The organism is Sphaerotilus uruguayifluvii, from assembly GCF_013294065.1.
Classification (GTDB): Bacteria; Pseudomonadota; Gammaproteobacteria; order Burkholderiales; family Burkholderiaceae_C; genus Sphaerotilus; species Sphaerotilus uruguayifluvii.
Map to the genome: position 1 here is coordinate 115,344 of NZ_JABSNM010000007.1, position 57,671 is coordinate 173,014.

At 70.0% G+C, this 57,671-nt stretch carries 40 protein-coding genes and 1 CRISPR repeat array (1 of these 41 only partly in view); of the genes, 14 read left to right on the forward strand and 26 right to left on the reverse strand.

The genetic code is table 11. The features are described from left to right. The 4 genes from HNQ01_RS09675 to HNQ01_RS09690 form a co-directional block, all read left to right on the forward strand. On the forward strand, window positions 1-3 hold the final stretch of the coding sequence (locus HNQ01_RS09675; protein ID WP_173805176.1) for an ABC transporter permease. 957 nt of this gene lie to the left of the window's left edge; 3 of the gene's 960 nt are visible here — the last part of the coding sequence; its start codon lies off the left edge, out of view; its stop codon occupies window positions 1-3. Between the two features lies 1 nt (window position 4). Further along, window positions 5-808, forward strand: coding sequence for an ATP-binding cassette domain-containing protein (locus HNQ01_RS09680; protein WP_173805177.1), 804 nt, complete (start codon window positions 5-7; stop codon window positions 806-808). A 40-nt stretch (window positions 809-848) separates the two neighbouring features. Further along, on the forward strand, window positions 849-1,313 hold the full coding sequence (locus HNQ01_RS09685; protein ID WP_173805178.1) for an RbsD/FucU family protein: 465 nt from the start codon (window positions 849-851) through the stop codon (window positions 1,311-1,313). A 64-nt stretch (window positions 1,314-1,377) separates the two neighbouring features. After that, the gene (locus HNQ01_RS09690) at window positions 1,378-2,652 is read left to right on the forward strand and encodes an ROK family transcriptional regulator (protein WP_353621678.1); all 1,275 of its coding nucleotides are present in this window, start codon (window positions 1,378-1,380) and stop codon (window positions 2,650-2,652) included. A 40-nt stretch (window positions 2,653-2,692) separates the two neighbouring features. Here the strand turns inward: HNQ01_RS09690 and HNQ01_RS09695 are convergent, their stop codons facing one another. The 13 genes from HNQ01_RS09695 to HNQ01_RS09755 all read right to left on the reverse strand — a co-directional run bounded on the left by HNQ01_RS09695 (window position 2,693) and on the right by HNQ01_RS09755 (window position 27,712). Further along, window positions 2,693-2,944 (reverse strand): GlsB/YeaQ/YmgE family stress response membrane protein, encoded by a 252-nt coding sequence (locus HNQ01_RS09695; RefSeq protein ID WP_173805179.1) that lies wholly within the window; start codon window positions 2,942-2,944, stop codon window positions 2,693-2,695. A 137-nt stretch (window positions 2,945-3,081) separates the two neighbouring features. Beyond that, on the reverse strand, window positions 3,082-7,059 hold the full coding sequence (hrpA, locus tag HNQ01_RS09700) for an ATP-dependent RNA helicase HrpA (protein ID WP_173805180.1): 3,978 nt from the start codon (window positions 7,057-7,059) through the stop codon (window positions 3,082-3,084). A 19-nt stretch (window positions 7,060-7,078) separates the two neighbouring features. After that, window positions 7,079-9,430, reverse strand: a complete 2,352-nt coding sequence (locus tag HNQ01_RS09705; RefSeq protein WP_173805181.1) for a CHASE2 domain-containing protein — start codon at window positions 9,428-9,430, stop codon at window positions 7,079-7,081. Next, a complete protein-coding gene (locus HNQ01_RS09710) occupies window positions 9,427-11,097 on the reverse strand; it encodes a FecR family protein (protein ID WP_173805182.1) in 1,671 nt (556 codons plus the stop codon). The genes HNQ01_RS09705 and HNQ01_RS09710 overlap by 4 nt, the downstream gene beginning before the upstream one ends. Window positions 11,098-11,257: 160 nt before the next feature. Continuing rightward, window positions 11,258-11,380 carry a VOC family protein gene (locus tag HNQ01_RS09715; RefSeq protein ID WP_286180646.1) on the reverse strand — a complete coding sequence of 41 codons (123 nt, stop codon included), beginning with the start codon at window positions 11,378-11,380 and terminating at the stop codon, window positions 11,258-11,260. Window positions 11,381-12,416: 1,036 nt separating this feature from the next. Then, window positions 12,417-18,790: direct repeats of the CRISPR family, unit length 37 nt; unit sequence GTTTCAACCCACGCCCACCCATTTCAGAGCGGGCGAC. A gap of 210 nt (window positions 18,791-19,000) precedes the next feature. After that, entirely contained in the window at window positions 19,001-19,291 is a 291-nt protein-coding gene (gene cas2, locus HNQ01_RS09720; protein ID WP_173805183.1) for a CRISPR-associated endonuclease Cas2, read from the reverse strand. A 23-nt stretch (window positions 19,292-19,314) separates the two neighbouring features. Continuing rightward, window positions 19,315-20,343, reverse strand: coding sequence for a type I-C CRISPR-associated endonuclease Cas1c (cas1c, locus tag HNQ01_RS09725; protein WP_173805184.1), 1,029 nt, complete (start codon window positions 20,341-20,343; stop codon window positions 19,315-19,317). A gap of 26 nt (window positions 20,344-20,369) precedes the next feature. Continuing rightward, a complete protein-coding gene (gene cas4 / locus HNQ01_RS09730) occupies window positions 20,370-21,056 on the reverse strand; it encodes a CRISPR-associated protein Cas4 (protein WP_173805185.1) in 687 nt (228 codons plus the stop codon). 1 nt (window position 21,057) lies between these two features. Continuing rightward, window positions 21,058-21,966, reverse strand: coding sequence for a type I-C CRISPR-associated protein Cas7/Csd2 (gene cas7c, locus HNQ01_RS09735; protein ID WP_173805186.1), 909 nt, complete (start codon window positions 21,964-21,966; stop codon window positions 21,058-21,060). A gap of 2 nt (window positions 21,967-21,968) precedes the next feature. Continuing rightward, window positions 21,969-23,765 (reverse strand): type I-C CRISPR-associated protein Cas8c/Csd1, encoded by a 1,797-nt coding sequence (gene cas8c, locus HNQ01_RS09740; RefSeq protein ID WP_173805187.1) that lies wholly within the window; start codon window positions 23,763-23,765, stop codon window positions 21,969-21,971. Further along, a complete protein-coding gene (gene cas5c / locus HNQ01_RS09745) occupies window positions 23,762-24,421 on the reverse strand; it encodes a type I-C CRISPR-associated protein Cas5c (protein WP_173805188.1) in 660 nt (219 codons plus the stop codon). The genes cas8c and cas5c overlap by 4 nt, the downstream gene beginning before the upstream one ends. A 407-nt stretch (window positions 24,422-24,828) precedes the next feature. Further along, window positions 24,829-27,216: a CRISPR-associated endonuclease Cas3'' gene (locus HNQ01_RS09750; RefSeq protein WP_173805189.1), complete on the reverse strand. Its 2,388-nt coding sequence runs from the start codon at window positions 27,214-27,216 to the stop codon at window positions 24,829-24,831. A gap of 154 nt (window positions 27,217-27,370) precedes the next feature. Then, entirely contained in the window at window positions 27,371-27,712 is a 342-nt protein-coding gene (locus tag HNQ01_RS09755) for a VOC family protein (RefSeq protein WP_286180647.1), read from the reverse strand. 185 nt (window positions 27,713-27,897) lie between these two features. Here HNQ01_RS09755 and argA point away from each other — a divergent pair, with 185 nt between their 5' ends. From argA to moaA, 6 genes are all read left to right on the forward strand, one after another. Continuing rightward, window positions 27,898-29,235, forward strand: a complete 1,338-nt coding sequence (argA, locus tag HNQ01_RS09760; RefSeq protein ID WP_173805191.1) for an amino-acid N-acetyltransferase — start codon at window positions 27,898-27,900, stop codon at window positions 29,233-29,235. 60 nt (window positions 29,236-29,295) lie between these two features. Next, window positions 29,296-29,568, forward strand: coding sequence for an oxidative damage protection protein (locus HNQ01_RS09765; RefSeq protein WP_173805192.1), 273 nt, complete (start codon window positions 29,296-29,298; stop codon window positions 29,566-29,568). A gap of 162 nt (window positions 29,569-29,730) precedes the next feature. Next, window positions 29,731-30,783 carry an extracellular solute-binding protein gene (locus HNQ01_RS09770; protein ID WP_173805193.1) on the forward strand — a complete coding sequence of 351 codons (1,053 nt, stop codon included), beginning with the start codon at window positions 29,731-29,733 and terminating at the stop codon, window positions 30,781-30,783. A gap of 124 nt (window positions 30,784-30,907) precedes the next feature. Further along, entirely contained in the window at window positions 30,908-31,306 is a 399-nt protein-coding gene (locus HNQ01_RS09775; protein ID WP_286180648.1) for an H-NS histone family protein, read from the forward strand. A gap of 331 nt (window positions 31,307-31,637) precedes the next feature. Next, complete coding sequence (locus HNQ01_RS09780; RefSeq protein WP_286180649.1) at window positions 31,638-32,270, forward strand: C40 family peptidase; 633 nt, start codon at window positions 31,638-31,640, stop codon at window positions 32,268-32,270. Window positions 32,271-32,317: 47 nt separating this feature from the next. Continuing rightward, complete coding sequence (gene moaA / locus HNQ01_RS09785) at window positions 32,318-33,499, forward strand: GTP 3',8-cyclase MoaA (protein WP_173805194.1); 1,182 nt, start codon at window positions 32,318-32,320, stop codon at window positions 33,497-33,499. A gap of 20 nt (window positions 33,500-33,519) precedes the next feature. Here moaA and ispF read toward each other — a convergent pair whose 3' ends face one another. From ispF to ispD, 3 genes are all read right to left on the reverse strand, one after another. Beyond that, on the reverse strand, window positions 33,520-34,032 hold the full coding sequence (gene ispF, locus HNQ01_RS09790; RefSeq protein ID WP_286180650.1) for a 2-C-methyl-D-erythritol 2,4-cyclodiphosphate synthase: 513 nt from the start codon (window positions 34,030-34,032) through the stop codon (window positions 33,520-33,522). Window positions 34,033-34,035: 3 nt separating this feature from the next. Further along, window positions 34,036-34,608 (reverse strand): NYN domain-containing protein, encoded by a 573-nt coding sequence (locus HNQ01_RS09795; protein ID WP_173805195.1) that lies wholly within the window; start codon window positions 34,606-34,608, stop codon window positions 34,036-34,038. 87 nt (window positions 34,609-34,695) lie between these two features. After that, entirely contained in the window at window positions 34,696-35,400 is a 705-nt protein-coding gene (gene ispD / locus HNQ01_RS09800; protein WP_286180652.1) for a 2-C-methyl-D-erythritol 4-phosphate cytidylyltransferase, read from the reverse strand. Between the two features lie 106 nt (window positions 35,401-35,506). Here ispD and HNQ01_RS09805 point away from each other — a divergent pair, with 106 nt between their 5' ends. Together HNQ01_RS09805 and mfd are read left to right on the forward strand one after the other, a co-directional pair. Then, a complete protein-coding gene (locus tag HNQ01_RS09805) occupies window positions 35,507-36,148 on the forward strand; it encodes an FABP family protein (RefSeq protein WP_173805197.1) in 642 nt (213 codons plus the stop codon). Between the two features lie 46 nt (window positions 36,149-36,194). Then, window positions 36,195-39,659, forward strand: a complete 3,465-nt coding sequence (mfd, locus tag HNQ01_RS09810; protein ID WP_173805198.1) for a transcription-repair coupling factor — start codon at window positions 36,195-36,197, stop codon at window positions 39,657-39,659. A gap of 111 nt (window positions 39,660-39,770) precedes the next feature. On the opposite strand, the gene HNQ01_RS09815 is transcribed toward mfd, so the two are convergent. From HNQ01_RS09815 to HNQ01_RS09835, 5 genes are all read right to left on the reverse strand, one after another. Beyond that, window positions 39,771-40,016 carry a hypothetical protein gene (locus HNQ01_RS09815; RefSeq protein ID WP_173805199.1) on the reverse strand — a complete coding sequence of 82 codons (246 nt, stop codon included), beginning with the start codon at window positions 40,014-40,016 and terminating at the stop codon, window positions 39,771-39,773. A gap of 168 nt (window positions 40,017-40,184) precedes the next feature. Beyond that, window positions 40,185-40,967 (reverse strand): signal peptidase I, encoded by a 783-nt coding sequence (gene lepB, locus HNQ01_RS09820; RefSeq protein WP_173805200.1) that lies wholly within the window; start codon window positions 40,965-40,967, stop codon window positions 40,185-40,187. A 90-nt stretch (window positions 40,968-41,057) separates the two neighbouring features. Then, complete coding sequence (locus HNQ01_RS09825) at window positions 41,058-41,345, reverse strand: hypothetical protein (protein ID WP_173805201.1); 288 nt, start codon at window positions 41,343-41,345, stop codon at window positions 41,058-41,060. Further along, a complete protein-coding gene (locus HNQ01_RS09830) occupies window positions 41,335-41,934 on the reverse strand; it encodes an RNA polymerase sigma factor (RefSeq protein WP_173805202.1) in 600 nt (199 codons plus the stop codon). The genes HNQ01_RS09825 and HNQ01_RS09830 overlap by 11 nt, the downstream gene beginning before the upstream one ends. 54 nt (window positions 41,935-41,988) lie before the next feature. Continuing rightward, window positions 41,989-43,254 carry a patatin-like phospholipase family protein gene (locus HNQ01_RS09835; protein ID WP_173805203.1) on the reverse strand — a complete coding sequence of 422 codons (1,266 nt, stop codon included), beginning with the start codon at window positions 43,252-43,254 and terminating at the stop codon, window positions 41,989-41,991. 228 nt (window positions 43,255-43,482) lie between these two features. On the opposite strand from HNQ01_RS09835, the gene HNQ01_RS09840 reads away from it, so the two are divergent. Beyond that, entirely contained in the window at window positions 43,483-44,490 is a 1,008-nt protein-coding gene (locus HNQ01_RS09840) for an McrB family protein (protein ID WP_173805204.1), read from the forward strand. A 22-nt stretch (window positions 44,491-44,512) separates the two neighbouring features. Here the strand turns inward: HNQ01_RS09840 and HNQ01_RS09845 are convergent, their stop codons facing one another. From HNQ01_RS09845 to HNQ01_RS09865, 5 genes are all read right to left on the reverse strand, one after another. Further along, on the reverse strand, window positions 44,513-45,796 hold the full coding sequence (locus HNQ01_RS09845) for a hypothetical protein (RefSeq protein WP_173805205.1): 1,284 nt from the start codon (window positions 45,794-45,796) through the stop codon (window positions 44,513-44,515). 108 nt (window positions 45,797-45,904) lie between these two features. Continuing rightward, on the reverse strand, window positions 45,905-47,401 hold the full coding sequence (locus HNQ01_RS09850) for a TolC family protein (protein WP_173805206.1): 1,497 nt from the start codon (window positions 47,399-47,401) through the stop codon (window positions 45,905-45,907). After that, window positions 47,391-48,740 (reverse strand): HlyD family type I secretion periplasmic adaptor subunit, encoded by a 1,350-nt coding sequence (locus tag HNQ01_RS09855; RefSeq protein WP_173805207.1) that lies wholly within the window; start codon window positions 48,738-48,740, stop codon window positions 47,391-47,393. The genes HNQ01_RS09850 and HNQ01_RS09855 overlap by 11 nt, the downstream gene beginning before the upstream one ends. Beyond that, window positions 48,737-50,953 carry a type I secretion system permease/ATPase gene (locus HNQ01_RS09860; protein ID WP_173805208.1) on the reverse strand — a complete coding sequence of 739 codons (2,217 nt, stop codon included), beginning with the start codon at window positions 50,951-50,953 and terminating at the stop codon, window positions 48,737-48,739. Before HNQ01_RS09860 ends, HNQ01_RS09855 begins: the two co-directional genes overlap by 4 nt. Window positions 50,954-51,106: 153 nt before the next feature. Then, entirely contained in the window at window positions 51,107-56,083 is a 4,977-nt protein-coding gene (locus HNQ01_RS09865; protein ID WP_173805209.1) for a C2 family cysteine protease, read from the reverse strand. A 178-nt stretch (window positions 56,084-56,261) separates the two neighbouring features. Between HNQ01_RS09865 and HNQ01_RS09870 the strand changes: the two genes are divergently transcribed. Then, window positions 56,262-57,602, forward strand: coding sequence for a D-serine ammonia-lyase (locus HNQ01_RS09870; RefSeq protein WP_173805210.1), 1,341 nt, complete (start codon window positions 56,262-56,264; stop codon window positions 57,600-57,602). The last annotated feature ends 69 nt before the right edge of the window (window positions 57,603-57,671 follow it).

Sequence of the window (57,671 nt, forward strand, 5' to 3'; positions counted from 1 at the left end):
TGAAATGAGCGCCACCCCGCAACCCTACAAGATCGTCATGCAGGCCCGCGGCCTGGTGAAGCGCTACGGTCAGGTCACCGCGCTCGACGGCGCCGACTTCGACCTGCGTGCCGGCGAGATCCTGGCCGTCATCGGCGACAACGGCGCCGGCAAGTCCAGCCTGATCAAGGCGCTGTCGGGCGCCACCGTCCCGGACGAGGGCACGATCCACCTCGACGGCCAGGCGGTGCGCTTCCGCACGCCGATCGAGGCGCGCCGCGCCGGCATCGAGTGCTGCTACCAGGACCTGGCGGTGGCACCGGCGATGACCATCGCCGAGAACCTCTTCCTGGGCCGCGAGCTGCGCCGCGAGGGCTTCGCCGGCAACGTGCTGCGCATGCTCGACAAGAAGAAGATGCTCGATGTCGCGATCCAGCGCATGGCCGACCTGAAGGTGGGCATCCGCTCGATGACGCAGGCGGTGGAGACGCTCTCGGGCGGCCAGCGCCAGTGCGTGGCGGTGGCGCGCGCCGCCGCCTTCGCCAAGCAGGTGGTCATCCTCGACGAGCCGACCGCGGCGCTCGGCGTCAAGGAAGGCAACATGGTGCTGGAGCTGATCCGCCGGGTGCGCGACAAGGGCCTGCCGGTGATCCTGATCTCGCACAACATGCCGCACGTCTTCGAGATCGCCGACCGCATCCATGTCGCCCGTCTGGGCAGGCGTGCCGCCGTGCTCGACCCGAAGAAGATCAGCATGAGCGACACGGTCGCGGTGATGACCGGCGCGATGCCGCCGGAGCAGATCCCGGCCGAGTGCCTGGCGCACTGAAGACCACCGACACGCGCACACGCCTGGGGAAACGCACGCCATGCTCAAGGGAATCGATCCGCTGCTGACGCCGGACCTGCTGAAGGTGCTGGCCGAGATGGGCCACGGCGACGCGATCGTCATCGCCGACGCCAACTTCACCGCCGCGCGGCTGGCCACCGAGGGCCGCAGCAAGCCGGTCATCCACCTGCCCGGGGCCGACGTGCTGCGCGCCTCGCAGGCGGTGCTGTCGCTGATGAACCTGGATGCAGCCGTCGAGCAGCCGGTGGCCTACATGAAGGTCTGCACCATGCCCGACGACTACCGCAGCCGGCTGCAGCGCGACGTGGTGGCGATGCTCGAGCGCGAGGGCCACGCGAGCAGCGCGCAATGTGAGGCAGTGGAAAGGTTCGCCTTCTATGATCGGGTCCGCGAGGCCTTCGCGATCGTGCTGACCTCCGACCTGCAGCCCTACGGCAACTTCCTGTTCAAGAAGGGCGTCATCGGAGAAGCGCTCGACGCCTGAGGGCCGGACTGCCACCCTGCCCTGCTGCGTGACCGGCCCGCCTTCGTGCGGGCCTTCTGCCATCGTGAACACGGATTCCGCCTCCTCCGACCCGACCTCCCGCCGCCCGCCGCGCGGCTCGAACCAGAACGGCATGCGCCAGTTCAACGAGCGGGTGGTGCTCCAGGCCATCCGGCTGCACGGCGAGCTGCCCAAGGCGGAGCTGGCCCGCGTCACGCGGCTGAGCACGCAGACGATCTCGATGATCGTCAACGCGCTGCTCGACGAGGGCCTGCTGCTCAAGCGCGAGCCGCTGCGCGGGCGCATCGGCCAGCCCTCGGTGCCGATCGCGCTCGATCCGGACGGCGCCTGGTCGATCGGCGTGAAGGTCGGCCGCCAGCATGCCGACGTGCTGCTGGTCGACTTCACCGGCCGGGTGCACCACCGCGAGGGCCTGCCCTATGCCTGGCCGGATCCGGAGCACCTGCCCGCGACGCTGGCGGCGATGATCCGGCGCTGCCGCGAGGCGCTGACGGCGCGCCTGCTGCCGCTGGGCCGGCCGGAGCGGCTGTGCGGGGTGGGCGTGGCCGCGCCGCTGTCGATCGGCGGCTGGACCGGCCTGTTCGGCATGCCCGAGGCGCAGGCACGCGCCTGGGAGACGCTGGACCTGCCGGGGCAGCTGGCCGGCGCCACCGGGCTGCCGGTGCATTTCGCCAAGGACACGGTCGCCGCCTGCCTGGCCGAGATGATCGGCGGCGAGGGGCGCCAGCGCCGCAGCTTCCTCTATTTCTTCGTCGACACCTTCATCGGCGGCGGCCTGGTGCTCGACAGCCATCTGCATCCGGGCGCGCACGGCAACGCCGGCGCGGTCGGCTCGATGCCGCTGGCCGTGCCGATGAACCTGGCCGCGGGCGGCAGCGGCGGAGCCGGCACGCAGCTGCTGGGCGCGGCCTCGCTGCTGAACCTGCAGCGACTGTACGAGACCGCCCGGCTCGACCCGGGCGCCGCGCTCGACGAGCGCGCGCTCGAGCCGCCGTGGGTCGCGCACACGCAGGCCTGGCTGGGCAACGCCTCGCGAGCGCTGGCGATGGCGATCACCGGCGCGAGCTGCGTGCTCGACCTCGACGACATCGTCATCGACGGCGTCGTCGACCGCCGGCTGCTGGCGCGGCTGATCACGCAGACCGGCAACGCGCTGGACCTGCACTGCTGGGAGGGCGTGCGCCGCCCGCGCCTGCATCCGGGCACCATCGGCTCGGACGCCCGAGCGCTGGGCGGCGCGCTGCTGCCGCTGCACGCCGACTTCGCGCCCGATCCCGAGGTCTTCCTGAAGATGGACCCGCGCGGCCGCGGCGACTGACGACGCGCCACCGGGCCGGCGACGCGCCCGCCCGGTGCGCTCAGGTCGAGGCGCCGCGCAGCTTGCCGACGATGAACAGCAGCGCCGCCGCGCCGACCACCGACGCGAGGAAGCCCGCCGGCTGGCCCAGGGTGTACCAGTGCATCGCCTGCCCGACATAGCCGGCCAGCAGCGAGCCGCCGATGCCCAGCAGCGTCGTCAGGATGAAGCCCAACGCCTGCGTGCCCGGCAGGATGGCGCGCGCCACCAGACCGATGACGAAGCCGATCAAGATCGTGCCGATGAGACCCATGGTCACTGTCCTTCCAGAACGGGTTGCACCACCGGTTCGGTGGCGTTCCGATTCTGGCCGAATTCCGTGACCGATGTCACGACCAAGGTCGTGACCGTGGCGCCACACCGGCCACACCCGGCTCGGAACCGCCGGCCTCACATGGACATCTGCGCCCAGACCTTGTCCAGCCGCTTGGTGCTGACCGGCTGCGGCGTGCGTAGCTCCTGCGCGAAGAAGCTGATGCGCAGCTCCTCCATCAGCCAGCGGTACTCGTCGAGGCGGGCGTCGGGCGCGCCCTTGAGCTCGGCCACCCGCCGGCTCCAGCGCTGCTCGAGCGGGCGCAGCTCGGCCAGGCGCTGCGCATCGCGCGCCGGATCGCCCCGCAGCTTGTCGAGCCGCAGCTGCACGCCCTTGAGGTAGCGCGGCAGGTGCTGCAGCTGCGCCCACGGCGTCGTGGCGATGAAGCGCTTGCCCATCAGGCGCTGCAGCTGCGCGGCGATGTCGTCGGCGACGTCCTTGGGCGCGCGGGCGTCCTTGAGCTTGCGCTGCGCGGCGGCGAACTCCAGCAGCACCGTGCCGGCCTGGCGGGCGATCTCCTGCGCGATCAGGTTCAGCCGGGTGCGGCCCTCGTCGATGCGCGCCTGGAAGGAGGCGGCGTCATGCGGCAGCGGCTCGGCCAGGAAAGCGCGGTCCAGCGCCACGTCGATGATCTGCGCGCGCAGTTCCTCCTGCGTGCCCAGCGGCATGAAGGCCACCGCCATCTTCTGCAGGTCGGGAATGTTCTTCTCGAGGTACTTCAGCGGCTCCTTGAGGTTCAGCGCCAGCAGCCGGCGCAGGCCGGCGCGGTGCTTCGCCGCCGCCACCGCCGGCTCGTCGAAGACCTCGATCTCGACCTGCGTGCCGCGGTCGATCAGCGCGGGAAATCCGATCAGCGTCTGGCCGGCCTTGCGGATCTCCATCAGCTCGGGCAGCTCGCCGAAGGTCCAGGCGGTGTAGGCCTGGGGCGCGAGCGGCTCGGGTGCGGCCGACGGCGGCGGCGGGCTGGCCTTCGCGCTGCGGCTGCCCGCCGGCGCGGTCCCCGGCGCCGGCATGACCGCAGCGGCCTCGGCCGCCGGGGCGGCGCCCGTCTTCAGCGCCGCCAGCGCCTGGAAGGCCGACCGCGCCTGCCCGCCCAGCTCGGCCTTCAGCGCCGCCAGGTTGCGCCCGGTGCCGAGCTGGCGGCCGTGCTCGTCGACGACGCGGAAGTTCATGAACAGGTGCGGCGCCACCATGTCGAGCTTGAAGTCGTTGCGCTGCACCGCCAGCTGGGTGCGCTCGCGCACCGCCTTGAGCAGCGTCTCCAGCAGCGGCCCCTGCGCGAACGGGTTCAGCTCGACGAACTCGGCGACGAACTCGGCCAGCGGCATCAGCCGCGAGCGCGGCCGCTGGTGCAGGCTCTTGACCAGCGCCAGCACCTTGGCCTCCAGCATGCCCGGCACCAGCCAGTCGCAGCGCTCCTCGCTGACCTGGTTGAGCGCGTAGATCGGCACGGTGACGGTGACACCGTCCTTGGCATCGCCCGGCGCGTGCAGGTAGGTGGCGGTGCAGTCGATGCCGCCGAGGCGGATCGTCTTCGGGAAGGCCGCGGTGGTGATGCCGGCGGCCTCGTGGCGCATCAGCTCGTCGCGCGTCAGGTGCAGCAGCTTCGGGTTGAGCTTCTGCTCGTGGCGGTACCAGCGCTCGAAGCTCGCGCCGCTGACCACCTCCTGCGGCAGCTGCGCGTCGTAGTAGGCGAAGATCAGGTGCTCGTCGACCAGCACGTCCTGGCGGCGCGACTTGTGCTCCAGCTCCTCGACCTGGCGGATCATCTTCTGGTTGTGCGCCAGGAAAGGCAGCCGCGTCTCCCACTCGCCGTTCACCAGCGCCTCGCGGATGAAGATCTCGCGCGCGGCCACCGGATCGACGTTGCCGAAGTTCACCCGGCGCTGGTTGTAGACGACGATGCCGTAGAGCGTGGCGCGCTCGAAGGCGACCACCTCGCCCGCCTTCTTCTCCCAGTGCGGCTCCAGCAGCTGTTTCTTCAGCAGATGGCCGGCGATCGGCTCGATCCACTGCGGCTCGATGGCCGCCAGCCCGCGGCCGAACAGGCGCGTGGTGTCGACCAGCTCGGCGGCGATCAGCCAGCGCCCGGGCTTCTTCGACAGGTGCGCGCCCGGATGGCGCCAGAACTTGATGCCGCGCGCGCCCAGGTACCACTCGTCGTCGTCGGCCTTGCAGCCGATGTTGCCCAGGAGGCCCGCCAGCATCGACTGGTGCACCTGCTCGTAGGTTGCCGGCGTGCCGTTCAGGCGCCAGCCGTGCTCGGCCACCACGGTGTGGAGCTGGCTGTGGATGTCGCGCCACTCGCGCACCCGGCGCGGGTTGACGAAGCTCTCGCGCAGGCGCTGCTCCTGCTGGCGGTTGCTGAGCTTGTGGGTGTCGACCTTCTGCCCGGCCCGGGCGGCGTCGGCGTGGCCGTGGTGGCCCCGGCCCTCCTCGATCCACTTCCAGAGCTTCAGGTAGCCCATGAACTCGGAGCGCTCGTCGTCGAATTTCCTGTGCTTCTCGTCGGCCGCCTGCTGGGCCTCGAGCGGGCGGTCGCGCACGTCCTGCACGCTCAAGGCGCTGGCGATGACCAGCACCTCGTGCAGCGCCTCCCGGTTGCGGGCCTCCAGGATCATGCGGCCCACGCGCGGATCGAGCGGCAGCTTGGCGAGTTCCCGGCCGATGGCGGTCAGCTCGTTGGCCTCGTCGACCGCGCCCAGCTCGCCCAGGAGCGCGTAGCCGTCGGCGACCGCCTTGCGCGGCGGCGGCTCGATGAAGGGAAAGTCCTCGACCAGCCCCAGGCCGAGCGACTTCATCCGCAGGATCACCCCGGCCAGCGACGAGCGCAGGATCTCCGGATCGGTGAAGCGCGGCCGGCTCAGGAAGTCCTTCTCGTCATAGAGCCGGATGCAGATGCCGTTGGCGACGCGGCCGCAGCGGCCGGCGCGCTGGTTGGCCGCCGCCTGGCTGACCGGCTCGACCTGCAGCTGCTCGACCTTGTTGCGGTAGCTGTAGCGCTTGACCCGCGCGGTGCCGGCGTCGATCACGTAGCGGATGCCCGGCACCGTCAGCGAGGTCTCGGCCACGTTGGTCGCCAGCACGATGCGCTTTCCCCCGCCCGTCTCGAAGACACGGTCCTGCTCGGCCTGCGACAGCCGCGCGAACAGCGGCAGGATGTCGGCGTGGCGGTGCAGCGGCTGGTGGCTGAGGTGCTTCCTCAGGTGGTCGGCGGCCTCGCGGATCTCGCGCTCGCCCGGCAGGAAGACGAGGATGTCGCCGGCGCCGGCGCCGCGCCAGAGGTCGTCGACCGCATCGGCGATGGCGTCGTTCAGGTCGAAGTCCTTCGCCTCCTCGAAGGGCTTCCAGCGCTGCTCGACCGGGAAGGTGCGGCCGCTGACCATGATCACCGGCGCCGGCCCCTTGCGCGAGGCGAAGTGCTGCGCGAAGCGCTCGGCGTCGATGGTGGCCGAGGTGACGACGATCTTCAGGTCCGGCCGGCGCGGCAGGATCTGGCGCAGGTAGCCGAGCAGGAAGTCGATGTTGAGGCTGCGCTCGTGCGCCTCGTCGATGATCAGCGTGTCATAGGCGCGCAGCAGCGGGTCGGTCTGCGTCTCGGCCAGCAGGATGCCGTCGGTCATCAGCTTGACCGAGGCGCCGGCCTGCAGCCGGTCCTGGAAGCGCACCTTGTAGCCGACCACCTCGCCCAGCGGCGACTTCAGCTCCTCGGCGATGCGCTTGGCCACCGAACTGGCGGCGATCCGGCGCGGCTGCGTGTGGCCGATCAGGCCCGTGCCGCCCGCGCCCAGGCCGCGGCCCAGCTCGAGCGCGATCTTGGGCAGCTGCGTCGTTTTCCCTGAGCCGGTCTCGCCGCAGACGATGACGACCTGGTGCTCGGCCATCGCGCGCGCGATCTCGTCGCGGCGCGCGCTGACCGGCAGGCTGTCCGGATAGGTGATCGGCGGCACCGGGTTGGCCGGGGCCGGCGGACGCGAGGAACGGGGCGGACGCGGCGGGCGGGCCGGCTTCGGGGCCGCCGGGGCAGCGGTCGGGGGAACGGTCGGGGAAGTCACGGGGCGGGATTATCCGCGCTCAGCCCGCCCCCGCCCGGCCCAGGGCCAGCTCGAAGCGGCCGGCGGCCTCGGCCTGGCCCGGCAGCGCACGCAGCCGGCCGCGGTGGCGCCGCGCCACGATCTGCACGAACTGCAGCCCCAGGCCGACCCCGCCGGCATCGCCCGCCGGCAGGCCCTCGTCGTCGCCCTGGTTCAGGCGCTCGCGCTGCGCCGCCGACAGGCCCGGCCCCTGGTCGCACACCGTCAGGCACAGCGCCTCCGCCCCGGCCGCGTCCCCCGCCTCGAGCCGCATCAGGATCGTGACCGCCCCGCCGGCCGGGCTGTGCTTGATCGCGTTGGAGACCAGATTGCCCACCGCGCGCTGCACCAGCGCCCGGTCCATCGGCCAGACCGGCGAGGCCGGCGAGGCTGGCGCGTCGGCCTGCCAGCCCAGGCGGACCTGCGCGGCCAGCGCCTGGGGCCGGAAGTCCGCCACCACCTCGTCGAGCAGCGCGGCCACCCCGACCGGCTCGAGCTGCAGCGGCCGCGACTCGACATGCGCGACGCGGACGAAGTCGTCGGCCAGCTGCAGCGTGCGCGCGCCCAGGCGCTGCACCTCGTCCAGGAAGGCCTCGGGCGTCATGTCCATGCGGCCGCGCCGGACCAGGTCGGCCATCAGCATCAGCGCATTGGCCGGCGAGCGCAGGTCGTGCGAGACGAAGGCCAGCGCGCGGTCGCGCCGGCGCTGCGCCTGGCGGATGGCGCTCACGTCCGAGAAGGTCACCACCCAGCGCTGCTGCCCGAGCAGCAGCACCGGCGCGAAATGCAGCAGGAAGTCGCCCAGGCGCTCGGCGCGGGCCTCGACCACGCAGGCCGCCGGCTCGGCGGGCCCGGGCTGGAAGAGCGCCTCGAGATCGATGCCCTGCGCGCCGGAGGCGGGCACGAACTCCACCAGCAGGCCCGGCAGCTCCAGCCCCAGCATCTCCTCGGCGCGCTCGAGCTCGAACAGGCGCGCCGCCAGCGCATTGGCCAGCAGCACCCGGCCGCGCTCGTCGGTCACCGCCATCGCGGTGGGCAGGCCGGCCAGCGCGTCCGACAGGAAGCGCCGCGCGCTGCGCACCGTGTCGGTGGCGGCATGCAAAGCCTCGAGCCGCAGCGCCAGCGCGTCGCGCCGACGCGAGACGACGCCCGCCGTCCCGTCCGGATTCAGGCCGGCCTCCGGCACCAGCCGGCCGATCTCGGCATCGAGCGCGTCGACTGCCTGCTCCAGCCGCCGCCAGCTCCACAGCGGATAGGCCAGCACCGCCGCCAGCGCCCACGACACCGGGCTCCACCACAGGCCGAGCCCGAGCGCCGCCAGGCTCGCGCCGATCCCCAGCGGCACCGCAACCACCGCCAGCGCCAGCGCCCTGCGGGCGCCGGAGCGCTGGATGCCGGCCATCAGGACCAGGATCAGCGCGGCCGACAGCGTCGCGCCGGCCAGCGGCGACAGCGGCCGCAGCGTGTCGCCGCTGCGCAGCGTGTACAGCGTGCTGGCCAGCACCTCGACACCGGGCATCGCGTGGTGCTGGCGGTTCACCGGCGTGGCCACGGTGTCGCCCAGGCCGGTGGCGGTCATGCCCACCAGCACATAGCGGCCGGCCAGCCGCTCCGGCGGCACCACGCCGCGCAGCACGTCCAGATAGGAAATGCGCTCGACGTGGCCAGGCGGGCCGCCATAGCGGATCAGGAAGCGCTCGCCGCGCTGCCAGGCGGCACCGGGCGGCCGCGTGTCCTCCTCGTCGGTCGAGACCGGCAGCCCCGGCGCCGGCCGCTCGCCCGCGGCGCGCAGCAGGGCCAGCGCCATGTGCGGCACCGGCGACGACGCCGCGCCGGCGCTCAGGAAGGCATGGCGCATCACGCCGTCGGCATCGACCGAGGCCTCGGCGGTGCCCACGCCGACCCCGGGCGGCAGCCCGGTGACCGGCAGCAGCAGCCGCGGCGGCTGGCCCGGGCCCGCGGCGACCCAGTCCACCGACATCACCACCGGAGCCGCGGCCGCGAGCTGGCGCGCCAGCAGCGCGTCCTGCGCCGGATCGGGATCGGGCTCGCTGAAGGTCACGTCCAGCCCGATGGCACGCGGCCGCGCCTCGGCCAGCCGGGCCAGCAGCGTGCTGTGAACCGCGCGCGGCCAGGGCCAGCGGCCGATCGCGGCGACGCTGGCATCGTCGATCGCGACGATCACGATGTCGGGCGGCGACGGACGGCGCCACAGCGACAGGCCGACGTCATAGACCAGCCGGTCGGCGCGCCAGGTCCAGCCGCCCAGCGGCAGCACGAAGGCCAGCGCGGCCAGCACCAGGGCGACGCCGACGCCGGCCGGCAGGCGCAGCCGCCCGGCCCCCGGCGTCATGGCGCGAGCAGCACCGTGCCGCCGTCGGCCCCGGTCACGCAGCCGCCCTGCCCGCCGCGCAGGCAGTTGGGCACGTCGAAACGCTGCGGCGCGGTGTAGGGCCCGACGAAGCCGTCCGGGTCACGCGCACGCAGCCTCAGGAAGTAGCGCCCGGTGCCCGGCATCTTCACCTCCAGCACCGGCGTGTCGACGCGGCGCGCCAGCGCCAGCACCGAGAAGCTCGCGTCGCGCGCGAACTCGACGTCGAAGCTCTGGCCCGGCAGGCCCTCCCAGGCCATGCGCACCCCGTCCTCGTCGATGCGCGGCGGCGGCGGCGGCGCCGGAACCGGCCGCAGCTCGACCCGGTGCACCGCGCCGAACGGCCCCTGGTCGGTGGTGCTGCGCTCGCTGGCCACCCGCCAGAAATAGACCCCCGGCGACAGGCCGTCCACCGTCAGCGCCGGCGACGCCAGGCCGCGGCGGTCCTGCAGCGTCTCGCGGATCTCCTCGGTGCGCGACAGCTGCACCCGATAGCTGCGCGCCTCCTCGACCGTCGCCCAGGCCAGGTCCAGCCGGGAGCCGGACACGATGGCCTTCGGGCCCGGACTGATCGGCAGCGGCGGCTCGGGCCGGGCCTTCAGCGTGAAGGCATGGCGCGCGTCCAGGCCCTGCAGGCCGCGCGCATCCTCGGCGCGCACCCGCACCACATAGTCGCCATCGGGCAGGTGTGCAAAGCGCAGCTCGCCGGCCTCGACGCGCACATCCTCCAGCACCCGCTCGAAGCGGCTGTCGCTCGCCGCGGCCACCTGGCCGCGGAAGGCCGCGGCCCCCGGCTGCGTCAGGGCGGGAAAGCGCACCAGCACCTGGTCCCGCCATGACGGCCAGGTCGACAGGTCGGGCGCCACGGGCAGCCGCACCGGCGTCGGCACCGTGCCGCCGCGATCGACCACGACGCCGAATCCGGCCTCCACCGGCCGGCCGGCGCGGCCCGCCGGGCCCTCGGTCATCACCACGCCCTCGAGCACCTCGTTGCGGGTCAGCTCGGCGAGCGCGTCGACGCTGACGCGGAACTCGGTGCCGCGCACGCCCAGCAGCCCCTGCGGCGTGCCGACCCGGAAGCCGGGCAGGCCGCCCGACACCTTCTGCGCCTTGACCTCCACCTGGCCGTCCTGAAGCCTGACGCCCGACAGCGACCCGCTCGCGCGGGGCAGGCGCTGCGACAGGTCCACCTGCAGCGTGCTGGCCGCGCGCAGCCGCAGCACCGTGCCGTCGACCAGCTGCAGCGTCGCCTGGCCGTCGCCACCGGTCTGCACCCGGCTGCCCTGCGGCACCGCCTGTCCGGCCTGCAGCGCCCGGCCATCGGCGCCGCGCACCTCGCCAGACGCCGCCAGCACGCGCGCCGGCGCCGGCTCGGCGGCCATCAGCCGCAGCGGGATGCGCAGCACCGTGCCGACCGGAATGCGCCGCGGATCGGCGATGCGGTTGAGCGCCTGCAGCTGCGGCCACTGGCGCGGATCGGTCAGCAGCCGCCGTCCCAGCGAGATCAGCGTCTCGTGCTCGCTCACCGTGAAGGAGAGGAACGCTTCGTCCGGGGGCGTGGGCGCAGCCGTGGCCGCGAACGCGCCGGCATGCACCGCCAGGACGATCAGGCCCGCCGCCCGCAGCACGGCGCGACGGCCCCCGGGCACCGGGACAGGCGGCACGGCAGGAGACCGGAAGGAAGACGGCATGTTGGGCTCGACAGGAGTGGCACCCGGATCGGGAAACTCCTGATCTTATCGCCCGCATGCAAATGCAAGAACGTGCAAGTTCCCGTGCGTGTGCCTCATGTCTCGGTCGGGTGCCGTGTCAGGTATCGAGGTAGTCGATGATGTTGAAGAACGCCCCCTGCGGGTCCTGCAGCACCGCGAAGCGGCCCACGCCGGCGATGTCGTCGGCGCCACCAGCACCTTGCCGCCGAGCGCGGCGCATTCGGCGGCCATCAGGCCGTCTGCACAGCACGGGTATCGTGAACTCTGCACGCCGCCCATCCACCCCGCGAACTCCAGAGAGGATGACTGCTCTATGCGCTCCGCAGATCCTCTGTTCCTGGCTGCTTCAATCCCTCCCATTTCGGGGCAAGCGACGCGCCACCATCCTCGCAGAGCTCAACCTCGGCATGGTTTCAATCCACACCCAATTTATAACTGGGGATGCGAACAGCGCGTCATGCCACCAATCCTCACGGGTTTCAATTCACGTCCATCCATTACAGAAAAGACGACATAAAAATTGTGTCGCAACACAATACTTGCAACCTGTTTCAATTCACGCCCCCTCGCTCTAGAGCGGACAACAATCAGTCTCCCCCTTGATTCGCGCCACGGTGTTTCAATCCACACCCATCCATCTCAGAATGAGCGACACGTTAGATCACCCGAAATGTCCTTAGAAATGGCAGTTTCAATTCACGTCCACTCATTTCAGAGCAGCCGACCGTAAAAGGCATCTGCCAGATTGAGTCCGAGTACCTGTTTCAATCCGCTCCCACCCATTTCAGGGCAGGCGATCCTTCTCGGCCGACAAGCCCGTAAGCACTGGCGTCGCCTCAATCCATGCGCCCACCTTAATACAACAACATGAAGAGGACCTGACTCAAATTTAATTGTTGCACTCAAAAACAAAATTCAACCAGTAAAGAGCGGGCGACCGCCGCCGCATCGATGCTGGCGAGGTCATCAACGTGTTTCAATTCACACCCACCCATTTCAGAGCGGGCGACAGGTCACCGAACTAGCGCCGTAGATGGGCAGCGTGTTTCAACCCATGCCCACCCATTTCAGGGCAAGCGATCCTTCTCGGCCGACAAGCCCGTAAGCACTGGCGTCGCCTCAATCCATGCTCCCACCTTAATACAACAACATGAAGAGGACCTGACTCAAATTTAATTGTTGCATTCAAAAACAAAATTCAACCAGTGAAGAGCGGGCGACCGCCGCCGCATCGATGCCGGCGAGGTCATCAACGTGTTTCAATTCACACCCACCCATTTCAGAGCGGGCGACGACACCATCGGCATCGGGCCGCAACGCGGACCCGGAGTTTCAACCCACGCCCACCCATTTCAGAGCGGGCGACTGCTCGACCCTCAGGCACCCATCCGCGACATCGTCGTTTCAACCCACGCCCACCCATTTCAGAGCGGGCGACGCTGCGCAACAACCGCAGCGCCACCGCTGCGCAGTTTCAACCCACGCCCACCCATTTCAGAGCGGGCGACGCGGCCAACCCCGGCACGACCTACCTGGCCGCGCTGTTTCAACCCACGCCCACCCATTTCAGAGCGGGCGACGCACGCGACACTACCTCGGCTACTTCAAGACCGTCGTTTCAACCCACGCCCACCCATTTCAGAGCGGGCGACGGAGGTCCGAGTTCCGATCGACCACATCACGGGCGTTTCAACCCACGCCCACCCATTTCAGAGCGGGCGACGACCGGTTCATGGGGCTGCAGGAGTTCGGCGGACAGTTTCAACCCACGCCCACCCATTTCAGAGCGGGCGACGACCGGATCATCCCCGCCAAAGTGGCCGCCAGCGGGTTTCAACCCACGCCCACCCATTTCAGAGCGGGCGACGGGTTCTGACCATGCCCGAGCAGATCGTTCACGGGGCTGTTTCAACCCACGCCCACCCATTTCAGAGCGGGCGACGGGGATGGTGTCGGTCATGCTCATTCTCCGGTGGCGTTTCAACCCACGCCCACCCATTTCAGAGCGGGCGACCGGCTGCATATTGGCGTGCTGCTGCGCGCTGGAAGTTTCAACCCACGCCCACCCATTTCAGAGCGGGCGACAAGGACTTCGCGCGCTCGGTCATCGCCGACCTGCTGTTTCAACCCACGCCCACCCATTTCAGAGCGGGCGACCGCCCGATTGCACTCGTCACAGGCAGGGAGTAGCAGGTTTCAACCCACGCCCACCCATTTCAGAGCGGGCGACCTGCGGAAGGTTGCGCTTTGCCATGGTCTGGTCAGTTTCAACCCACGCCCACCCATTTCAGAGCGGGCGACCAGTTTTTGTCCTTCAGTAAAAATGACCCAAGCCGTTTCAACCCACGCCCACCCATTTCAGAGCGGGCGACCCCTGCGTCGCGATCTGGTCGCGCAGCTGCTGCAGGTTTCAACCCACGCCCACCCATTTCAGAGCGGGCGACCCGTGCGCCGCGTCGGCACCCGGAAGACGTCGAAGTTTCAACCCACGCCCACCCATTTCAGAGCGGGCGACAAGGTGCGGATCCAGATGCATGACGCCCCGGCAGCGTTTCAACCCACGCCCACCCATTTCAGAGCGGGCGACGACGCGGACGATGGCGCCGGCGTCGGCCATGCCAGGTTTCAACCCACGCCCACCCATTTCAGAGCGGGCGACGAATGGGAGAGCGAGGGCGGCTGCGAGTGGATCGCGTTTCAACCCACGCCCACCCATTTCAGAGCGGGCGACCTGGTTGGTGATCAGGCGGCCGGCTGCATGCTGGCGTTTCAACCCACGCCCACCCATTTCAGAGCGGGCGACCATGCGCTGGATCGTCGGCTGGGAGGGTGTGACCGTTTCAACCCACGCCCACCCATTTCAGAGCGGGCGACCGATTACTCCAGCGTCAGCAACAAGCCGGAAGCTGCGTTTCAACCCACGCCCACCCATTTCAGAGCGGGCGACCGATGTGACGCAGTGCGGCCAGATCCTGCAGGAGCTGTTTCAACCCACGCCCACCCATTTCAGAGCGGGCGACCTGGTTGGTGATCAGGCGGCCGGCTGCATGCTCGCGTTTCAACCCACGCCCACCCATTTCAGAGCGGGCGACGAGCGTAGACGGCCGGCTGGCGCTGCACGATGGGGGTTTCAACCCACGCCCACCCATTTCAGAGCGGGCGACGTGCGTCCTTCAGCGTGCCGGTGGCGGCCGAGCCGCGGTTTCAACCCACGCCCACCCATTTCAGAGCGGGCGACACTGCAGCGTCACCTGGACCGTCTGGAGCCCGACGTTTCAACCCACGCCCACCCATTTCAGAGCGGGCGACATCACGGTCTGCATCTGGGCCGGGCGGGGGATCACGTTTCAACCCACGCCCACCCATTTCAGAGCGGGCGACGCTGGCCGAAGGATTCGCGACTGCCGCCAGCGTGCACGTTTCAACCCACGCCCACCCATTTCAGAGCGGGCGACCGGAGCGCGTAGGTTCGGACCAGGCTGATCAGCGTGTTTCAACCCACGCCCACCCATTTCAGAGCGGGCGACGCCGGCGGCGTCGTGGCTGGCCTGCACCGTCAGGTTTCAACCCACGCCCACCCATTTCAGAGCGGGCGACGCGTTGGACATTTCTGCTCCTGTGCTGGTGGTGGTGTTTCAACCCACGCCCACCCATTTCAGAGCGGGCGACGGTCTTGCCGGCACCGCTCTCGCCGACGAGGGCCACGTTTCAACCCACGCCCACCCATTTCAGAGCGGGCGACACGATCAGGCTGCGCGCGATCGCGCCGCCGGCGTTGTTTCAACCCACGCCCACCCATTTCAGAGCGGGCGACTGAGGGTGATGGTGTTGGTGGTAGCGGTCATGTTGTTTCAACCCACGCCCACCCATTTCAGAGCGGGCGACCACAGCAGGCAGCCCCGCCACAGCAACACCGCGAAGTTTCAACCCACGCCCACCCATTTCAGAGCGGGCGACGGTCCAGAGCGTGGCCACGCCGCGGCTCAGCGGGGGTTTCAACCCACGCCCACCCATTTCAGAGCGGGCGACGGGTGACGTTCTCGGCCTTGCGGTACGGGGTCGAGTTTCAACCCACGCCCACCCATTTCAGAGCGGGCGACCGGTGGTAGCGCTCGGCGGCGCGGGTTCCCTCAATGTTTCAACCCACGCCCACCCATTTCAGAGCGGGCGACCTCAGCCCGCTGACCGGGTGCACGTGGCAGTCCACGTTTCAACCCACGCCCACCCATTTCAGAGCGGGCGACGAGGGCTGCGGCACGCTGCACGACGAGGCGGCCTGGTTTCAACCCACGCCCACCCATTTCAGAGCGGGCGACCTGACAGCACCACGGACACCTGCACCTGGCGCTGGTTTCAACCCACGCCCACCCATTTCAGAGCGGGCGACGCAGCAGCTCAGGCGACGGCGTCGGCCGCCTACGTGTTTCAACCCACGCCCACCCATTTCAGAGCGGGCGACCACCCAGCATTTGCACGACCCGGCCGTGTCCCTGGTTTCAACCCACGCCCACCCATTTCAGAGCGGGCGACCCAGCAGGCCATTGATGTAGCCCTCGAGATCGATGTTTCAACCCACGCCCACCCATTTCAGAGCGGGCGACGCATGGCCGCGGCTTTCTCGGTGCACGCCGTCACCGTTTCAACCCACGCCCACCCATTTCAGAGCGGGCGACCCACTCGGCCCCTCCTTTTTCGCCGCAGATCAGGCGTTTCAACCCACGCCCACCCATTTCAGAGCGGGCGACCCTCGGCCCACACGCCGACCACGGTCTGCCACGTCTGTTTCAACCCACGCCCACCCATTTCAGAGCGGGCGACAGGCATGGCAAGAGCGCGCCCACGGCATCGGCGCGGTTTCAACCCACGCCCACCCATTTCAGAGCGGGCGACCGCTGCGCGACTCGCTCGAGGCCGAGCGCCTGCAGTTTCAACCCACGCCCACCCATTTCAGAGCGGGCGACGGCCGGACGATCGGCGTGAGCGTGCAAGCCGAGATGTTTCAACCCACGCCCACCCATTTCAGAGCGGGCGACGAGGAGGCGCGCCAGTATTTCACCGAGTGCCCGAACGCGTTTCAACCCACGCCCACCCATTTCAGAGCGGGCGACGCAATTTCGTTGCGCATCGGCACGTCGCTCACCGTTTCAACCCACGCCCACCCATTTCAGAGCGGGCGACAGGTACTGCCGCGGCTGCGCGAGATCTGGCAGGCGTTTCAACCCACGCCCACCCATTTCAGAGCGGGCGACTTGGCGACCATGCTCGGCAACGTGATGGGCGGTCAGTTTCAACCCACGCCCACCCATTTCAGAGCGGGCGACGTACAACGTCAAGACCGGGCTGCAGTTCGACGTTTCGTTTCAACCCACGCCCACCCATTTCAGAGCGGGCGACGGTCAGATCGTCTGATTTCACGCACCTGGTCATCAGTTTCAACCCACGCCCACCCATTTCAGAGCGGGCGACTGCTGCTGCAGGTGGCGTCGGGCGGCGAGCTCACCGTTTCAACCCACGCCCACCCATTTCAGAGCGGGCGACGTTCGCCGGACCCAACCGGGCACTCATGCGCGGCGATGTTTCAACCCACGCCCACCCATTTCAGAGCGGGCGACCGGTCAGCACTGATTCAATGAGTCTCTGGGCGGGCGTTTCAACCCACGCCCACCCATTTCAGAGCGGGCGACTCACGGTCTGGGTGCGGTGGTCGGCGAGGTAGACGTTTCAACCCACGCCCACCCATTTCAGAGCGGGCGACCCCGGCCTCAGGGACCATTGATGCCTTCGCCATGTTTCAACCCACGCCCACCCATTTCAGAGCGGGCGACGCTTTTCGGCCCCCCTGCAACACCGGCCAGGGCGGTGTTTCAACCCACGCCCACCCATTTCAGAGCGGGCGACGTCCCCGCGGCGGTGCCGTTGACGGTGATGGCTCGTTTCAACCCACGCCCACCCATTTCAGAGCGGGCGACCCTCAGCCTGCCGCGCCAGCTCCTAATGAGCCGCGCGGTTTCAACCCACGCCCACCCATTTCAGAGCGGGCGACGCCGACCTGATCCGCCGCCGCTACCCCGACGCGATGTTTCAACCCACGCCCACCCATTTCAGAGCGGGCGACGCTGTTGGCGCTGTCGTACATCGCGCCGATGCCGCTGGTTTCAACCCACGCCCACCCATTTCAGAGCGGGCGACACCAACGCCATCTTAGGAGATCAGGCAATGGCAGTGTTTCAACCCACGCCCACCCATTTCAGAGCGGGCGACCTCCGGGTCGACGGACCAGCCCACATCAGCTGATCGTTTCAACCCACGCCCACCCATTTCAGAGCGGGCGACCGTCTACTCGCTGATCGCCTTCGGGCTGCCGCTCGTGTTTCAACCCACGCCCACCCATTTCAGAGCGGGCGACCGTGCCGGATGACTTCACGCGCTCGATCGCCGAAGCGTTTCAACCCACGCCCACCCATTTCAGAGCGGGCGACCGCTGTCGGGGCTGTAGCCATTCCCGGCCGATGACGTTTCAACCCACGCCCACCCATTTCAGAGCGGGCGACCTGTCCGGACCTCAGGAGGCATACAACAGCCTCTCGTTTCAACCCACGCCCACCCATTTCAGAGCGGGCGACGTCGACGGCGGCGGGCTCAGATTCGGCATCCGGACGTTTCAACCCACGCCCACCCATTTCAGAGCGGGCGACATGGGACTCGCAAATGCCGTGCTGACGGCAGCACAGTTTCAACCCACGCCCACCCATTTCAGAGCGGGCGACCGGTAGTGGCTATCTCTGTGCTGATGGGGTGGATGTTTCAACCCACGCCCACCCATTTCAGAGCGGGCGACGCGCTGCCGGTGGTCTGCTGCTGGCCGCCGAAGTTGTTTCAACCCACGCCCACCCATTTCAGAGCGGGCGACAGCAGACCCCGGGAGGCAGCTTGCTCGATGGCGAGTTTCAACCCACGCCCACCCATTTCAGAGCGGGCGACGCGGAAGTGCCGGAGGCGCTGCGCATCGCGGCCGAGGTTTCAACCCACGCCCACCCATTTCAGAGCGGGCGACTTGACGGCGGCGGGCTCCGATACGGCATCCGGACGTTTCAACCCACGCCCACCCATTTCAGAGCGGGCGACGATCGTGCGCCTGGTCGAGAAGACCCTGGCCACGAAGTTTCAACCCACGCCCACCCATTTCAGAGCGGGCGACACGCGGACGGGGCTGTCACCTGCGTCGCCCAGGCTGTTTCAACCCACGCCCACCCATTTCAGAGCGGGCGACGATGTGGCTGGGCCTGGGCGCCTGGCTCATGAGCTGTTTCAACCCACGCCCACCCATTTCAGAGCGGGCGACTTCATCGGCTCGCTGACGCAGGTCCTGCGCGAGTCGTTTCAACCCACGCCCACCCATTTCAGAGCGGGCGACGTGCGGGTTCGACATTGAGAACCGCAAGGGCAGATGTTTCAACCCACGCCCACCCATTTCAGAGCGGGCGACTGGGCACCGTTCACGCGATCGGCTCGGGGTCTTCCGTTTCAACCCACGCCCACCCATTTCAGAGCGGGCGACAGCCCTGCCAGGATTCGCCAAGGTTGCCGATGGGCGTTTCAACCCACGCCCACCCATTTCAGAGCGGGCGACTCCACGGTGCCAAATCATTGCCAGCACGACGAAAAATCCGCTCATCGCGCGAACCGGGTCGTCTGGAGAGACAGGCAAGGGTCGATCGGCGCAAAGTGCTGGAAAAAGTCTTCATGGGACAAGGACTTGCGTGGAGCGCGAACCCACCGAGGATGTAACGGTCACTTGAGGTTCGCGCTGGCCATCATACCGGCCGGCATGGCCGGCATGTCAAATCACCAGAGGATCCTCGAAATCAGTCGAGCGGAACTTGCCGTGCTGGCGGACCTCGCAGCCGCGGGTGCTGGCCATGCGGTACAGGCGCAGGCAGTCGAGCCCGAGATCGACTTCGGCGAGCAGGCGTCGCTCCAGATCCTCCATCTGCGCAAGAGTGACCTGACACTCGAAGACTGATTTCTGCACCCGTTGGCCCGTGCTCTCGCAGACGCGGGCAACCCGGCGCAGGCGTCTGCGACCGGCTGCCGTCTCAGTGTTGACGTCATAGCAGACGATCACGAGCATCACATCCCCCGCGGGCTCGCTGGTCAGCGCGCCGAGAACGGCACATAGGTCGACGCCTCGCCACGAATGTGGCGTGCAAGCAACCGCGCCTGCACCAGCGGAACCAGCCCGAGCGGCACCGCTTCGGCCAGCAACGGGTGCGTCAACTCTTCCTTCTTGCGCTCCTGGTAGGCGATGACGACCGCCTTGCGCGCATCCCCTTCAAGCAAAACCGCCCCGCCCTCGCGCTCAGTGAAGTCGCCAGCGCCGAGCTGGCCACGGTTCACCAGCGTCAGCGCCAGCCGGTCGGCGAACGGCCGAAACTCCTCGACCAGATCCAGCGCCAGCGCCGCGCGACCGGGCCGCAGCGCGTGCAGGAAGCCCAGCTGCGGATCAAGTCCAGCGGCCTCGATGGCACTGCGACAGTCGTTCATCCACATCGAGTACAGGAAGCTCAGCAGCGCATTCATCCGGTCGCGTGGTGGCCGACGGCTGCGACCGTTCATCGAGAAGAACTCGCGCCGGTCTGCACGCACCAGCAGGTTCAGCGCCTCGAAGTAGCCCCGCGCAGCCCCTCCCTCTATACCACGTACCGTATCCAGATCACCGGCGGCAGGCAACGCCCGCAGGCTTGCCGCCAGATCATCGACGGACCGAACAAGCCGAGACGCTTCGTCCTCGGCCCTGGATTCACGGGCACCCCGTTGCAGCACCTGGCGCTGATTGCGGATCTTGCCGGCCACCACGGTACGCGCCAGCTCCAGCACGAACGCCGGCCGGTCGATCGCTTGGTGATGGGCCCGGCGCAGCAGCACGTTGCCACTGGTCTCGCCCTCCAGCCGCGCCTTGAAGCGGCCGTGAATGTCGAGCAGCACCAGCGCCTTGCCCTCCTCGGCGAGCCGGTGCATCAGCGGCGAACTCAGCGACACATGGCCGAAGCAGACCACGGCGTTCAGGTGATGCAGCGGCACGCGCAGCCGCGTCTCGCGTTCGACCTCGACGCGCAGCGTGTCGTTGTCGAGCCGCAGGTAGCTCTCGGGCACCGTCACGTACAGCGTGTTCAGCAGTTGCATCGCGTCATTCCCCTAGGGTTCGATCGTCAGTCAGCATCCGCCTCGGGATCGAACAGCACCGCATGCAGGTCACGCGGACCGTGCAGCCGACGCCACGCCTCGGGCTGACAGCGGTCGCGCAGTGAACAGCCTCGGCAGCGTCGCTCGTCCGCGGTCGGTGCCGGCAGCACGCCACCGGCAAGCATCGCCCGCACCGCAGCCACCGTTTCCGCCACCTGCTGCCGCAGTGCCGCATCGATCGGCACGACCCGACGCCGCTTCGAGCTGGCGTAGTACAGCGCCCCTTCCGGCACCGCCCGCCCGGTCATGGCCTCCAGGCACAGCGCCTGTGCGGCAAGCTGCATGTCGTCGGCGAGGGCGATGTCGGCCGCCTTGTGGCGCGAGCCGTGCTTGTACTCGACCGGGTAGGGTGTCCCATCGGCCGGGTCGAACTCGACCGCGTCGGTCTTGCCGATCAGTCCGAGCGCGTCGTGCCACACCGGCAGCGCCCGCTCGACGCGCACACCGCGGCGCAACTCGAAACCGGGCTGGTCGACCTGCGCGTGAACCGCCTGCCCCCTCAGCGTGTGCACGTTGTCGTCGAACACCTGCTCCAGATGGATCAGACCGCACTGGCGTGGACAGTAGGCCCAGTGCTGCAGGGCCGACAGCGGGATCGGGTCAGGCGGCTCGTCGCCGCCAGGCCGGACTCCTTCGTTCTCGGCCGACACCATCTCAGCAGCGTCGAGTGAGCGTCACCCCAGTCGCCGCCGGCAACGACTGGCCCGGCGCGAGCGGCTGGCCGTCGAACAGCACGGCATAGGCACCGAAGCCGCGTGCCGGCGTGCCGGGCGCAGTCGGCGCCACGGTCAGGCGGTCGAACAGCGCATGGGCCGGCGCGTTGCCCAGTTCGCTCTCATGCTTGAAGACATAGAGGCCGCGGGTGGACATCTGACCGCGGGCAGCGGAGCGGTCGTGCTCGAACATCTGCTCCAGCGCCTTGAAGAACAGTTCCAGGTCATCGCCCGAGAAGCCGGTCTGCCGGGCAAGGAACGACGAGATGAAGCCATGCGAGCGGTACAGGCCGTAGGGCACCGTGTGCTTGCGGCCCATCGTGCGGTTGTCGCCGCCCTGCTTCTCGGCTTCGGCCTCGGTCGCCACCGCCATGCGGGTGATCGAGTGCTCCAGCGCGACGACCGGCTCGACCGAGCGGGCGAAGGTCATCTGCACCGGACCGCGCACCTGGCCGCAGTTGACGCCGGTGGACATCACGGCGCCGAAGGTGCGCACGTCGAAGAAGTTGCGGCACATCCAGTCGCGCGCCTTCTCGACCGTCTCGCCGCCGCCCTTGCGCTTCTTGTCGTCGCCCTTGAGCGCATCGCCGGCGCCGATGGCCTCGTAGGCCCGCTCATGCGTCTTGTTCAGGATCGCCTTTTCCTTCACGTAGATCTCGTGCGGCGGCTGCTCGCCGTGCACCAGGCCGACGAAGTTGCGCACCTTGCGCTTGAGCGCCACGTCGGTGACCAGGCCGTGGCCGGTCTCGGCGTCCAGCCGCGGCAGGTTGCCGGCGTCCGGGTCGCCGTTGGGATTGCCGTCCTTCACGTCGAACAGCAGGACGAAGTCGTAACGGTGGGTCAGGCTCATGTTCAGTCTCCCTGGGTGGTTTCGGTGGTTTCAGTGGTTTCAGCGGCGGTTGCGCAGGCCGCAGCCTTGCTGGCTTCGGACTTGGTGAAGAAGTCCTGGCGCTGGTGGTAGTAGCCGAGCGCGAAGCGGCCCTGGTCGGGCAGTGCCATGTGGGTCGGGAAGTCGTCGAGGCCGCCGACAATCTCGGCAATCAGCTTCTCGAAGTTGGTGGCCCGGCCTCGGTTCGTCAGCTTGGCGAGGTGGTGGTTCTTCAGCCGCATCAGCGTCGTGAACACCGCCACAGGCGTGCTGGACGCAGCACCGTAGTAGCGCTCGCGGATCGTGGCGTTCAGGCCGGGGCTGGCCTCTTCCTGGATCTTCTCCAGCGTGGCGAACAGCCGGCCAAGCCGGTAGCCCGTGTTCATGTTGTCGAGATCGAGCATGGGACGGTAGACCTCCTCTGACTTGGGGTTCTGGAAGCGGATGGCGCGGTTCAGGCACGCCTTGATGACGCAGGCCCGCAGGTAGCTGACATGGCGCTCGGCCCGGCAGCGCTGCACCGCCGCGTTGAGCCACAGCGCCGGGAACGGGCCGCCGGTCAGGATGGCGCGCATCACGTCGCCGCCGAGGTTCGGTGGCACGTTGTCGGCCTTGCCCTGCAGCGCGATGGCGGTCAGCAGACGGAACAGCGGTGGAAACTCCGGGTCGTGCGGACCGCGCTGCAGTTCGAGGTCGTCGAACCACTGCCGGATGCGCACGGCGATCTCGTGCAGCGGCGCCGCGTGCCAGAAACGGATGGCGATACGGGCGGCGTTCGGCGCCAGGCCCAGGACGTAGAAGCGCCGCGTGCCGCCGGCCCCATCGAACTGCCCCGACTGCAGCGCGTCGAACAGCGCCCGCACCTGCTCGGTGTGCTCGTCCGGGTTGTCGTGGTCGGCATCGAAGAACGAGGCGAAGGCGTCCTCGAAGTCGCTGTCCTGACCCGACTGCGCCCAGAACACCGTGCTGGCGTCGCCGACCTGCATGCGCTGGCGCGAGCCCTTGGCCAGCAGGCTGTTCAGGGCCGTCGTGTACGCGAAGGCCGCCGTCGGGCTGACCGGGGCGTTGGCGCCCTGCTCCTTGCCGAACGAGCGGAAGGCGTCGAGGTTGAACGACACGATGTTTGCGCCGGAGGTCTGCGCCCCCCAGACGCCCTTGACGGCGCTGTGCAAACGCTCCGGTTCGGCCGAGTCGCCCGTGATCAGACAGACCAGGGCTGCACCGGGGGCATCGTCCTTCGGACCTGCCGCAGACACCGCACCGATCACGCCGGGGCGCTGGCACACGAGGTCGATGTCGTCCTTCAACCGGAAGGACACGATCGGATTGACCTCGGCGATCTCGGCCCACTGCGGCTGCGACTGCGCATCGGCCAGCGGCTGGCCCGCCAGAAACCGCTGAACCGCAGCCAGCCCGGCGTCCTCCGGCACCCGCTGTGCCAGTTGGTCCACCCGCTGCCGGAACGCAGCGACCTGCTCGGCCACCCGCTGCGGCTTGCCTTTGGTGTCGAGCCCGAGCACGTATTCGGCCGTGTCCCACAGCAGGTTGGCCGCGACCCCGGAGGTCTTCTTGACCCCTTGCGGCACCTGATACCGCCGGGCGAGCTTCTTCTTGCCCTCCTGCGTCCGCGTGTCCGAAATACCTACCAGCCGCCCATCCGGCGCCAGCTCCAGGATGAACGGAATCTCCTTCTCCTCCAGCCCGGCCGCCGGCAAGCGCCGCGCCGGGTCCGGGTCGCGCATGCGGCGCTCGTAGTAGCCATGCAGAGCCTGCAGGATCATGACCGCACCTCCACACCCGACAGGTCCAGCACGCCACGCACGACCCGAGCGCGGAAGAAGGTCGGCTTCGGGTCCGCCGGCCGGCTGAAATCCATGTCGTAGAGCATCCAGCCGAAATCGCCATCCACATCGACACACGGCTCGGGCTCGCCATGCGGCGAGGTCACCAGCCGGAAGCGGGCGTCGAACTCGCGGCAGCCGAGATAGGGCTGGTTGACGCACTGGCCCTTCGAGGCGCGGCGGCTGAACATCTCGGCGTACTTGGCCGGGTTGTGCAGCGCCTCGCCCTTGACCGCCGTGATGCGCGCATGCAGCCGGTAGCGCACGTCGCGCAGGAACAGCCCGGCGCGCTGCTGGCGCTCGTCCTCGATGTAGAGCCCGAGCTGACCCTGCCCGGCCGTCATCGCCGTCTGCACGTTGCGCGTCGAGATCACCGCGCCGACCTCATTGCGTCGCACGCTGATCCACCGCACCGGCGCCAGGATCTCGATGCGCTCGACCTGCCAGCGGATCTCCGGCTTCCACAGGATCGCCTCGAACACCGAGCGAGCCGCCGACGGCGTGATGAAGTCGTAGGAGACCCGCTCCACCTTCATCTCGGGCCGGGTGAAGCAGGCGTAGTCGCCCTGCACCTCAAGACAAAAACTCAAGTCCATTCAATCCTCCCGTTTAGAAGCACCGCCGAAGCTGTGCCTGAGAAGCGACCTTGCCCCAGCCCTACCTGAGCAACACAGCGAGCACCACCGGGACAGCGATCACGATCACCGCAACGACACACGAAGCGTAGAAGCGATGGTTCGGCTGCTTTTGCATCAGACGCAGTTCACGGACGAGTGGCGTGGGGTCAAGCATGGGGGACTCCCATCTGGTTGCAACGAAGCGCACTCTACATCATCATTCCAAATATGTCTTGCTGCACCTAAAGTCTGATTTGGTGCATGCTAGCATGAACACTCGTTGAGTCGTTACAAGCCGGCTCGATGTGGGTTGAAACCAAATCTGACTAGCTGCTGCTGCAGCGGCAACCGCGAAGAGCTTGGTAGCTCTTCGCGAGTTGCCCCACTCATGCCATGTAGCTCGCCGGATCGCCGGGCGCCCCGCCGACCTGCGCCCCCACCACCGGGTCGTAGAACACGTCCGATTCGGTCTGCACGTACAAACCCGGCACCTGCGGCAGCTCGCGCACGTCGCCGCCCGCGACCAGCTTCTTCAGATCGTGCTGGTAGATCGTCACGCCGTAACGCTGCAGCTTGCGCATCAGCCAGCGGGCCGGGCCGTCGCGCTCCAGCATCCGCAGCAGCACGTTCACGTCCTCCCGGCACCGCGCGCTGTGGTAGCGCACGATCACCGTCGCCGCGTCCTTGTCGTCGATCAACCGGAAGGCGTCCGACGCATCGCGAAAGCGCACCGCCAGCGCCTGTTCCTGCCGGTCGATCTGCAGGCGCAACGCCTCGCAGATGCCCTTGCGGTCCAGTTCCGCGTCGGCATAGAGGTGCCGGAAATACGCCGCGATGCGCTCCAGCGCCAGCGGGTCGCGGTCCCCGCAGCCGTCCCACACCCGTGCGCAGGTCTGCGCCGCCTGCCGCATCAGCCCTGGCGGCGGCGCCTTCGGCGGCACGAAGACATGGACTTCGCCCATCGCCAGCCGCCCCTCGCGGTTGCAGCGCCCGGCCGCCTGCGCGACCGAATCGAGCCCGGCCAGCGCCCGGAACACCACCGGGAAGTCCAGATCGACGCCGGCCTCCACCAACTGCGTCGACACCACCCGCACCGGCTCGGCCTCGTCGCCCCGCGCCAGCGCTTCGCGCCGCGCGACCAGCGCCGCCTTGATGTCCGCGATGACCTCGCTGCGGTGCTGCGGACACATCAGCGCCGACAGGTGCCACAGCCCGCGTGCGCCGGTCGGCAATTCGCGCTTCAACCCTTCGTACAGCTCGCGGGCATCGGCACGCCGGCTCACGATGGCCAGCACCGCCTCGTGCGGCATCAGCGCCTCGGTCGTCACGCTCCAGGGCTGCGGCGTCTTCAGGTCCGCCGGCAGATGCACCCGCACCCGCTGCAGCGCCGCATAGAGCCCCGCCTCGTCGTCGATGATCGCCGTCACCTCGCCCGGACCGTAGCCGCGCAAGCCCTTGCCACCGAACAGCGGCTGCGAGGTCAGCGTCGGCTGCGTCGCGGTGCACAGCACCACCGTCACGCCGTGATCCCTCACCAGCAGCCGCAGCACGTCCACCACCGGCTGCAGGTACTCGACCGGCAGCAACTGCGCCTCGTCCAGCACCAGCACGCTGTTCGCAAGGTTGTGCAGCTTGCGACAGCGCGAGGTCCTGCGGGCGAACAGGCTCTCGAACAGCTGCACGCTGGTGGTCACGATGACCGGCGCATCCCAGTTCTCGCAGGCCAGCCGCGAGCGGGCGTTCTCGTCGCGCTCGTCGCTTTCGGCGTTGCTGTGGTGTTCGATCACCACGTCATCACCCAGCGGCGCGAAGACCTCGCGGTAAACCGCGGCGGTCTGCTCGATGATGCTGGTGTAGGGGATGACCATCACGACGCGGCGCTTGCCATGCCGCTCGGCGTGCGTGAGCGCGAAGGCCATGCTCGCCAGCGTCTTGCCGCCGCCGGTCGGCACGGTCAGCGTGTAGGTGCCGGGCGCGCCCGTCGCCTTGGCCCGGCACGCGGCCAGCACCTCGGCGCGGCGGCGGTTCACTGGCGTATCGGTCTGACCGGCCGCCTGCACCGCCTCGGCCTTGCGCGCCATGTAGTCGTCGAACACGCCCCTCAGGCAGGACATCGGCAGCGCATCCGCCTGCCGGGCCTGCGCCGCGCCAGGAGACATGAATGCCTCGGTATCCAGGAAGTCCGCGTCCACCAGCGCCGAGAACAGCATGCGCAACCACAGCGCGAAGCGGCCGGGGATTTCCTCGATGCCGTTGCGCCCGAGGGGCAGCTGCTTCAGGTCAGGCAGGTTCAGCACCGCAGGCGCCAGAAGTTCCGGCGCGGGGCCGCCCTGGCGTGCCTCGGCCAGCTCGCGCGCCGCATCGAACCCGGCCAGACGCCCCTTCAGGCCGCCCTCCCAGTTGTCCAGCCCGGCGTGGTGACCCGCAATCACGTATTGCAGCACCCGCGCCAGCACCAACCCCTGCGGTCCGAGCCGCTCCTTCAGCGTCTGGGCCGCCCACAGCGCGCCAGCGGCCGAGTGACTCTTGTCGCTGCCCTGCGGCAAGCGGCCCTCGATGTGCGCCTCGGCCACCATGCGGATGTAGCGCTGGAACCCGGTGCGGTACTTGCCCAGGTCATGCCACAGCCCGGCCAGGCGGGCCAGCTCGCGCGCCAGTGGATCGTGGTTCAGATGACTCGCGGCCAGCGCGGCCACCGCCCGAAGATGCTCGTCGAGAAGATGGGGGGCCCCACCTCCCTGTCCGGCATGCGCGATCGCGATGCCCGTGTTCATGTCTTCCTCCTGATGGATCAGCGCCAGTGATTCGATGAGCTGGCTGCGTGGCAATATTGCGCAGCAGCCCGTCGAATTCAGCAAAACTGATCAAATCAGGAAGAGAGACCTTCGGCTTACCAATATTATCGTGAAACAGTTCACGAATACGGCATCAAGTATCGAGGTAGTCGATGATGTTGAAGAACGCCCCCTGCGGGTCCTGCAGCACCGCGAAGCGGCCCACGCCGGCGATGTCGGTCGGCGCCACCAGCACCTTGCCGCCGAGCGCGGCGCATTCGGCGGCCATCTCGTCGACGTTGTCGACCGTCACGTAGCCGCCCCAGCACGGGCGCATCGTCACCGGGGCGCCCGGAGGCATGGCCATGATGCCGCCGGCGGGCTCGCCCTCGATCCGCACGATGCGGTACGGGCCCTGGGGCATCTGCATCGTCTCGACCTGCCAGCCGAAGAGCTGGTGGTAGAAGTCGGCCGCGCGGGCCGGGTCGGACGTCATCAGCTCGTTCCAGCTGAAGGCCCCATGTGTCGTGCGCGGATCCATCGGCATGTTCTCCTTGTCGCCTGAGACAGGCCGGCAGGTGAGCGGAAGACCCGCCGGCCGCGTCCATGCTGCGACGCGTCGTGCGCCACGTCAACCGGCGCCGACCCCGATCCGGCCGCTCGGGCACAATGCCGCTCACCATGAGCCTCGTCTTCCCGCACACCTTCGTTCCCTGGTTCCGTTCGGTCGCGCCGCACATCCACGCGTACCACGGCAAGACCTTCGTCGTCGGCATGGCCGGCGAGCTGATCGCGACCGGCAAGCTCAATGCCTTCGTGCAGGACCTGTCGCTGCTGCATGCGATGGGCATCCGGCTGGTGCTGGTTCATGGTTTCCGACCCCAGGTCAACGAGCAGCTTCGCGCCAAGGGACACGCCTCGCGCTTCAGCCAGGGCAAGCGCATCACCGACCCGGTCGCGCTGGACTGCGCGCAGGAGGCCGCCGGCCAGCTGCGCTTCGAGATCGAGGCGGCCTTCTCGCAGGGTCTGCCCAACACGCCGATGGCCAACTCGACGGTGCGCGTCGTCTCGGGCAACTTCCTGACCGCGCGCCCGGTGGGCATCGTCGACGGCGTCGACTTCATGCACAGCGGCCTGGTGCGCAAGGTCGACGCCACGCTGATCCGCCGCGCCATCGACATCGGCGCGCTGGTGCTGCTGTCGCCCTTCGGCTTCTCGCCGACCGGCGAGGCCTTCAACCTGACGATGGAGGACGTGGCCACCGCCACCGCGGTCGCGCTGCAGGCCGACAAGCTGCTGTTCATGACCGAGATCTCGGGCATCCACGAGAACATCGAGGACCTGGAGAGCCCGATCGACACCGAGCTGTCGCTGGCCGAGGCGCGCCGGCTGCTCGAGAAGCTGCCCGCGCCGACGCAGCCCAGCGAGCCGGCCTTCTATCTTCAGCACTGCGTCAAGGCCTGCGAGGGCGGCGTCGAGCGTTCGCACATCCTGCCCTTCGCCACCGACGGCGCGCTGCTGATGGAGATCTTCACCCACGACGGCGTGGGCACGATGGTGGTCGACGAGAAGCTCGAAAGCCTGCGCGAGGCCACCTCCGACGACGTCGGCGGCATCCTGCAGCTGATCGAGCCCTTCGAGCGCGACGGCACGCTGGTCAAGCGCAGCCGCACCGAGATCGAGCGCGACATCGGCGCCTACACCATCATCGAGCACGACGGCATCATCTTCGGCTGCGCCGCGCTCTACCCCTATCCCGAGGCCCGCACCGGCGAGATGGCCGCCGTCACCATCTCGCCGCAGGTCCAGGGCCAGGGCGACGGCGAGCGCATCCTCAAGCGCATCGAGCAGCGTGCGCGTGCGATGGGCCTGGAAAGCATCTTCGTGCTGACCACCCGCACGATGCACTGGTTCGTCAAGCGCGGCTTCCAGCAGGTCGACCCCGACTGGCTGCCCGAGGCGCGCAAGCGCAAGTACAACTGGGACCGGCGCTCGCAGGTCCTGGTCAAGAAGCTCTGACCCCGCGCGGAGCGCTCCCGCCCCCTCCGACAAGACACCCTGACAAGAAAGGAAGACCCCATGGCTCGTACCGTCCAATGCATCCTGCTGAAGAAGGAAGGCGATGGCCTCGACTTCGCGCCGTATCCGGGCGAACTGGGCAAGCGCATCTTCGACAGCGTCAGCAAGGAAGCCTGGCAGCAGTGGCTCAAGCACCAGACCATGCTGGTCAACGAGAACCGCCTGAACCTGGCCGACGCGCGCGCCCGCCAGTACCTGGCCCGCCAGATGGAGAACTACTTCTTCGGCGCCGGCGCCGACCAGCCCACCGGCTACGTGCCGCCGTCGGCCTGACGCCTGCACACCGACACGCGTGACGACGCCGGCCCCGTGCCGGCGTTTTTCATGGCGGCACGGAAAAGTCTGGGAATATCATGCAATTGCGAATGATTCGCGTCATCTGATAGGATCGTGAGCATCGATCCACTTCCCGGCGTCCTGCCGCCCTCGCCCGCCATGTTCCCGAAGAATCTCCCGAAGACGCCGGTCGTGCTGGCCTGCCTGGCCCTCTCGCTCGCCAGCCTGCCCGCGGCGGCCGAGGAGCAGGTGCTGAACCTGTATTCCGCCCGCCATTACCAGACCGACGAGGCGCTCTACAGCAATTTCACCAAGGCGACCGGCATCCGCATCAACATGGTCAGCACCGACGACGCCACGCTGCTGCAGCGCCTGCGCAGCGAAGGCGCGGCCAGCCCGGCCGACGTGGTGCTGCTGGTCGACGCCGCACGGCTGTGGAGCGCGGAGACCGGCGGCCTGTTCTCGCCGGTGCGCTCGGCCTTTCTGGAGCAGCGCATTCCCGCCAACCTGCGCGGCAAGGACGAGGGCCAGGGCTCGCAGTGGTTCGGCTTTTCCACCCGCGCCCGCGTCGTCATCTACAACAAGCGCCGCATCAAGCGCGAGGATGTCGACACCTACGAGGAGCTCGGCGACCCGAAGAACAGGGGCCAGTACTGCTCGCGCAGCGGCGCGCATCCCTACAACCTGTCGCTGTTCGGCGCCATCCTCGAGCACACCGGCCCGGCCGCGACCGAGGCCTGGCTGAAGGGCCTGGTCGCCAACCAGGCGCGCGAGCCCAAGGGCGGCGACACCGACCAGATCAAGGCCGTGGCCAGCGGGGAATGCGGCGTCGCCGTCAGCAACACCTACTACATCGCGCGCATGATGCGCTCGACCAAGCCCGACGAGCGCAGCGCGATGGAACAGGTCGGCGTGGTGTTTCCGAACCAGCAGAGCTGGGGCGCGCATGTCAACGTCGCCGGCGGCGCGGTGGCGCGCCATGCGAAGAATCGCGCGGCGGCCGTGAAGTTTCTGGAATATCTCGCCACCGACGAGGCCCAGCGCTACTTCGCCGACGGCAACAACGAATACCCGGTGGTCGCCAGCGCGAAGATCGCCAATCCCGCGCTCGATGCGCTCGGCCCGTTCAGGCAGGAGCTGATCCCGATTTCGGTGGTCGGCCAGAACAGCGCCCGGGTGCAGCAGATGCTCGATCGTGCAGGTTACAAATGATGTGCACCCGATGAACGACCGATGATCGGCTGAGGCCGACTCGGACCGAGTCGGGCGGGTTATCCGCTCGGCAGGTTCGCGAACTTCTCCAGCGGGGAAATGCCGCAGTGGACAGGCTCGGGGGATGTTTCTAGAATCCGCGCCACATCCACCTTTATCCACCGTTGGGGAAAACTACATGGCTACCTATCAGGAACTGGTCGAACTTCAGAAGGAACTCGCTCGCCAGCAGGCCGATCTCGAAAAGCAGATCGCCGATACCCTGCGCGCCGAGCGCGCCGGCATCGTCCAGCAGATCAAGTCGATGATGGCCGAGCACGGCCTGACCGTCGCCGACCTGAGCGCCGGCAAGCCGGGCCGCCCGCCCAAGGCCGCCTCGGGCGAGACCGCACCGACCCGCAAGGTCGCGCCGAAGTTCCGCGACCCGGACACCGGTGAAACCTGGTCGGGCCGCGGCCTGAAGCCGAAATGGCTGACCGCCGCGATCGAGAACGGCCGCACGCTCGAGGAATTTGCCGTCTGATCCGGCCCGCGCTCCGCGCGGACAGCCGCGTCACGACGCTTCCAGGACCGCCCCAGGGCGGTCTTTTTCTTTGTGCGACGCACGTTCGATCCGCTTGATGTCACACAAGCAACAGGGTCTTGGCGATGCGGATTTTCATTTCAGAAAGCCGTTTCTTGATACAGTCCCGGACCGGCCGAGACATGTTCTTGCATCTCGGGACCGATACCGATCAGTTCCGCACCACAGGAAGCTTCCATCTGGCTTAAGCCTCGCACTCGGTTTCCGGGTTGACAGTCCTTCCCCCCGTCCCTATCCTCGCCCCGGTGACTTTTCTCACGTTTCCTAACCCATGCAAGGCTTGCGCTCCCTGATCCGATCAAAGATGCTGGTGGGTTTTGCGCTGCTGGCCCTGAGCCTCACCAGCCTGGGCGTGCAGGCCGCGCCGGAAGGCGGCAGCCCTGCGGACCCGATCATGCGTTTCCTGAGCGAACGCACGCAGCGCGCGGCCGATACCGCCGCCGCCATCGTCCCGGACGGCGCCCCGCGCCTGATCGAGGGCGTGCGCGAGACCGCCTCGGACCTGATCCTGTCGGCGATGAACTTTCTCGGCGTGCGCTACCGCTATGGCGGCAGCAGCGAGGAAACCGGTTTCGACTGCAGCGGATTCACCCGCCATGTGTTCGAGAACAGCATCGGCCTGCTGCTGCCGCGCCGCGCCTCCGAACAGGCCGAGGCCGCCGGACTGCTGAATGTTCGCAAGGAAGAACTCAAGCCGGGCGATCTGGTGTTCTTCAACACGATGCGCCGCGCCTTCTCGCATGTGGGCATCTATGTCGGCAACGGCAAGTTCATCCACGCACCGCGCACCGGCAGTTCGATCCGTGTCGATGACATGAGTCAGGATTACTGGGTCAACCGCTACGACGGCGCTCGCCGCGTGCCCCAGCTCAACGGTTCGACAGAAACCGCCACGCTGCGCTGAGGTCGCAGGGTCGGCGACACCGCCGCTTCGGGCACAATCGCGCCACCATGTCCGAACGCAACATCATCGCGATCCACGACCTGCGCACGCCGGCGCCCGAGGACCGGCCCGAGGTGCCGTCGCTCCCCGAAGGAGCGACGCTGCAGCCGGCCCTGCTGGCGGATTCGCTTGGACGCACGCTGCATGACCTGAGAATCTCGGTCACCGACCGGTGCAATTTCCGCTGCAGCTACTGCATGCCGAAGGACGTCTTCGACAAGGATTACCGCTTTCTTCCGCAATCGTCGCTGCTGAGTTTCGAGGAGATTCTCCGGATCGCGCGCATCTTCGTCGCCTGCGGCGTGCGCAAGATCCGGCTGACCGGCGGCGAGCCGCTGCTGCGCAGGAATCTCGAGGCGCTGGTCGCGAGCCTGTCGGCGCTGCGCACGGCCGACGGCGAGGCGCCGGAACTCACGCTGACCACCAACGGCTCGCTGCTGGCGCGCAAGGCGCGCGCCCTGCGCGAGGCCGGCCTGAAACGTGTCACCGTCAGCCTCGATGCGCTCGACGACGCGATATTCCGCGGCATGAACGATGTCGACTTTCCGGTCGCCGACGTGCTGGCCGGCATCGACGCGGCGGTGGCTGCGGGCCTGGGCCCGGTCAAGGTCAACATGGTGGTCAAGCGTGGCACCAACGACCACGAGATCGTCGCGATGGCGCGCCATTTCCGCGAGCACCACGGCGGACGGGTGGTGCTGCGCTTCATCGAATACATGGACGTCGGCGCGACCAATGGCTGGCGCATGGACGAGGTGCTGCCGTCGGCCGAGGTGCGCGCGCGGCTGCATGCGGCCTTCCCGCTGGTGGCGCTGGAGGCCGCCCAGCCCGGCGAGACCGCGCAGCGCTGGGCCTATGCCGACGGGCGCGGCGAGGTCGGGTTCATCTCCAGCGTCACGCAGGCCTTCTGCGGCGACTGCAACCGCGCGCGGCTGTCGACCGAGGGCCAGCTCTACCTGTGCCTGTTCGCGAACCGCGGACACGACCTGCGCTCGCTGCTGCGCGGCGCGCATCCGTCGGGCCGGCCGTGGAGCGACGCCGAGATCGCCGCGGCGATCGGCCTGATCTGGCAGCAGCGCAGCGACCGCTATTCGCAGCTGCGCGCCAGCCTGCCGGCCGACCCCGGATCCGGATCGTCGGCGCAGGACGGCGGCCGGCGCCGCATCGAGATGAGCTACATCGGCGGCTGAGCGGGCCGCCGTCGGACCGCTCAGGCCTTCATCAGCAGGCAGACCGCGCGGGCCTCGATCGACTCGCCGCGGCCGACCGGGCCGAGCCGCTCGGCGGTCTTGGCCTTGACGTTGACGCAGGCCGCATCGAGACCCACGCAGCGCGCGATCGACTCGCGCATCGCGCCGATGTGCGGCGCCATCTTCGGCGCCTGCGCGACGATGGTGCTGTCGATGTTGACGATCTGCCAGCCCTCGGCACGCACGCGGCGGGCCGCCTCGGCCAGCAGCCGGGCGCTGTCGGCGCCCTTGAACTCGAGCGCGGTGTCGGGGAAATGCCGGCCGATGTCGCCCAGCGCCGCCGCGCCGAACAGCGCGTCGGTGATCGCGTGCAGCAGCGCGTCGGCGTCCGAGTGGCCCAGCAGGCCGCGCTCGTGCGGAATGGTCACGCCGCCCAGCACCAGCGGCCGGCCGGCCACCAGCGCATGCACGTCCCAGCCCTCGCCGATGCGCAGCGCCGGCATCGTGAACGTCGCTCCAGGAGTTGTCGCCATCGTTCAGGCGTGCTGGGCGTGGTGGCCGCCGGCGTTCGGCTTGTCCTTGTCGATCGCCGGATGCATGTCGTCGATCCACAGCACCTGGTCGGCGTAGCACTGCAGGTCGGTGGAGAGGTTCGACATCGCGCCGTGCAGCCAGAATTCCTTGTGCAGCTCGGACTTGATGTAGGTGATCGCCTCCTGGAAGTCGCCGTCGCCGGCCGACAGGATCAGGCGGTCGTAGACGCCCTGGGCCGCCAGCTTGACGATCAGCGTGGCGATGCCGACGTCGACGCCCTTCTGCACCGAGCGGTGGAACTGGTGCGAGCAGTTCGGGCAGGTGGTGTTCAGGTCCTTGATGGTGTAGAGCTGCACGCGCATCTTCGGGCCGCGCGGCGGCGCCGACTTCAGCCAGCTGTGGAAGGCGTTCTGGCTCTCGGTGGCCGCATCCGGCGTCGAGTTCAGGTAGTAGCACTCGTACAGCGGGCCGCCATTGGCGCGGGTGATCTCGGCCTTGAGCTTCAGGTAGTCGAAGGGCCGGTTGCGGCCGTAGTTGAACAGATAGGCGCCATCGACGATCCAGACAGTCTTCATGAGTTGTGTCTAAGGGGTTCAGGAATCAGGGAAAAAGCGGCATAACCGGCTGGCAGGCATCATGCCACGCGCAGGCAGGGCGCCGGATTACACCGTGCCGAGCAGCCGCTCGGCGAGGGCAAAGTCCTCGGGCCAGGTGATTTTCAGATTGAGCAGATCGCCGCGCACCAGACGCGGGTCGTGACCGAGGGCCTCGACTGCGCTGGACTCGTCGGTGATGTGCTCGCCGGCCTGGCGCAGCGCCGGCTGCAGCAGCCCGAGGCGGAACATCTGCGGCGTCTGCGCCGCCCACTTGCCGGCACGGTCGACGGTGGCGGCCACCCGCGCGTGCGGCGCCTGCGCGGCCTGCTGCTTCAGGGTGTCGGCCACCGGCAGCGCCAGCAGGCCGCCGACCTCGTCGTCCCTGCAGGCGTCGATCAGCCGGTCGACCCAGGCCGGCTCGACCAGGCAGCGCGCGGCGTCATGCACCAGCACCCAGTCATGCGGCATCACGCCCTGCTCGAGCAGCGCCTGCAGGCCGCCGGCGACGCTCTCGGCGCGGCTGGCGCCGCCGCAGCGCGCCACCCGCAGCCGGGGATCGTGCGCCAGCTCGCCCACCGCCGCCTCGAAGGCGGTGTCGTCCGGCGACAGCACCACCAGCACCGAGGCCAGCCGCTCGACCTTCAGCAGCGCGCGCAGCGTGTGCACCACCATCGCCTCGCCGGCGATCGCGCGGTACTGCTTGGGCGCGCCGGCACCGGCGCGCTGGCCGACGCCGGCACAGGGCACCAGCGCATGACAACAGGGGGACATTCCGATCAGCATCCCGCGATTGTCGCCGCTGCGACGATATAGAGTGCTCACGGCCTGCCGCTGCAGCCCCCGTTGAAGCCACCGTCACCGCCACGAGCGATTCCCCATGAGCGACTTTCCTCAGGACATCTACACCGAACCGTCCGGCTACAGCCTCGACACCCTCGCCTGCCTGGGCCCGCTGCGGCGCATGGCCGGCGTCTGGACCGGCCGGCGCGGCCTGGACGTCAAGCCCAAGGCCGACGGCCCGCGCAAGCAGGCCTATGTCGAGCGGCTGGAGCTGCAGCCCATCGACCCGGTCACCAACGGCCCGCAGCTGCTCTACGGCCTGCGCTACCACACCCACATCACCAAGCCCGAGCAGGTCAAGACCTACCACGAGCAGGTGGGCTACTGGCTGTGGGAGCCGGCCACCGGCTGCGTCATCCACACGCTGACCATTCCGCGCGGCCAGGTGGCGATGGCCGCCGGCCAGGCCAGCGCCGAGGCCGACCACTTCGAGCTGCACGCCACCCAGGGCCTCGACACCTGGGGCATCTGCTCTTCGCCCTTCCTGGACCACGCGTTCAAGACCACGGCGTTCCGCATCCGCGTCGACTTCCATGACGACGGCAGCTGGTCCTACGAGGAAGACACGGTGCTGCAGATCCGCGGCCGCGACGAGCCCTTCCACCATGTCGACCGCAACCACCTCGAGCGCGTCGCCGAAGCGACGCCCAATCCGCTGGCGCGGGTGAAGGCCGGCTGAGCCGCCGGCCGGCAGGCCCGGGGCGGCGCGCCTAGAATCGCCGCCCATGCAGCTGCCCCAGATCGCCCCCGGAAAACGCTTTACCGTTCCCCGCCCGACCGGCTCGGCCGACGCGCTGCTGCTGGCGCGCTTCGCCGAGCGGCAGGCCGGGCAGAAGAAGGTGCTGGCCGTCATCACCGCCGAGCCCGCCGACGTGCAGCGCCTGCCCGACGAGCTGGCCTTCTTCGCCCCGGGCCTGCGGGTGGCCGTCTTTCCCGACTGGGAGACGCTGCCCTGGGACAGCTTCAGCCCGCACCAGGACCTGATCTCCGAGCGGCTGGCCACGCTGTGGCGCATCCACTCCGGCGAGGTCGACGTGGTGCTGCTGCCGGCCACCACCGCCCTCACCCGGCTGGCGCCGCCGGCCTTCCTCGCCGGCTACACCTTCCATTTCAAGAAAGGCCAGAAGCTCGACGAGGCGGGCCTGAAGTCGCAGCTCACGCTGGCGGGCTACCAGCATGTCAGCCAGGTGGTGTCGCCGGGCGAGTACGCGGTGCGCGGCGGCCTGATCGACCTCTACCCGATGGGCTCGCCCGTGCCCTACCGGGTGGACCTGTTCGACGACGAGGTCGACTCGATCCGCGTCTTCGACCCCGACAGCCAGCGCAGCCTCTACCCGGTGCCGGAGGTGCGGCTGCTGCCCGGGCGCGAGTTTCCGATGGACGAGCGCGCCCGCCAGGACTTCCGCGCCCGCTGGCGCGAGCGCATGGACGGCGACCCGAGCAAGGCGCGGCTGTACAAGGACATCGCGCAAGGCATCGCCGGCGGCGGCATCGAGTACTTCCTGACGCTGTTCTTCGACGAGCCGGGGACGATCTTCGACTACCTGGGCGACGGCGCGGTGCTGGCCCTGCACGGCGAGGTGGGCGAGGCGATCGAGCGCTTCCATGCCGAGACGCGCGAGCGCCACCGGCTGATGCAGCTCGACCCCGAGCGGCCGATCCTGCCGCCCGAGGAGGTCTTCCTGCGCCAGGAGGACTTCTTCCAGCACTGCAACCGCCACGCGCAGCTCTCGGTGCGCGGCGCCGAGCCGGTCGAGTGGGCGCGGCCCCTGCCGGACCTGAGCATCGACCGCAAGGGCCAGGACCCGCTGCACCGGCTGGAGGCGCACCTGGCGCGGCTGAGGAACGAGACCGGCGGCGCGCGCCTGCTGCTGGTGGCCGAGTCGGCCGGCCGGCGCGAGAGCCTGCTGGAGCTGCTGCGCGACCACCGGCTGGAGCCGCCGGCGGTGGACTCGCTCGCCGCCTTCCTGGCCAGCGATCACCGCTACGCGATCACCACCGCGCCGCTGTCGTCCGGCTTCATCTGGACCGACGCCGGCCCCGGCGGCGCGGTGCAGATCGTCACCGAGACCGAACTCTTCGACAGCGCGCCCACCACCCGGCGCCGGCGCCGCCAGGAGGCCACCAGCGATGTCGACGCGCTGATCAAGGACCTCTCCGAGCTGAAGATCGGCGATCCGGTGGTGCATTCCAGCCACGGCATCGGCCGCTACCAGGGACTGGTCAGCATCGACCTGGGCGAGGGCCCGACCGAGTTCCTCTTCCTGGAATACGCCGACAAGGCCACGCTCTATGTGCCGGTGTCGCAGCTGCAGCTAATCAGCCGCTACACCGGCGTGAGCGCCGACGAGGCGCCGCTGCACAAGCTCGGCTCCGGCCAGTGGGAGAAGGCCAAGCGCAAGGCGGCCGAGCAGGTGCGCGACGCCGCCGCCGAGCTGCTCAACCTCTACGCCCGCCGCGCCGCGCGCGAGGGCTTCGCCTTCCGCTATTCGCCGCAGGACTACGAGGCCTTCGCCACCAGCTTCGGCTTCGAGGAGACGCCCGACCAGGCCGCCGCCATCCACGCGGTCATCCAGGACATGATCAGCCCGCGGCCGATGGACCGGCTGGTCTGCGGCGATGTCGGCTTCGGCAAGACCGAGGTGGCGCTGCGCGCGGCCTTCGTGGCCGTCACCGGCGGCAAGCAGGTCGCACTGCTGGCGCCGACCACGCTGCTGGCCGAGCAGCACTACCAGACGATCGCCGACCGCTTCGCGCCCTGGCCGGTCAAGGTGGCCGAGATGAGCCGCTTCCGCTCGCCCAAGGAGGTCAAGGCGGCGATGGAGGGGCTGGCCGCCGGCACCATCGACATCGTCGTGGGCACCCACAAGCTGCTCAGCCCGGAGACGAAGTTCAAGAACCTGGGCCTGCTGATCATCGACGAGGAGCACCGCTTCGGGGTGCGCCACAAGGAGCAGATGAAGGCGCTGCGCGCCGAGGTCGACGTGCTGACGCTGACCGCCACGCCGATTCCGCGCACGCTGGGCATGGCGCTGGAAGGCCTGCGCGACCTCTCGGTGATCGCCACCGCGCCGCAGCGCCGGCTGGCGATCAAGACCTTCGTGCGCAACGAGAACAAGGGCACCATCCGCGAGGCGGTGCTGCGCGAACTGAAGCGCGGCGGCCAGGTCTACTTCCTGCACAACGAGGTCGAGACGATCGAGAACCGGCGCCAGGCGCTGGCCGAGCTGATCCCCGAGGCACGCATCGGCGTCGCGCACGGTCAGATGCCCGAGCGCGAGCTGGAGAAGGTCATGCGCGACTTCGTCGCCCAGCGCCACAACCTGCTGCTGTGCTCGACCATCATCGAGACCGGCATCGACGTGCCGACCGCCAACACCATCGTCATCAGCCGCGCCGACAAGTTCGGCCTGGCGCAGCTGCACCAGCTGCGCGGGCGCGTCGGCCGCAGCCACCACCAGGCCTACGCCTACCTGCTCGTGCCCGACATCGAGGGCCTGACCAAGCAGGCCGCGCAGCGCCTGGACGCGATCCAGAGCATGGAGGAGCTGGGCTCGGGCTTCTACCTGGCGATGCACGACCTGGAGATCCGCGGCGCCGGCGAGGTGCTGGGCGACAGCCAGAGCGGCAACATGATGGAGGTCGGCTTCCAGCTCTACAACGAGATGCTGGCCGAGGCGGTGCGTGCGCTGAAGGCCGGCAAGGAACCCGACCTGCTCTCGCCCACCGGCTTCTTCGGCGGCACGACCGAGGTCAACCTGCACGCGCCGGCGCTGCTGCCCGACAGCTACTGCCCGGACGTGCATGTGCGCCTGAACCTCTACAAGCGCCTGGCCACCGCCGACCGGCTGGACAAGATCGACGCGATGCTCGAGGAATGCGTCGACCGCTTCGGCAAGCTGCCGGCGCAGGGCCAGGCGCTGTTCGACCTGCACCGGCTGCGGGTGCAGGCGCGGCCCTACGGCATCCAGAAGATCGACGCCGGCCCAGCGGTGATGAACATCCATTTCCGCCCCAACCCGCCGATCGACCCGATGCGCATCATCGAGCTGGTGCAGAAGAATCGGAACGTGAAACTCGCCAGCAACGACAAGCTGCGCATCGAGCGGGCCTATCCGGACGCGAAGGACCGGGCGCAGTATGTGCGCGACGTGCTGCGGGCGCTGGGACAGCCGCTGCCGTCAAATTGATGGCCGGGGAATATTTCGCAACCGACTGACTCATCATTCATTTTCACAAAACAAGGACGGCCGCTTTTCGCGGCCGTCCCTGCTTCAAACGGAATGATTGCCCACAGGGCTTCAGCGCTCCGGGCGCATCCGGGACGTGCGCTGCTCGAGGTCAGCCACCTGCTTCTGGAGTTCGCGGATCGTGCTGCGAAGTTCATCGATCCGGGCACCATCATCACGGTTGGCGTCAGCTCGCGCCACGCGCGCCGTCGCGCCGGACTGGCCCATCGCCATCGCAGCAGGCACCACCGCCAGCACCGAGGCCACGGCCAGGCCCAGGGCGATCATCAGATTCTTGAAAGAGGACGTGGAATTCATCATGTTTCTCCCTTGTGAATTGCCCAGCGAGAAAGGAAATTCCTCGCTTCAGGGCAGACGCATTCTAGGGCCACCCATTTTCCGAGAGATTCATTGTTTCGTGAATCATCTGGCAGTCTGCCCGTCATTTACAGGAGGGCAGATTCACCGCCCCAATTCATCGAACAGTCATCTCGGCACGAGCCCCAGCCGCTCCCAGCGCACCCGCCCGTCGCCGGACGACCACCAGATCTGGCGCACCCGGCCGACCACGTCGGTCAGCGGCACCGGGCCGAAGTCGCGCGAGTCCCTGCTCGCGGCGCGGTTGTCGCCGACCAGCCAGACCTGCCCCGGCGGCACGGTGAGCGCCGTGCCGTCCGGCCGCTCGACCGTCTCGCCCGGCAGCGCGGCGACGCGCTTGACGTAATAGAGCGTGCGGTCGTTCGGGTAGACGAAGATGACGATGTCGCCCCGCTGCACCGCGCGGGTGCCGGGGCCCGGGCGGTTGTAGCGCATGTCGGCGAAGAGAATGTCGCCGGGCTGCAGCGCCGGACTCATGCTGGCCGAGGGGATGCGGAAGGACGCGACCTGGGTGGTGCGCACCTGCTGGATCAGCAGCGGCAGCGCCACCGCGTCGGCCAGCAGCAGCAGCAGCAGGTAGCCGGCCCAGCCGCGCCACGGCGGCACGCCCTGCCCGGCCGCACGCCCGGCCTGCACGATGCTCCAGAGCCACAGACCGAGCGCGCCGAGCAGGCCGAGCGCGACGGCCGGCACCGTCCAGGCCTCCGGCAGCCACAGCCCGCACAGCACCGGCCCGGGCACGCTCAGCAGCGCGAAGCCGAGAAAGACGCGGATCGCCAGATCGATCTCGCCGTTGCGCAGCTGGCCCAGGCCGGGCAGCGCCAGCGACATCAGCGCGGGCAGCCAGCGCGGTGCGGGGCGAGGCGGGGGGGTGAAGGCGTCGGGGGTCATGGGACAGGCTCCGGGGACGGTCAGAGAAATCGCGGTGGGGGTGGATTCCCGCTTTCGCGGGAATGACGGGAAGGTGGGGCGGCGGGCGGGTCAGCCCGCCTGCGTGCCGGACCAGACGCCGAGCAGGAAGGCCAGCACCTGCGCCAGGCCGAGCAGGCCGCCGGCGGCCAGCGCCAGCGCGCGCAGCCTCGGCCAGCGGCTCGGCGGCAGCTCGGCAGTGCGGACGGATGCCTGCAGCGCGGCGGCGTCGGCGGCCTGCTGCAGCGCCGGGGGCCGCTCGGGCAGCACGGCGAGCACGCGCGCGGTGAAGTCGGCGGGCAGCTCGGGCGCGGCGTCGAGCAGCCAGCGGTCCAGCGGGTCGGAACGTTCAGGCGTCATGGTCATCCTCCAGATCGGGACCGAGCATCTCGCGCAGGCGCTGGCGGGCCCGCCACAGCCGGGTGCGCACCGCCGCGGCCGAGCAGTCCTCGATGCGGGCGATGTCGGCCAGCGACAGCTCCTGCACATAGGCCAGCGCCAGCACGCTGCGGTCCTCGGGAGCCAGCCGGCGCAGGGCCGACTGCAGCAGCGCCTGGCGACGCCGGCGCGCGAGCTGCGCCGGCGGGCCGGGCTCGGGACAGGCGGCATCGAGACCGGGCGCGTCCGGATCGGCGCCGGCCGGCGCGGCCTGCTCGTGGCGGTGCGCGGCGCGGTCGAGCTCGTTGAGCGCGAGCCGGCGCGCGATGGTGTAGAGCCAGGTCGAGAAGCGGGCCTGCGCCGGGCGGTACTGGCCGATGTTCAGCCAGACCCGCACGAAGCTGTCCTGCACCAGCTCCTCGACGCGTGCCGGCGGCAGGCCCATCCGGCCGAGAAAGCCCGCCAGCGGCCGCTGCCAGGTCTCGACCACGGCGGCGAAGGCCGCGCGGTCGCCGGCAGCCAGCCGCGCCAGCAGCTCGGGGGTCGGGAAGGTGTCGTCGGGCATCGTCATCGTCGGCTCCGGTGTCTTCTACCGGGCCGGCGCGACGATGTCACCGCACCGCGCTCATCCGATGCGCATCTGCCCCGTCGTCGAGGCCGACGCAGTCGGAAAGATCATGCGCGAGCGCAGCTCGCGATAGGCCTCCCAGTCGAAGCCCGACAGGAAGTCGATCGCCTGCCGGGCGCCCTCTCGGAACAGCCGTGCGCGGGTGGACTCGTCCATGCCGAAGTCCAGCCAGTTCACGCCCAGGCAAGGGATGTACTGCACCAGATGGCGATAGTCATGGTTGCTCGACAGGAAGTCGTAGTCGAGGCAATGCCGTGCCGAATCGAAGATCGCGCCGAACAGGCTCGTCGGCCCGCCGATGCGGCGACGGCGCTCGTCGTACTGCAACTTCACGCCGAAGGTCGGTCGCGACGGGATCCGGCTGTAGTTGTGGAACAGGTTGACGGGAAAGTTCGACACCACCCCGCCGTCGACGAAGACGCCCTGCTCCGGCAGTCCGCCCTCCTGCTCGGCGTCGTAGCCGACCCATTCCAGCCAGCGCCGGGCCGCCCCGGCGTCCTGCGGCACGCTCAGGCGCAGCGGCTCGAAGAAGAAGGGAATCGACATCGACGCGCGCACGAACAGCGACGGATCGGCCTGCATCGGATCGGAGAAGTAGAGCGGTGCGTGGTCCGGGAAGACCACCTTGCTCTCGGAGGCCACGTCGGCGGCGACGATCGCCAGCCGCCCGCGTGCCTCCTGCGGCCCGAGCAGCCGGTTCTGGCGCAGGTTCCACAGCCCTGGAGGCGGCTCGGCCAGACGCGCCTGCAGCGCATCGAGCGTCGTCATGCCCTCGCGTGCCAGCACGCCGCGGATCCAGTCATGGAAGACCTCGCCGGGATTGAGCCCGAGCCGAGCCTTCAGCGTGTCGAGCGCGCGCCAGGTGCGCCAGGCCAGGCGGCAGGCTCCGGAACCCGGGTCCAGGGCCGCGTCGATCAGCCGTCGGCTGTCACGGTCGCCATCGACGAAGCCACGGAAGTCGAGCGCGGCCATCTCCGCCAGCAGCTTCGGCCCCTTGGCTTCGGCCGGCGGCCCCAGCGCGGCCAGCAGCAGCGCGTTGATCGAGCCGGCCGAAGTGCCGCCCAGCCCCAGGAAGCGCAGCCCCGCCTGCTCCAGTGCCCAGGTGTAGCCCGCCAGCGCGATGCCCAGCATGCCGCCGCCTTCCATCACCAGATCCACGTACTGGTGGCCCTCCTGGTCGACCAGATCACTGAAGCGCTTGCGGCGCAGGTCTTCGAGCGGCCCCAGCAGCGTCGGATCGCTGATCAGCGCATCGATGTCCATGGTTCGTTCCCCCGAGGTTACCCAAGGTACCAAAAGGATCAGTATCTCGTCCGACGGCGGATCTGCGCCTCCTCGAAAAGGACGACCGGCCTGACGCGCCGGAAATGAAACCCCCTGCGCCACGACGTCGACAGCCCCCACGATCGGGTGGGGAATCAAGCGTGAAGAGATCACGATCCGGCGGCGGCGCGCCTGGGAGCGCCCGAGGCTGAAACGAGAATTCTTCACATGATCAGCCACCCTCTGCAGCCCGGGCGGGCCCGCAACCTCATCCTTCACGGCCCGTCCGGGACCGGCAAGACCCGCGCCACCCTCGACGAGGCGCTGCGCATCGTGGACCCGCTGTTCCTCGAGCAGCATCATGGCCAGCGGTCGATGCTCAAGGAGCGCTTCGACGCGCTGGCCGACGCCGGCCGCATCCGCCGCGTCACCTTCCATCCGGGCCTGGACTACGCCGACTTCGTCGAGCGGCGCCGCAGCGACGCCGGCACGGGCGAACGGGTCGAGGCGGGCCTGTTCCTGCAGTTCTGCCAGGACGCGGCCAGCGACGCCGGCCGCCGCCATGCGCATGTGCTCGTCATCGACGACATCCACCGCGGCGAGGTCGCGCGCATCTTCGGCGAGCTGCTGACGCTGATCGAGCCGGCGCGGCGCCTGGGCAAGCCCGAGGCGCTGCAGGTGACGCTGCCCGGCTCGGGCCGGCGCTTCGGCGTGCCCGCCAACCTGCACCTGATCGGCACGGTCAACACCTCCGACTGCCCGCTCGCCGAGCTGGACAGGGCGCTGTCGCGGCGCTTCGTCTTCCGGGAGATGCCGCCGCAGCCGGACCTGCTCGACGGCATCGCGGTCGAGGACGTGGACCTCGGCGCGCTGCTGCGGGTGATGAACGAGCGCATCGAGGTGCTGCTCGGCCGCGACCACCGCATCGGCCACGGCGTGCTGATGCCGCTGGCCGAGCCGGGCGCGGCGACGCTGGCGGCGCTGGGCCGGGTGTTCCGGGAGCGGGTCGTGCCGCTGCTGCTGCAGCACTTCGCCGGCGACTGGAAACGCATCGGCTGGGTGCTGGGCGATCCGTCCAAGATCCTGCGCGAACACCGCTTCGTGCAGCCCGGCGGCCCGCGCACGCCGGAGGACCTGTTCGGCCGCGCGGTGGCCGAGCAGATCGGCGACCGGCGCTGGCATCTCGTCGACGCGGCCTTCGACCGCATCGGCAGCTACCGCGGCATCCTGGGCTGAGGCCCCGGCCCGCGCCGCCGGCTCACCCCGCCACCGCCGAATACACCGGCCGCGGGTCCTGCTCCGACGGATAATCCACTTTCAGCAGGCCCTCGTGCACCATCGCGGCGAGCGTGCGCCGGCGCAGGTGGTCGGGGTCGCGGTTGAGCAGCTGCGCGAGCACCTGCAGACCGATCGCGCGCCCGTCGCACAGCTGCGCGATCGTGCCGCGCAACAGCGCGGCCTCCACGCGCGGGCGCACCGCCACCGGCGCGGCCAGCGCCAGCAGGTCCGAGCGCAGCTCGTCGTGCAGCGCCGCCCAGTCCAGCACCGGATCCGGCGACGGCAGGGGCTCGGGCTCGGGCACCGGCGGCCGCACCGGCGAAGACACCAGCGACGCCGCCGGGGCCGGACCGGGGGACACGACGCCGGCAAGCTCGGCCGCCTCGCCGGCCACGGGCAACGGGCGGTCGGCGGCGCTGGCGACGGCGGTGGAGGTGTCCTCGGCCTGCGGCCCCGGCGGACCCGCCTGCGGCAGCAGCGCCACCGACCACAGCAGCGCCGCCATCAGCTCGACCACCATCGCCGACAGCACCGCCACGCCGGTGCCCAGCCCGTCGGGCGACAGGCCGGTCAGGCCGGCGAGCGCCCGCGAGACCGGGTCGAGCGCAGCCAGGTCGCGCGCCTGGTCCTGGCGGGCGGCGGCATCGACCAGCCGCTGGCGCAGCTCGGCAGCGCGCCGGGCCTCGCCCTGCTCGACGCCCAGTGCCTCGGAGCGGCGGCGCGCCTGCTCGGCCGCATCGGCCAGGCGCAGGCAGCCGCCGGGCAGCGCCGCCGAGGCCGCGACCGCAGCGGCGGGCGGCACCGCCGGATGCGGCGCCCCCGCCCGGCAGCGCTCGAGCGCGATCGCCGCCGCGCTGGCGCGTGCCTGCGCCGTCGCCAGATCGGCCGAGACCGCCGCGAGCGGGCGCGCCGCGATCGCGTCGAGATCCGCCTGCAGTGCACGCGCCTGCGCGCGGGTCTCGACCGCCTCGGCCCGCACCGAGCCGGCGCGCAGCGACGCGGCGGTGAAGAAGGACGCATGATTCCATGCGGTCAGCAGCACGCAGCCCAGCCACAGCAGCCGCGCCAGCGCGCCGCGCGAGAGCGTCGGCAGCAGGTGCGCGCCCAGCACCAGCACGCAGGAGATCGCCGCGATCAGCGTGCGGTCGAGCAGCGAGCCGCCCCGCTCGAGCGCGGCCGCGGCCGCCATGGCCAGGCCGACGCCGGAGGTGATCGCGGCGGCGGACAGCGCCAGCCGGCGCTGCAGTCTTGTCAGAGGGGTCATCCACTTGTCTTTCGGGTCTCGTCTCGCTCCGCCCGCCACCGGCCGGGAAGCGGAGCAGCAGCGAGCGGACAAGCAAGAATTTGACCGGAAAACCGGGACAGCTTCACGTCACGGCACGGCGGACACCCGTGGCGGGCCGCTGTCGACCGCCTGCAGCACCCCGGCCGCCGCCAGCAGCCGCAGCCGCGCCGAGTGCCATTCGGCCAGCGTGCGCAGCTGCTCCAGCCGGGCCTCGGCCAGCAGCGACTGGCTCGACAGCAGCTCGGTGATGTCGGCCGCGCCCTTGTCGTAGCGGCGCACCGCGCTGGCGGCGGCCGCCTCGGCGGCCTCGGCCAGCGTCGCCGCGCCGGGCAGCAGGCGCCGCGCCGAGACCGCGTCGGCATGCGAGCGCAGCACGTCGACGGCGACCTGCTGGCGCGCCTGCTCGAGCTGGGCCTCGCCCTGCTCGACCTGGGCCTGCGCGCCGCGGATGCGGTAGGTGCGCGCGAAGCCCTCGAACAGCGGCAGCGTCAGCGTCACGCCGTAGGTGGTGACGCGGCTGCCGGTCGCGTACAGGCCCTGGTCGGGCTGACCGTTGACATGGCGCGAGGCGCTGAAGTCCAGCGTCGGCAGGCCCTCGGCGCGGGCCGAGCCGGCGCGCAGCCGCGCCGACTGCAGCCGAGCCTGCGCCGCCACCACCGCCGGATGGCGCTCGCGCGCCTCGGCCAGCCAGCGCTGCAGGTCCTCGGTCTCCTCGTCCTGCGGCGCGTCCAGCCGCTCGGGCAGGCGCAGCGGCGCGCCATCGGGCAGCGCCATCGCCGCCGACAGCATCAGCTGCGCGCGCCGCGCCTCGCCCTCGGCGCGCTCGAGCGCCAGCCGCGCGCGCGCCTGCTGGGCACGCGCCTGCAGCACGTCGCTGCCGGCGACCAGGCCGCGCTGCTCGCGCCGGGTCGCGGTGTCGAGCGCCACGCCCGCCTGGCGCCAGGCCTCGCGGCGCATCGTCGCCATGGCCTGCGCGGTGATCGCGTCGAAGTAGGCCGAGACCAGCGCCGCCATGACCCGCTGCGCGGTGGCGTCGCGCGCGGCACCGGCGGCGGCCAGCAGGCGCTGCGCGCCCTCGTGGCCGGCCTGGCGCGCGCCGAAGTCGAACAGCCGCCAGCTCAGCGTCGCGCTGCGGGAGCTCGCGTCCTGGTCGAGCGACTGGCCGCTGCCGGTGTGGAGCGTCGTCGTCGACAGCCGCGAGACGCTGCCCTGCAGCCGCGGCCAGTAGGCGGCGCGCGCCTCGCCCAGCGCGGCAGCCTGGGCGTGGATCTCGGCCTGGGCCTGCGCCAGCTGCGGATGGCGGCACAGCGCGATGTCGATCGCCTCGGCCAGCGACAGCGGCAGCGCCGCCTGCGCGCCGGCCCCCGCCGGCACGTCGCGGCAGGACGGCGGCGCGGCCGCATCCGGGTCGCCGACGGCCAGCTGCGGCACCGACAGCGGGTTGTCGAGCAGGTCCGGCACCCCCGCGCCGGGCGCATCGAGCAGCCCCCCGGCCCGCGCCACGCCGCCCGCGGCCAGCAGCAGCGACAGCAGCGCGGCCGCAGACAGGCAGCGGCGGCGGCGATGGCGGCGTTCAGCGCTCACGCAGGCTCTCCCTGCCATGCTGCAGCAGCGGCGACAGCACGTATTCGATCAGGCGCCGATCGCCGGTGCGGATCTCGACGCTGCCGCTCAGGCCGGGCGTCAGCGCCGTCTCGCGGCCGTCGACCTGCAGCGCCGGTGCCTTCAGCGCGATGCGCACCGCGTAGACCGGGCCGCGCTTCTCGTCCTGCACCGCATCGCGCGAGACCAGCGCGACCACCGCCGGCACGGTGCCGTACCTGGTGTACGGGAAGGCGTCGATCTTGACCTGCGCCTCCTGGCCCTCGCGCACGAAGCCGATGTCGCGGTTCTCGACGCGCACCTCCATCTCGACCTGGGCCTGGCGGGGCACGATCTGCATCAGCGGCTGCGCCGCCGGCACCGCGGTGCCGACGGTGTGCACCGCCAGCTGCTGCACCGTGCCGTCGACGGGCGCCACCAGACGCAGCAGCTCGCCGTGGGTGCGCGCCTTGTCGAGCTCGGCGCGCGCGGCGTCGACCTGGCGCTGGCCCTCGGCGCGGCTGTCCTGCGCGGCACGGCGCACCTCGGCGCCCAGCGCCAGCTTCTGCGAGCGGATCGCCGCGAGCTGGCCGGCGATCTCCAGCCGCGCCTGCTCGCGCTCCATCCAGGCATGGCGCGAGACATCGCGCGTCTGCAGCAGCTCGGCATAGTCGCGCGCGCGCTGCTCGGCCAGCGGCAGCTCCTGGGCCAGGCGCCCGGCATCGGCGTCCAGCCGCGCCAGCCGGGTGCGGTACTCGTTCCACTGGTCCTGCAGATGCTGCTCGGCCAGCCGGCGCTGCTGCGCGTCGACGTCGGGCAGCTCGGGCAGCCTCGGCTCGGCGCGGCCGCTGCCGTCCAGCGCCGCCAGCAGCGCGCCGGCGCGCTCGACCTGCAGCTGCGCCTGCTCCAGCGCCTGCGCGGCGCGGCGGCCGTCGCTGTCGCTCAGGCGCGGATCGAGCTCGACGAGCAGATCGCCGGCGCGCACCGCCTGCCCTTCCTCGACATGCAGCGCATGCACGCGCGCGGTCTCGACCGCCGCCAGCGCCTTGGTCTGGCCGCGCGGCACGATGCGGCCCTGCGCATTGACGACGATGTCGGTGCGCCCGATCACCGACCAGGCCAGCAGCGCCAGCACCAGCAGCATCAGCAGCCGCGCGGTCCAGCGCCCCGAGGGCGAGACCGGCCGCGCCTGCAGCGACAGCGCCGCCGGCAGGAACTCGGCCTCCTCGGCGCTGTACTGCGGCGGCGCGAGCTCGCGGCGATGCGACCAGGCGTGCGCCCAGGCCCGGCGGTAGCGGCCGATCAGCTCGCCCCAGGCCTCGATGCGGTGCTTCAGGCTCATGCGGCGGCTCCCGTCTGCGGACCCGCGCCGGCCACGGCGGCCGGCCGCGCCGGACCGCCGGCCTGCAGCGCGTGCAGGTGGCTGTAGATGCCGCGCGGGTTGCGCAGCAGCTCGTCATGGCTGCCGAGCTCGACGATCTGGCCGCGCTCCATCACGACGATGCGGTGCGCGTCGCGCACCGCCGAGAGCCGGTGCGCGATGATCAGCACGGTGCGGCCCTGGCAGATCAGGCGCATGTTGTCGTGGATGATGCGCTCGCTCTCGTAGTCGAGCGCGCTGGTGGCCTCGTCGAAGATCAGGATGCGCGGATTGGTGATCAGCGCGCGCGCGATGGCGATGCGCTGGCGCTGCCCGCCCGACAGGCCCGTGCCGTGCTCGCCGACGACCGTGTCGTAGCCCTCGGGCAGCTCGCAGATGAACTCGTGCGCGCCGGCCAGCTTCGCCGCCTGCATCACCAGCTCGATCGGCGCGGCCGGCTGGGCCAGCGCGATGTTGTCGCGCACCGAGCGGTTGAACAGCGTGTTCTCCTGCAGCACCACGCCGATCTGCTGGCGCAGGCTGGTGGTGTCGATGATGGCGATGTCCTGGCCGTCGACCAGCACCCGGCCGCGGTCGGGCACATAGAGGCGCTGCACCAGCCGGGTCAGCGTGCTCTTGCCCGAGCCCGAGCGCCCGACGATGCCGATCACCTCGCCCGGGCGCACCTTCAGCGCGACCTGGCGCAGCACGTCGGCGGCGTCGGGGCGGTAGCGGAAGGAGACCTGGTCGAACTCGATCGCGCCCTGCAGCCGCGGCAGCCGCGTCTTCTGGCCCGCGACCTCGGGGTGCGTGTTCAGGATGTCGCCGAGCCGGCTCATCGAGATGCCGACCTGCTGGAAGTCGTTCCAGAGCTGCGCCAGCCGCAGGATCGGGCTCGACACCTGGCCGGCGAGCATGTTGAAGGCCACCAGCTCGCCGACGCTGAGCTGGTTGTCGATCACCAGCGTCGCGCCGATCCACATGATCGCGGCCGTCACCAGCTTGCTCACCAGCGTGACGCCGCCGCCGGCGACGGTCGCCACGTTCGTCACCGCCAGCCCCGACGAGACATAGGCGGCGAGCTGCTGGTCCCACTTCTGGATCCAGCGCGGCTCCACCGCCATCGACTTGACGGTGTCGATGCCGCTGATCGTCTCGACCAGGAAGGACTGGTTCTCCGCGCCCTTGTTGAACTTGTCGTCCAGCCGCGCGCGGATCACCGGCGTGAACACCAGCGACAGCAGCACGTAGACCGGGATCGAGGCCAGCACCACCAGCGTCAGCGTCATGCTGTACCCGAACATCACGCCCAGGAACACGAAGGAGAACAGCAGGTCGAGCACCAGCGTCATGACGTTGCCGGTCAGGAAGCTGCGAATGCTTTCCAGCTCGCGGATGCGCGCCACCGAGTCGCCGACGCGGCGCGACTGGAAATACGCCAGCGGCAGGTTCAGCAGATGGCGGAACAGCCGCGCGCCCAGCTCCACGTCGATCTTGCTGCTGGTGTGCGCGAACACCCAGGTGCGGATGCCCGACAGCAGCGCCTCGAACACCATCGCGCAGATCAGGCCGATGGCGATGACATGCAGCGTCTGCATCGCGTGGTTGACCAGCACCTTGTCCATCACCACCTGGAAGAACAGCGGCGTGACCAGGCCGATGAGCTGCAGCACCAGCGAGATCAGCAGGATCTCCGCCAGCAGCCGGCGGTACTTGACCACCGCCGGGATGAACCAGGTGAAGTCGAACTTCGCCATCCGGCCGGCAAAGCTCGCCTTGCTGGTGAACAGGATCAGCTCGCCGGTCCAGGTGCGCAGCAGCTCCTCGAGCGCGACGAGCGCCGGCGGCTCGCCGGCGCGCTGGATCAGCACCCTGGCGCTGCCGGGCAGCTCGGTGCCGGCCGGCAGCGCGGCCGCACCCTCGATGCGCGCGACGACGAAGAAGCGCCCGGCCGCGTCGCAGGCCACCGCCGGCAGCGGCGCCCGCGCCAGCCGGCGCGGGTCCTGGCGCACCGCGCGCGCGCTCAGCCCGAGCTGCTGCGCCGCCAGCAGCAGGCGCTGCCGGTCGAAGGGCTCGGTGCCGTGCTGGTGGCGCAGCTGCGCCTCGTCGGCGGCGATGCCGTGCAGCGCGGCCATCGCCAGCAGCGCCCACAGGCCGGAGTCGGGCGCACTGCCCCGGGAGGAATCTGGATTCATGAGCGGACCGGCCGGTCCGGCGCGTGCCAGGCACGACACGGACGGATCAGGACAACAAGAAGATGAAAAGCGGAAAAGAAAATGAAAAACACCCGATACGGATCGTACCGGGTGTCGGGCGCCGCCTGCCGGCCGGGCGGGCCGGCCGCGGCATCAGCCGGCGCTGGCCAGCGTGATCTGCGTGCGGTCGGTCACGGCCGGGCTCGCGCCCAGGCCGGCGCCCGCGCCGCCCGCCGCACCGGCGTCGAGCGTGGCCAGCGCCTGCACGAGCTGACCGGCATTGACCGCGTACTTCGGATCGATCGCGCCGGTCGGCGCCGACTCGGTGGTGACGATCAGCGAGCAATTCGACAGGTAGAGCTGGTCGAAGCCCAGCTCGAACACGCCGTTCCAGCTCGAGCTGCCCTCCTGGCCCCAGGGGTTGCGCAGGATCAGGCGGTCGAGCGCGCTGTCGTAGCCCAGCACCGCGTACATGTGGCTGCCCACCAGGTCGGTCCTGCCGTTGGCGTCGGTCAGCGAGGTGCCCGAGGCGGTGGCGTACATCACCTCCTGGCCGGCGCCGATCGCGCCGAGGACGGCCGACTTGACCGTCGAGGTCCAGGCCGAGACGGTGTAGCTGGCGCAGCCGTAGCTGCGCGAGCTCAGGCCGGCGATCGCCTGCAGGCCGCTGGACCAGCCGCCCTCGATCGAGGCGTAGGCGTTGGCCTCGCCGTTCATCTGCACCTCGTACTCGACATAGGCCTTCTCGAGCAGCGACACCCACAGCCCGCCGGTGGCCGAGACCGCGCCGGTCCAGCCGGTCGGCAGCATGGTGTTGACCGTCACGTACAGCGGATCGTCGCCGGCGCCGTAGAAGCGGATGCCCCAGGTGCCGTTGCCGTTGTCGGTGAACATCGACTCGATCAGCGCCGAGTAGTCGTCGGCCACGTCGACCATCGCCGCGAGGAAATAGCAGTCGCCGACGCCGCGCTGCTGCACGTCCGAGGCCAGCGGGCCGGCGGCCGAGAACAGCGTGCCGCCGCGGGCGGCGTAGGTGGCGCCGACGTAGCTCGGCAGGTCGGTGCCGAGGAACCACTTGCCGATCAGCCGGGCCATCTGGTCGGCCGAGCTGCCGACCGCCAGATTGCCCAGCGCGACGCTGGTGTTGAGGCCGCCGGTCCACAGCGCATTGGACTTGTTGCCGTTGACGACGTTGCTGCTGATCTCGTAGAGGTAGGAGTCGGTGCCGACCGCCTGGCCGACCGCCGTCACCAGCGCCTTCAGCTCGGTCATCTGCGCCGCGGCGAGCTGGCCGGTGCCGATCGCGGTGTCGACGCCCTGCAGCACCTTCAGCAGCGACTCGTGGCTGAACAGCGAGTCGCCGGCGTTGATGACGGCCTCGACCTGGGTGCGGATGCCGGAGGTGGTCAGCACCTTCAGCAGGTCGGCGGTGGCGGTGCCGGCCTTGGCGACCAGCGCCTGCTGCGCGCTCGTCAGCCCGGCCTTCTGCGTCGCCGTCAGCGAGGCGTAGACGCTGATGAGGTTGACGTTGTTCAGCCCGGTCACCGCGGTGGCGGACAGCCACTGCACATGGCCGTCGAGCGCGGCGAGCTGGCCCGGCGTCAGGTAGTTGACCTGGGCGGCCGACAGCGCGGCCAGCTGCGGCTGCGTGAGCGCGGCGATCTGGTCGGTCTCCAGCGCGCCGATCTGCATGAAGGACAGCTTCTGGAAGGTCGCCGCCGGCAGCGCCGCGAGCGCCGCGGGCGTCAGCGCGGCGATGTTCGTGCCCAGCGCCGCGAGCTGCGTCGCGCCCAGCGCCGAGACGGCCGAGGCCGACAGTGCCGCGACCTGCGCGTAGTCCAGGCTGGCGATCTGCGCGGCGCTCAGGCCGGCCGCCTGGGTGGCGCCCAGGCCGGCGAGCTGTGCCGGGCTCAGGTCATCGAGCTGCGCGGTGGAGAAGCCGGCGATCGCGCTGGCCGAGAACCAGCCCATCTGCGTGCCCGTCAGCGCGGTGCGCTGCCAGTAGTCCAGCACGGCGACCTGGGCGGCGCCCATCGCGCCGACATGGGCGGCATCGAGCCCGGCGATCGTCGTGCTCTTCATCTGCGCGATGCCGGCGGGCGCGATGGCCGCGAAGGCCGCCGGCGTCAGCGCGTTCAGCCAGGCCGGGCTCATCCAGTAGAAGCTGGTGGTGATCGCCGCGACCTGCGCCGCCGACAGCACCGCCACCGCGCCGGCGCTCAGGTGGTCGGCGTTCTGCAGCGCCGCGATCTGCGCCGGGCTCATCGCCGCCACATGCGCCGCGTCCAGCCCTTCCTGCGTCGTGATCGACAGCTTCGCCACCGCCGCGGCCGAGACCGCCGCCCAGTCGCCCAGCTCGGTCGCGTTGATCCACGCCGCCGACAGGCTGCCCCACTTCGCCGCGCTGATCGCGGTGATCTGCGCCTGCGTCAGCGCCGCCACCGAGGCGCTGGTCAGCGCGCCCAGGTTCATCGCGTCGAGCTGCGTGCCCTTGAGCGCCTGCACATGCGCCACGTCCAGCGCGGCGATCGTCGTGCTGGCGAGCTGGCCGATGCCGGCGGGCGTGACCGCCGCGAAGGCCGCCGGCGTCAGCGCATTGATCCAGTCGGCGCCCATCCAGTAGAAGCTGGTGCCGATGGCCGCGACCTGGGCCGGCGTCAGCGCCGCCACCGCCGCCAGGCCGAGCTTCTCGGGGTAGTACAGCGCCGCCATCTGCGCCACCGTCAGCGCCTGCACATGCGCCACGTCCAGCCCGGCACAGGCCGAGGAGCCGAACTTGGCCACGCTCGCCGCCGGGATCTGCGCGAACACCGCCGCCGGCACCGCGTTCAGCCACGCCGCCGACATCGCGCTCCACTTCGCCGCCGGAATCGCCGCCAGCTGCGCCGCCGACAGCACCGCCACCGCCGCCACGCTCAATGCCTGCGGCGCGACCAGGCTCGCCATCTGCGTCGGCGTCAGCGCCTGCACATGCGCCGCGTCCAGCCCGGCGATCACCGTCGTGCTGGTGATCGCGGCGATGCTCGCCGCCGGGATCTGCGCGAAGGATGCCGTCGGGATCGCGTTGAGCTGCGCCGCGCCGAACTTGGTCCAGCTCGCCGCGGCCATGCCGGTCAGCTGCGCCACGCTCAGCGCCGCGACGCAGGCCGTGCTCAGGCTGCCCAGGCTGAGGGCATTGAGCTGCGCCACCGTCAGCGCCTGCGTGTGTGCCACGTCCAGCCCGGCGATCGCCGTCGTGCCGAACTTCGCGGCGCTCGCGGACGGGATCTGCGCGAACACCGCCGCCGGCACCGCGTTCAGCCACGCCGCCGACATCGCGCTCCACTTCGCCGCCGGAATCGCCGCCAGCTGCACCGCCGACAGCACCGCCACCGCCGCCACGTTCAATGCCTGCGGCGCGACCAGGCTCGCCATCTGCGTCACCGTCAGCGCCTGCACATGCGCCGCGTCCAGCCCGCCCGTCACCGTCGTGCTCGTGATCGCCGCGATGCTCGTCGCCGGAATCTGCGCGAACAGCGCCGTCGGGATCGCGTTGAGCTGCGTCGCGCTGAACTTCGCCCAGGTCGCTGCGGCCATGCCGGTCAGCTGCGCCACGCTCAGCGCCGCCATCGACGCCGCGCTCAGGCTGCCCACCGCCATCGCGTCGAGCTGCGCCACCGTCAGCGCCTGCGTGTGCGCCACGTCCAGGCCGGCGATCGCCGTCGTGCCGAACTTGGCCGCGCTCGCGGACGGGACCTGAGAGAACGAGGCCGTCGGGATCGCGTTGAGCTGCGTCGCACTGAACTTCGGCCAGGTCGTCGCGGCCATGCCGGTCAGCTGCGCCACGCTCAGCGCCGCCATCGACGCCGCGCTCAGGCTGCCCACCGCCATCGCGTCGAGCTGCCCCACCGTCAGCGCCTGCGTGTGCGCCACGTCCAGCCCGGCGATCGCCGTCGTGCCGAACTTGGCCGCGCTCGTCGCCGGGACCTGAGAGAACGAGGCCGTCGGGATCGCGTTGAGCTGCGTCGCGCTGAACTTCGCCCAGGTCGCTGCGGCCATGCCGGTCAGCTGCGCCACGCTCAGCGCCGCCATCGACGCGGCGTTCAGGCTGCCCACCGCCATCGCGTCGAGCTGCACCACCGTCAGCGCCTGCGTGTGCGCCACGTCCAGCCCCGCGATCGCCGTCGTGCCGAACTTGGCCGCGCTCGTCGCCGGGACCTGAGAGAACGAGGCCGTCGGGATCGCGTTGAGCTGCGTCGCGCTGAACTTCGCCCAGGTCGCTGCGGCCATGCCGGTCAGCTGCGCCACGCTCAGCGCCGCCATCGACGCGGCGCTCAGGCTGCCCACCGCCATCGCGTCAAGCTGCCCCACCGTCAGCGCCTGCGTGTGCGCCACGTCCAGCCCGGCGATCGCCGTCGTGCCGAACTTGGTCGCGCTCGCGGACGGGATCGTCGCGAACACCGCCGCCGGCACCGCGTTCAGCCACGCCGCCGACATCGCGCTCCACTTCGCCGCCGGAATCGCCGCCAGCTGCGCCGCCGACAGCACCGCCACCGCCGCCACGTTCAATGCCTGCGGCGCGACCAGGCTCGCCATCTGCATCGGCGTCAGCGCCTGCACATGCGCCGCGTCCAGCCCGCCCGTCACCGTCGTGCTCGTGATCGCCGCGATGCTCGTCGCCGGAATCTGCGCGAACAGCGCCGTCGGAATCGCGTTGAGCTGCATCGCGCTGAACTTCGCCCAGGTCGTCGCGGCCATGCCGGTCAGCTGCGCCACGCTCAGCGCCGCCATCGACGCCGCGCTCAGGCTGCCCACCGCCATCGCGTCAAGCTGCCCCACCGTCAGCGCCTGCGTATGTGCCACGTCCAGGCCGGCGATCGCCGTGCCGGCGAACTGGGCCACCGCGGTCGTCGGCACCGCCGCGAACACGCTCGGGCTCAGCGCATTGAGCCAGGCCGCGTTCATGTAGACCCAGCTGACCGAGATCGACGGCACCTGCGCCGCGGTGAAGCCGCTCACCGCCGCCGGCAGCAGCCAGTCCGGATGCAGCATCTGCGCGACCTGTGCGGTCGTCATCGACGTGATCAGGCTGGCGCTCACGCTCTGGTAGTCGGTCTTGGTCCAGCTCGAGATCGTGCTCAGGGAAGGCATCACCCGCTCCTCGTTCCTGTCGTGACTCTTTTGAGTCGTTCAATGAATATTTTTCGCAGCAGTATCAGTTCAAGACCATCCCGCAACTTTGTGAACGAGCAACAGTGCGCCGAAGACGCGCACCTGAAATGCGCAATTCATCACGAATCAGATCCGCGCTTTCGCGCATCCTCGCGCCATGAACACCTCGCCCCTGATCGCCGGACATCCGCTCGAGCACTGGCTCGCCCGTCATCCCGTGCTGCGCACGCTGCAGGCTCGCGAGCCGGTCCTGTGGAGCAACCCGCGCCAGGCGCCGGCGGTGCAGGCGCTGGCCGATGTCGGCCTGGGGCCGCAGGACGTGGCCGCCGCCAGCGCTCGGTTCAGGCGCTTCGCGCCGCTGCTGGCCGAGCTGTTTCCGGCCACCACCGCGGCCGGCGGCCTGATCGAGTCGCCGCTGCGCGAGGTGCCGCGGCTGCAGGCGGCGATGGCGCGCCGGCTCGGACGCGAGGCCCTGCCCGGCCGGCTGTGGATGAAGCTCGACAGCCACCTGCCGGTGTCGGGCTCGATCAAGGCGCGCGGCGGCATCCACGAAGTGCTGCAGCATGCCGAGGCCCTGGCGCTGGCGGCCGGGCTGCTGCGGCTGGACGACGACTACCGCCGGCTGCTGGCACCCGACGCGCGCGCGCTGCTCGGCCGCCACCGGCTCGCGGTGGGCTCGACCGGCAACCTCGGGCTGTCGATCGGGCTGATGGGCGCGGCGCTGGGCCTGCAGGTCACGGTGCACATGTCGGCCGACGCGCGCCAGTGGAAGAAGGACCGGCTGCGCGCCGGCGGCGTCACCGTGGTCGAGCACCGCGCCGACTACGGCGCCGCGGTCGCCGAGGGCCGCCGCCAGGCCGAGGCCGATCCGCTGTGCCATTTCATCGACGACGAGAACTCGCGCCATCTCTTCCTGGGCTACGCGGTCGCGGCCGAGCGGCTGCTGCCGCAGCTGGCCGCCGCCGGCATCGCGGTGGACGCCGAGCATCCGCTGCATGTGCACCTGCCCTGCGGCGTCGGCGGCGGGCCCGGCGGCGTGGCCTTCGGGCTGAAGCTGCTGCTGGGCGACGCGGTGCACTGCTGGTTCGCCGAGCCGGTGGCCGCGCCGTGCATGCTGCTGGGACTCATCACCGACCAGCACGAGATGGTCTCGGTTCACGACATCGGCCTGGACAACCGCACCGCCGCCGACGGCCTGGCGGTGGCGCGCGCCTCCGGCTTCGTCGGCCGCGCCCTGCGCAGGCTGATCGCGGGCGGCTTCACCGTGCCCGACGACGAGCTGTTCGCGCTGCTGGCCCTGGCCGAGCGCGAGGAGGGCCTGCGGCTGGAGCCCTCCGCGCTGGCCGGCGTGCCCGGCATCGCCCGGCTGGCCGCGCTGCCCTCGCCCGACCTGGCCGCCAGCGCCACCCACATCGCCTGGATCACCGGCGGCAGCATGGTGCCGGACGAGGAGATGCAGGCGTATCTGGCGCGCGGGCGCGCCCTGCTGCCGGGCTGACACGGCCCGGGCCGCAACCCCGCGAGCACGGGGGGCGCGCTCCGTTTTCCCGTGAGGACAATTCGCGAT

What these genes read in the sequence shown, in the direction of transcription:
- ispF (WP_286180650.1), bottom strand. Translation starts at nt 34,032, where the DNA reads ATGGCGACAACTCCTGGAGCGACGTTCACGATGCCGGCGCTGCGCATC.
- cas4 (WP_173805185.1), bottom strand. Translation starts at nt 21,056, where the DNA reads ATGGTGTCGGCCGAGAACGAAGGAGTCCGGCCTGGCGGCGACGAGCCG.
- HNQ01_RS09685 (WP_173805178.1), top strand. Translation starts at nt 849, where the DNA reads ATGCTCAAGGGAATCGATCCGCTGCTGACGCCGGACCTGCTGAAGGTG.
- HNQ01_RS09780 (WP_286180649.1), top strand. Translation starts at nt 31,638, where the DNA reads ATGCAAGGCTTGCGCTCCCTGATCCGATCAAAGATGCTGGTGGGTTTT.
- HNQ01_RS09750 (WP_173805189.1), bottom strand. Translation starts at nt 27,216, where the DNA reads ATGAACACGGGCATCGCGATCGCGCATGCCGGACAGGGAGGTGGGGCC.
- moaA (WP_173805194.1), top strand. Translation starts at nt 32,318, where the DNA reads ATGTCCGAACGCAACATCATCGCGATCCACGACCTGCGCACGCCGGCG.
- cas1c (WP_173805184.1), bottom strand. Translation starts at nt 20,343, where the DNA reads ATGCAACTGCTGAACACGCTGTACGTGACGGTGCCCGAGAGCTACCTG.
- argA (WP_173805191.1), top strand. Translation starts at nt 27,898, where the DNA reads ATGAGCCTCGTCTTCCCGCACACCTTCGTTCCCTGGTTCCGTTCGGTC.
- HNQ01_RS09775 (WP_286180648.1), top strand. Translation starts at nt 30,908, where the DNA reads ATGTTTCTAGAATCCGCGCCACATCCACCTTTATCCACCGTTGGGGAA.
- cas5c (WP_173805188.1), bottom strand. Translation starts at nt 24,421, where the DNA reads ATGGACTTGAGTTTTTGTCTTGAGGTGCAGGGCGACTACGCCTGCTTC.
- HNQ01_RS09825 (WP_173805201.1), bottom strand. Translation starts at nt 41,345, where the DNA reads ATGACGCCTGAACGTTCCGACCCGCTGGACCGCTGGCTGCTCGACGCC.
- ispD (WP_286180652.1), bottom strand. Translation starts at nt 35,400, where the DNA reads ATGTCCCCCTGTTGTCATGCGCTGGTGCCCTGTGCCGGCGTCGGCCAG.
- HNQ01_RS09865 (WP_173805209.1), bottom strand. Translation starts at nt 56,083, where the DNA reads ATGCCTTCCCTGAGCACGATCTCGAGCTGGACCAAGACCGACTACCAG.
- HNQ01_RS09855 (WP_173805207.1), bottom strand. Translation starts at nt 48,740, where the DNA reads ATGAGCCTGAAGCACCGCATCGAGGCCTGGGGCGAGCTGATCGGCCGC.
- mfd (WP_173805198.1), top strand. Translation starts at nt 36,195, where the DNA reads ATGCAGCTGCCCCAGATCGCCCCCGGAAAACGCTTTACCGTTCCCCGC.
- HNQ01_RS09755 (WP_286180647.1), bottom strand. Translation starts at nt 27,712, where the DNA reads ATGACGTCCGACCCGGCCCGCGCGGCCGACTTCTACCACCAGCTCTTC.
- HNQ01_RS09860 (WP_173805208.1), bottom strand. Translation starts at nt 50,953, where the DNA reads ATGAATCCAGATTCCTCCCGGGGCAGTGCGCCCGACTCCGGCCTGTGG.
- HNQ01_RS09770 (WP_173805193.1), top strand. Translation starts at nt 29,731, where the DNA reads ATGTTCCCGAAGAATCTCCCGAAGACGCCGGTCGTGCTGGCCTGCCTG.
- HNQ01_RS09680 (WP_173805177.1), top strand. Translation starts at nt 5, where the DNA reads ATGAGCGCCACCCCGCAACCCTACAAGATCGTCATGCAGGCCCGCGGC.
- HNQ01_RS09765 (WP_173805192.1), top strand. Translation starts at nt 29,296, where the DNA reads ATGGCTCGTACCGTCCAATGCATCCTGCTGAAGAAGGAAGGCGATGGC.
- cas8c (WP_173805187.1), bottom strand. Translation starts at nt 23,765, where the DNA reads ATGATCCTGCAGGCTCTGCATGGCTACTACGAGCGCCGCATGCGCGAC.
- HNQ01_RS09805 (WP_173805197.1), top strand. Translation starts at nt 35,507, where the DNA reads ATGAGCGACTTTCCTCAGGACATCTACACCGAACCGTCCGGCTACAGC.
- cas2 (WP_173805183.1), bottom strand. Translation starts at nt 19,291, where the DNA reads ATGCTCGTGATCGTCTGCTATGACGTCAACACTGAGACGGCAGCCGGT.
- cas7c (WP_173805186.1), bottom strand. Translation starts at nt 21,966, where the DNA reads ATGAGCCTGACCCACCGTTACGACTTCGTCCTGCTGTTCGACGTGAAG.
- HNQ01_RS09840 (WP_173805204.1), top strand. Translation starts at nt 43,483, where the DNA reads ATGATCAGCCACCCTCTGCAGCCCGGGCGGGCCCGCAACCTCATCCTT.
- HNQ01_RS09795 (WP_173805195.1), bottom strand. Translation starts at nt 34,608, where the DNA reads ATGAAGACTGTCTGGATCGTCGATGGCGCCTATCTGTTCAACTACGGC.
- HNQ01_RS09695 (WP_173805179.1), bottom strand. Translation starts at nt 2,944, where the DNA reads ATGGGTCTCATCGGCACGATCTTGATCGGCTTCGTCATCGGTCTGGTG.
- HNQ01_RS09870 (WP_173805210.1), top strand. Translation starts at nt 56,262, where the DNA reads ATGAACACCTCGCCCCTGATCGCCGGACATCCGCTCGAGCACTGGCTC.
- lepB (WP_173805200.1), bottom strand. Translation starts at nt 40,967, where the DNA reads ATGACCCCCGACGCCTTCACCCCCCCGCCTCGCCCCGCACCGCGCTGG.
- HNQ01_RS09815 (WP_173805199.1), bottom strand. Translation starts at nt 40,016, where the DNA reads ATGAATTCCACGTCCTCTTTCAAGAATCTGATGATCGCCCTGGGCCTG.
- HNQ01_RS09830 (WP_173805202.1), bottom strand. Translation starts at nt 41,934, where the DNA reads ATGACGATGCCCGACGACACCTTCCCGACCCCCGAGCTGCTGGCGCGG.
- HNQ01_RS09715 (WP_286180646.1), bottom strand. Translation starts at nt 11,380, where the DNA reads ATGCGCCGCGCTCGGCGGCAAGGTGCTGGTGGCGCCGACGACATCGCC.
- HNQ01_RS09835 (WP_173805203.1), bottom strand. Translation starts at nt 43,254, where the DNA reads ATGGACATCGATGCGCTGATCAGCGATCCGACGCTGCTGGGGCCGCTC.
- HNQ01_RS09845 (WP_173805205.1), bottom strand. Translation starts at nt 45,796, where the DNA reads ATGACCCCTCTGACAAGACTGCAGCGCCGGCTGGCGCTGTCCGCCGCC.
- HNQ01_RS09705 (WP_173805181.1), bottom strand. Translation starts at nt 9,430, where the DNA reads ATGACGCCGGGGGCCGGGCGGCTGCGCCTGCCGGCCGGCGTCGGCGTC.